The sequence below is a fragment of the Micromonospora sp. KC721 genome, assembly GCF_004348355.1.
GTDB lineage: Bacteria > Actinomycetota > Actinomycetes > Mycobacteriales > Micromonosporaceae > Micromonospora.
This window is the reverse complement of record NZ_SMJY01000003.1, coordinates 1-57,671: the sequence shown is the minus strand read 5'-3', so window position 1 is coordinate 57,671 and position 57,671 is coordinate 1. Positions and strand designations below refer to the sequence as shown.

Genomic DNA, 57,671 nt, shown 5'->3' with positions numbered 1-57,671 from the left:
GTACCGCCGGGCCCGAATCTCCGCGACGGCACGGGACACCGCGGTGCGGTAGAACTCGGCGTCGTGGTCGGGGTCCGGTGAGGACAGCGGTGTCCCGGCGGCGGTGACGACCGCCGCTGCGGCGGCCACCTGGGAGGTGAGCGGCAGCAGGTCCGCGGTGTCGACCGCCCGGACGTCGACGGCGTCGGCGGAGATCCGCACCTCGCGGGTCGGGACCACCAGATGCAGCAACGGTCCACGGGCCGCCGCGGGATCGCCGTGCAGCAGGTGGCTGAGGCCGAATCCGGCCCAGCCGTACGCCCGCGCGCCCTCGACCGGGCAGCGGGCGAGCGCGTCCGCCACGGCCTGCAGCGGTTCTGGGCCGGACGGGCTGGTCGACCAGCCGTCGGCGTCCCGGACGTGCAGCTCGTCGGCGTACAGCACCAGCTCGTACGCCGATCCTGACGCCACCGACCACGTGCCGCTGTTCTCGTAGAGGACATACGGGCCGGGCATCGCCCTGGCCAGCTCGGTGGCCAGCCGGAGCGGGTCGGCGGCGCCGGTCAACCGACCGGAGTAGTAACGACTGACGAGCTTCCGGTCGTCTTCCAACAATCCACGACGTTCCACCCGGGTGGCCTCCTCCGACAGGCGGCCCCCTGCCGACGCCGGGCACCGCGACTCGTGCGCACATCAAACGGCACTTCTTAGGTGAGGCTACCCTTATAGTCATCGGTAGCGACAGGTGGGCCACTGCGCCCTACAGTCGACGCACACCCGGCAGCAACCGCGCCGTCGGGACGCGCCGGCATGCCCGACTAGGGTGGGCAACCAGAATGATCAACCAGTCGACGGAGGCGGGATGCGGCTGTACCTCACCGCGCTCAACCCCACCGACGCCGTCCTGGAAGGATTCCTACCGGCGGCGGCCTCGCTCGGACTGCCGGTCACGGTGCTGACCGACCGGCCGGAGCAGTGGCCCGCCGGGACACCGGTCGCCGGATGCGCCGTCCGCGACGCCTCGGCCGTCGTCACGGCGGCGGCCCGGCCGGCGGCGTTGTTGTCCAACAGCGACCACCTCCAGGAAGCGACCGCGATCGCCGCCCGCCGGCTCGGCCTGCCGGGCAAGGACCCCGACGCCGCCCGGCTCTGCAAGGACAAGGCCGCGGCCCGCCGGGCCGTCGCCGTCGCCGGGCTCGACCTGGTCCGCACCGTCGCCGTGAACCCCGGTACGGCGCCCGCGGTGCCGGACGGGATGTTTCCCGCCGTGGTCAAGCCCCGCGACGGCGTTGCCAGCGAGGACGCCTACCTGGTGACCGACCCCGGTGACCTGGCCGCCCGGATCACCGAGATCCGCCGCCGCCGGCCCGAAGTCGCGCTGGTGGTCGAGGAGTACCTCGCCGGCGAACTACGCACCTACGACACCCTCGGCGACGCGGCCGGCCTCGCCGTCCTCGGCGGGTGGCACACCGGCCTCGGCCCGCCACCGACGTTCACCGAGACCAGCCTCGACTGGTCACCCCCGCCCGAGCGGGACGACCTCGCGCTCCGGGCGCGGCTCGACGCGCTCGGCGTGCGCTTCGGCGCCTGCCACACCGAGTACGTCGTGCAGGACGGCCGGGTGCGGCTGATCGAGGTGAACTACCGCCTGATCGGCGACCGGATGGACCTGATCCTCGCCGACCTGCTCGGTGTGCCGCTGTTCGAGCACGTCATCCGGCTGCACCTCGGTGAGCCGCTGACCGCTCTCGACCTGCCCGCCCCGTCGACCGTCGCCCGGCACGCCCGCGTCGAGTACGTCTGCGCCGACCGGTCCGGCCGGCTCGTCGCGGCTCCCGGCCGGCTGGACACCGTCCAGGACGGCGTCCGACTGGCCTGCCGGCCGATGCGCGCGGTGGGCAGGGTCGCCGACCGGAGCGGCACCAACCGCGACTACCTCGCGGCGCTGCACGCCGTCGGCCCCGACCGGGACACCGTTCGGGCCGCGCTGGCCGTCTTCCGACGCGGCCTGCGATGGACAATCGTCGGATGATCGACGACAGCGAGCGGGAGGTGTTCGGCCGGGTGCTCGACGCCCTGCTGCGCGAGGACCACCTCGGCCTGCTCAGCCGCGGCCGGCCCGACGGCCTCGGCTGGTGGGCGGCGCCGCACCGAGCCGGGCTGCTGCGGATCCCGGTCCGTACGGACGGCTTCCAGCAGGCCCTGCGCAGCGCCGCACCCGTGCTGCACGTCGTCGCCCACGACGGAGACGCCCGCGACGTCACCACCGTGGAGGGTCTGCTGGCGGTGCTCGCTCCGCAGGACGACCCGGAGGCCGAGGCCGGCTGGCAGGCCTTCACCACCGAGTGCCAGGCCGACCTGCTGGCCCGCCGGCTCGCCGTGGCGGCCCGGCGGCGGGTGCTCGCCGAGGTCGTGGCCGAACGCACGACCGCCCGCACCGGCATGCCGGCAGCACTGCTCGACGACGTGCTCGCCGCGTACGCCGGCCATCCGGTCTATCCCACCGACCGGTGCCGGCACGGACTCGACGACGACGACCTGCGCCGGTACTCCCCCGAGCACGCGCCCCGCTTCGCCCTGCGCTGGTACGCCGCCCGCACCGAGGCGGTACGGCTCACCGGTGACCTTCCCGACTGGTGGCCGCGGGCGCCCCGGACCGACCGGTTCCTGATGCCGGTGCATCCACTCACCGCGCAGCGCCACGGGCTGCCAATCACCGACCAGCCGGCGTTCACCGTACGGCCCACCCTGTCCATGCGGACGGTGGCGCTCGCACACGACCCGTACACCCATCTGAAACTGCCGCTGCCGACCGCGACCCTCGGCGCGCGGAACCGGCGGGCCCTGCATCCCGACACCCTCGCCGACGGCGCGGCGGTCGCCGGGCTGCTCGACCGGATCGCGAGCGCGGAACCGGCCTTCGCCGGCCGGATCCGGCACGCCGACGAGAGCGTCTACGGGCACGCCGGCGACGACGACCGGCTCAGCTTCCTGATCCGCCGCTTCCCACGCGACCTGGCCGGGGTCCAGGTGGTGCCGGTCGCGGCCCTCGCCGCGTCCGACCCGGTGGCGGGCACCGTGTTGGAACGGATCGCCGCGCACCCCGCGGAGCTGGTGGAGTCCTACCTCGACCTGCTGCTCGACTGGCACGTCTGCCTGTGGCTGCGGTACGGGGTGGCCCTCGAGGCCCACCCGCAGAACATCCACCTGCTGGTGCATCCGGACGGGACGGTCGGCCTGCTCTACAAGGACAACGACGGTGCGCGGCTGGACCCGCGCCATCGCGCACCCGGTGGGGTCCCGCTGCGGGACGACCGGATGTGGGCACGCGATCCGCAGGAGCTGGCCGACGTGTTCATCACCATCACCCTGCACCTGGCCGCGGCGGCGCCGCTGCTCGCCCTCACCGCCCGGGGGGTACGCCTACCGTCGCCGGCCGCCGCGCTGGCACCGAGGTTGGCCGCGGCTCGTGACCGCTGGGGCGACGGGCCCACGGCGTGGTTCTTCACCGAGCGGGTCCTGCGCGCCGCCCGACTACCGGTCAAGGCGATGCTCACCGCCGGCACCCTGCTGCCGAAGCAGCGGCTCGGCTGCGCCGACGTCAACAAGTACTACCGGCGTACCGGCCCGAACTATCTGCGGGAGACACCTTGACGGACACGCTGTCGCGACCTCGGCAACGCCTCGACGCCGACCGGCACGCCGACCTGGCCGCCGCGCACGCTCTCTTCGGCTGCCTGGTACGCGAGATCGCCCTGCCCGACGGCGACGTGACCGTGGGTGGGGGTGCGGCGGTGCTCCGACTACGGCACCTCGACGTGGCGCTGCGCTGCGCCGTCGCGCGGATCTCACCGGTCGGCGCACACCGCTACGCCGGCCCGGTGCAGCTGCGGCTCGACGGCGACCGGTGGACGGATCTGGACGCTCCCCGGCTGGCCGAGCTGGTCGCCGCGGAACTCACCGCCCGCACCGGCCGGACGAACGACGAGTTCGCCGGGCAGGTGCGGGCCAGCCGGGACGCGGTGACCCGGCTGCTGGCCGAACGGCCGGAGCGGGATCCCACCCCCACCGGGGATCTGGCCATCGACGCGTACGTGGCTTCCGAACAGTCGTTGCTCTTCGGCCATCCGCACCACCCTGCCCCGAAGTGGCGTAGCGGCGACGCGGACAGCTGGCGGGCGTACGCGCCGGAGCTGCGCCGCGCGTTCCGGCTGCACTGGCTCGCGGTCCCGGACGACCTGGTCGCGGGCGCGGGGCCGTTCGATCCGTTGGTGGCGGCCCTCGATCCCCCGCGTCCGCCGGCCGCGCACCGGGTGCTGCCCGTGCATCCCTGGCAGTTGGCGCTTGTCCCGCCCACGCATCCCCGGCTGCGTCGGCTGGGCCCGGCCGGCGTCCCGGTGCGCCCCACGGCGAGCGTGCGCACCCTCTACGCCCCCGAGGCCGATCTGTTCCTCAAGACCAGCCTGCACGTGCGGATCACCAACTGCCTGCGCAAGAACGCCCGGTACGAACTCACCGGCGCGGTCGCCCTGACCGATCTGCTCTCCCGGGTGCCGATGCCGGCCGGCGTCGCACTGCTCACCGAGCCCGCCTACCGCACGGTCGACGCCCCGGGCGCGGACGAGGCGTACGGCACGATCCTGCGCACCGGCCTGCGCCCGCACCTGGGCCCGGGAGAGACGCCGCTGCTCGCGGCGGCGCTCGCCGCCGCACCCCTGGCGGCGGTGGATCCGGTGGCCTGGTGGCGGTCGTACGTCGGATTGCTCGTGCCGGCGGTGCTGCACAGCTGGCTGCGTCATGGCGTCGTGTACGAGGCGCACCTGCAGAACGTGGTCGTGGTGCTCGACTCCGAGCGCCGCCCGGTGCGACTACTGCTGCGGGACCTGGAAGGGGCGAAGCTCGACACCAGCCGGTGGGCCACCTGGCCACCGGGCGTCCCGTCACAGGCCGGGTACGGGCCCCGGGACGCCCGCCGCCGGATCATCTACTGCCTGTTCGTCAACCACCTGGCCGGCATCTGCGGCGCGCTCGCCGACGCGCGGCCCGGCATCGAGCCCCAGCTGTGGCGGGAGCTCGGCGCGGTCCTCGCGGCGGTCGCCGCCGACCTCGACGACCCTCCGGAACTGCACGCGCTGCTGCGCGGCGAACCGTTGGTGGCCAAGGCCAACCTCCTGGTGCGGTGGCGACGCGACGCCGACCGCGCCGCGCCGTTCGTGCCGGTGCCGAACCCGATCGGAGCGCCGCGGTGAGCCGGCCGGTCTACGTGCACGACCTCGACGGCCTGGCCACGCATGCCCGCGCCATCCGGGCGGCGTTGCCCCGGCAGGTCGAACTGCTGTACGCCGTCAAGGCGAACCCGGACCCGGGCGTGCTGCGGACCCTCGCCCCGATCGTCAACGGGTTCGAGACCGCCAGTCGCGGCGAACTGCGCCGGATGGCCGAGGTGCTGCCCGGACGGGCCCCGGCCGCGTACGCCGGCCCGGGTAAGACCGACGAGGACCTCGCCGCCGCCCTCACCGCCGGGGTGGACCGCATCCACGTCGAGTCGCCGGCCGAGCTGCGACGCCTCGGCGCACTGGCCGTCGCGGCCGGCACGCCGGCCCGGGTGCTGCTCCGGGTGAACCTCCCGGTGGAGGCCCCCGGGGCGAGCCTGATCATGGGCGGGCGGCCCAGTCCGTTCGGCATGGACCCGACCGACGCGCTGGAATGCGTCCGCCACCCACCCGCCGGCGTCGAGGTGCGGGGCGTACACGCCCACCTGGCCAGCGGGCTGGACGCCGCGCTCGCCGGCGCGGTCGCCGCCGCCGTGGTCCGCTGGTCGGTCGCCGAGGTCGGCGCCGGGGAGGTCGACGTGGGCGGCGGCATGGCCGTCGACTACGCCGACCCGGCCGCGCGGTTCGACTGGGTGGGCTACGGCCGGGCGCTGGCGGACGTCCTCGACGCGTACCCGGGGCTGCGGCTGCGCGTCGAGCCGGGGCGGTCGGTCACCGCCTACTGCGGGGCGTACCTGACCGAGGTCATCGACGTGAAGCGCTCGCACGGCGAATGGTTCGTGGTGGTGGCGGGCGGCACGCACCACCTGCGCACACCGGCGGCCAAGGGGCACCCGCAGCCGTTCACGGTGCACCGGCGGCGATACGGCGGGGGCCTTCGCACCGACGGCGGGCCGGTCACCGTGGTCGGGCAGCTGTGCACCCCCAAGGACGTCCTGTCCCGGTCGAGCACGGTGGGACCGATCGGTGTGGGCGACGTGTTGCTCTTCGCCATGGCCGGCGCGTACGCCTGGAACATCAGCCACCGCGATTTCCTGCTGCACGACCCGCCGGAGTTCCGTACCGGTGATCCGGAGCGGATGGCCGCCGGCTGGGCGGCTCGACCGTCCCGGTCGTGACCCTGAACATGGCGACTCCGGGCCGAATCGCCGCAGTAATGTATTCCCCGCTGAATCGGGGGCAGCCGGCCGCCCTGATGCTGATAAAGCCAGCCTTGCCTTACCAAAAGAAGGGCTAGCTTTATTCATCGCCGACACGTGGCGGGAATGGCGGCCAACCTTCTGTGAGCGGCGTTGCGCTGCTACAGTCCGATCCGAAAGACACGCGTCCGTGGTTTCACCTTCCACGTGCGCGGCAACTACGGACTGACATACGAGTACGCGGGCCGACGCATTCCTCTGCCCGCGATCCCGAAACAACATGGAGGCACCGTGAAAACTCTGCTGCAGACACCCCCGGTGCGTGAATGCGCCGCCACTGCGTGCAGTTTCAACGCCAACGGCTGCCACGCTCCGGCGATCACCGTGGCGTCGACGGGTGATGCCGCGTCCTGCGCGACATTCGTCGAGTCTCCGCTTCAGGGTGGGATCGCGGAGATCACCGGCGCCGTGGGCGCCTGCGCGCGTTCGGAGTGTGTCCACAACACCAACCTCGCCTGCACCGCCACGTCCATCACCGTCGGGCCCGGTGCCACCGCCAGCGACTGCCTCACCTACCAGCCCGCCTGACGGGCTTCGAAGCGCACGATCCGCCCGTTCGCCGGCTAGCGGACGTGGTGGCACCAGCCAGGGCTTGCACGACATCGCCTTGGCAAAGGTAAGCCTTACCTACTAACGTCATAACCCTAGGCCGATCACACCGTCACTTCGTGGCCGAGGGGACTGACATGGCGTTGCACCCAGCCAGGCGACCAGCGGAACTGGCCCTGCCCGCCACTGATGCCGCCGCGACAGCGGAGCCGTCAGTGGCGGGCGCGCACGCCACGCTGACTGATGCCGACGCCGCGATGGCACGCTCAGTCCTCTCCGCCACGCCGTCGCTGCGGCTCCGGCTCGGCGACGCCACCGTCGACCTCATCGACTCGCACGCCGTCCTGCCCGACGGCACGGTGGTTCTCGCGGTTGACGCGATGACCCAGACCGGCGGCCTGCTGGTCGCCACGCGCGGTCGACCAGGCGCGGTACGCCTCGACGTCACGCAGCTCGTCCCGGTCGCCGTACGGTCCCGGGTGCGGGCCAGAGTGCGGATGCTGGGCACGGTACGCCGGCTCGACCCGGCGGTTCTGGACTCGTGCGACGGCGACAGCATCATGTCCCTGCTCGACCTGCCGCCCGTCGCGCTGTGGGCGCTCGAACCGGTCGAGGTCGGCCTGGACCGCGACAGCGGCGAGACCACGGTGAGCATCAGCGCCTATCGCAGCGCACGGCCCGACCCGTTCGCCGCCGATGAGGCCGAACACCTGCGACACCTCACGCAGCAGCATGGCGATGTTCTCGGCCAGCTCGCCACGCTGCTCGTTCCGGCGTTGACGACCATGTCCGCCCGGGTCGTACCGGTCGCTGTCGACGCCGACGGCATCGTGCTGCGCGCCGAGACAACGGACCGGCACACCGACGTCCGACTGCCGTTCGCCCGTCGGATCACGAAAAGCGCCGACCTGGCCGAGGGCCTGCGCACGCTGCTCGCCGCGGTCCAACAGGGCACGTCCGTCGGTTCCGCGACCGAGAGCACAGCGCAACCGTAGATCTCCCGCCAGAACCCGTCCGCGTCCCGACGACACAGCCGAACCATGGCCGTGCATCGTCACCAGAACAGCCCTTGGTTGGTCTTCCCGGAGAGGAAAACCGACCAAGGGCTGTTTCCGTGATCAGCCGGGTCCCCGCACGATCCTCAGGAGTCGGGATCAGCTGGGCTCTCTGTGTGAACGGGCGGGCTCGGCGTGCACCGAGCCCGCCCGTTCCAGTCCCACGTGATCCTGTTGGGGACCGAGCCGTTAGCGTTGCAGGGTCAGCAGACCCGGCCGGTAGGGCAGGCGGCCGTAGTCAGTGCCATCGGAGCTGGGCGAACGACCCTGGTAGAGCAACTGCAGGTTGCAGGGATCGACGGTCATGGTCTGATCGGCGTTGGTGCGGATCAGTTCGCCGTGGCTGATGTCGTTGGTCCAGGTGGCGCCGCTGTTGGCCTTGCCGGCGAAGGGGTTGCTCTCGGTCGCGGCCTGCGGGGTCCACGTACCGCCCAGGCTGGTGGCCGTGAACGAGCGGAAGTAGCGACCCCGTGCGCCCATCGCCTCGACGATCATGAGGTACCGGTTCTGGCCCTGGAGCTTGTAGACCTGAACCGCTTCGAACAGGTTCGCCTTCGTGTCGCTCATGATCGTCGTGTAGTTGGAGCCGAAGCTGCCCGGGAAGTTGCCGATGGGCATGCTGGCCCGGTAGATCTTGCCGTTGTCGCCGGCGAAGAAGAGGTACATGTTCGTGTCGTCACCGATCAGCGCCTGGTCGATCGGGCCGGTGTCGGAGCCGGAGATGCTCCCGGTGAAGAGCGTCTGGTGCGGCGACCACGAATTCACGTTGGTGGGATCGGTCGAGGTCCGGTAGGAGAAGGCTGGGCCACCCCACTGGTAGGCGAGCACCCAGATGTTCTTCGGGGCGAAGTAGAACAGCGAAGGCGCGACAGCGGAGAACGGCATCTGGTTCTGGCTGGCCGAGGCCATGTCGGACCAGTTCGTGAAGAGGCCGAAGTTCATCGAGCCCCAGCTCGTTCCGTGGTCGTGCGTCGTCGCGTAGACCAGCTGCCGGCCGTTGTATGGGGCGTGGGTGAAGTCCTTGAGCGAAACCCACCCCGACCGCGGTTGCGCCAGCGGGCCGGTCGAGCTCCAGCGGTATGACGACGGAAGGTTGCACGTACCGGGCGGCGGCGTCGTCGGCGGCGGCGTGGTGGGGGGCGTTCCGCCGTCCACGCGAACAAGCTGCCACTGCTGGTTGGTGCCGTTCCAGTCGTCGTACTGCTGAATGTTGGCGCCGTCCGCCGTGGAGGCACCGGCGACGTCGATGGCCTTGTTGCTGTGGCGGCTGATGAACCGGACGTAGCCGCCGTCGGAGTCGGCCAGTCGCCACTGCTGGTTGGTTCCGTTCACGTCGGCCCACTGGACGATGCCGGCGCCGTTGGCGGTGGAGCGGCCGGAGACGTCCAGGACCTTGCCGGAGTGACGGGACTTGATCCGGTAGTAACCACCGCCGGAGTCCACGAACTGCCACTGCTGTTGGTTCCCGTTGTTGCGCGACCACTGCGTGATCCGCGCACCGTCGCTGGTGGACAGGTTGTACACGTCCAATGCCTTGCCACTGTTTCGATTCACCAGCACGTACCACGCGTTGGTGTCCACCGTGGCCGCCGACGCCGACGTCGCGGAAACCGTGACGAGCGCGCTGCCGACGACGAGCGCGGCAACCGAGGCGGCCAACCCCGACCGCCACCGACGCCACCTCGCGGTGCGCGCAGACCCAACCGGCATAGCATCTCTCCTTTCGATCATCTGAACCGCCGACATGAAGCGCGCCACGTCGGTGCGCCCCGTGTACGAGCAGCGGCCCAGGCATCGACATCACTGGCTGTTAGCGCTAACAGAGCACTCTCTCCCTCGTGGCCCGAGGCAGAAGGGTGTAGGGACGTGGCGACACGTTGCCACTGGGTGGTGTGACTCACCGCACCATGCGATGGACTGTGAACGACAACAACGAACCGCGTCAAGATGTTTCGGCAATGTTTCGGAAAGTTCGTCGAAACCCGCCGAGCCCCGCCCAGGCTCGACCTCGTCAGCCCCGACCGATCCGGTACCACGTCGCAACCCTTCCGCCGGCGCCAGCGACCGCCGCCGCGGCCGACTCCGTGGCGGCGCGGGCGCACAGCCATCGGCGCTCGATCGCGCCCGCGGACAGTTGGCCCAGCCCCTGTCGAGATCACCGACGACAGCAGGCGGACCCGCGCCAGCATTTCGACCCGCTCCTGGCGCCGACACCCCTAACCACAAGACATTGAAGCTTGTTGACATCATACATCACACGACCTATGTTCCACGTACATTGCGGTCGCAGCGCTGGGAGCAGCCGATCTCATCATCTCCACGTCGAGAGTGAGCAGTCATGAGGCAGTGACACGGTGGCCGGCCACGGCGGTCGCGGCGCTCGAGATCGCGGGTGCGGCAGGAATCGGGACAACCTGGCCCCGGCCCGGATCGCGGTCGGCAGTTCCTCCGGGCCCATGATGGCCCACGTCCTCGCGGCTCAGCATCCGGACCTGAAAGGAACAGTACGTGAAGTCAGCCGTTTCCATCATTGGCAGGTCGCTGCTGGCAGTCGCGGTGTTCGCCGCCGCCGCGTCGACAGCCGTGGTGACAGATCAAATGCCGGCCTCGGCCGCGACCCAGGCAACCTACTATGTCGCCCCCGACGGCAACGACACCAACACTGGAACGATCACGTCACCATTCAGAACCGTACAGCGCGCGCGGGACGCCGTTCGCACGATAAACGCGAACATGACCGGCGACATCTACGTCTATCTCCGTGGCGGAAGCTATCCGGTGAGCAACACGATCGAGTTCGGGCCGAGCGACTCCGGCACCAACGGTCACCGGGTCATATATTCCGCCTACCCGAACGAGACCCCGGTCCTGGATGCCGGTGTCCAGGTGACCGGGTGGACCCAGCACAGCGGTAACATCTGGAAAGCGCCGCTCGACCGCGCCAACAAGCTGCGTACGCTCTATGTCAACGACAAGCGGGCGTACATGGCCTCGAAGACGATCAACTCGGCGGGATGCCACGGGACGTACAACATCACGGCCGGGCAAGCCGCATGGGCCTGGGAATCGGGCTCACAGTGCGACGGCGCCAGATACAGCCTGTCCGACTTTCCCGCCATCGCCCGCAACCACGACGATATCGAGATCGAAACGGCGACCACCTGGACCACGGCCATCGTGGGAGTCCGCCAGGTGACCACGACAGCCGACGGCGCCAACCGGGTTGCGCTGTTCCAGCAGCCCGGCGCGGCCATCGCCCAGGGCGCGTTCAACGGCAACGCCCAGATCGGCGGCAGCCACAAGGTCATGAACGCCTACGAGTTCCTAGACGCGCCGGGCGAGTTCTACTTCGACAAGACCAGCCGCACGCTGTACTACTACAAGGCCAGCTCGGAGAACATGACGACCGCGTCGGTCTTCGCGCCGAACAACGTGTCCACCGTGCTGCGGGTCGCAGGGACCTCGACCAGCGTCCACGCCCGTAACATCACGCTCTCTGGGCTCACGGTACAGCACTCCGACTGGAACCTGTTCAATGTGGCCGGCTCCGCGTTCAAGCAAGCCCAGCAGGGCAACCTGGGCGCCCAGGCATACGCCAAGGGAAACTTCCACGTCTACTACTATCGCAACGTCGACGTCACTCCCGGCATGATCCAGATCCAGAACGCCGACGGCCTGATCCTGCAGCGCAACCGGATCCAGCACACCGGTGCCGACGGGATCAACATGGTCAACGATGTGCAGAACACGCAGTTGATCGGCAACCACACCAACGACATTGCCGGGTCTGCTGTCACCGTGGGTCACCCCCAACACGTCTATATCGGCGACCACACGTCGACCAATCGCGAAAAGTACTCCCCTCAGGTCGAGGGACTGCCCAAGAATATCGAGATCAAGAACAACTACATCTATGACAGTGCCGTACTGTTCAACGGGCACAGTCCCATCTCGGCGTACTTCGCCGACACCCTCACGATTCAGCGCAACAGGATCGAGAAGACTCCGTGGTCGGGCATAACGCTCGGATGGGGGTGGTGGAACTTCGACGGGTCATCCGGCTCGATCGCGCCCAACCGGCCGACCACGACGGCGAAGAACAACAACATCAGCTACAACCACATCATCGACACGGTGCAGCGGCTCAGCGACACCGCTCCCATATACACGCTGGGCAGCCAGCCTGGGACCACCATCCACAACAACTATCTCCAAGGCGTCCCGGCCGGCCACAAGTACGGGCTGCACCCGGACGAGGGTTCGGCGTACATCACCTTCCGCGACAACGTCCTGAGCGTGGACAAGAATGTCACGTGGCTCATCAACTCCGACGACTTCGGACGCAAGCACGACCTGAACATCACGCAAACCTACGGCCCGATCAACAAGGTCTCCAACAAGAATCTGCCGAACAGCACCGTCCAGGATATTCTCGTCTCCTCCGACTATGTCTGGCCGGCGGCGGCATATGGCATCGCCGTGAACTCGGGACTTGAAAGCGCATATCAGGACATCATCCCGCAGAGCAATCTTTCCTTGCCGGACCACGTGCTACCGGCCAGCACGTTCGTCAGCAGCGGGACGTCATCGATTCCGGTCCGCAGCACCGGCGACCAGACCAGGACGATCTGGCTGGCCCCCTCCGGTACCACCACCTTCGTCCCCGGTCCGACGATGACCAGGGCGGACGGCACCGCCACGTCGATAGCTGTTCCGACGACGCCGGGCGAGTACCGGCTCTACGTCCTCGACGCCCAAGGCAGTCGGTCACCCGAGTCCAGGTCGATCGTCAGGCAGCAGAGCGGCGGGAGTCAGCAGAACGGCCAGATCGTGGGCGGTCAGTCCGGCCGGTGCGTCGACGTGCCCAGTTCCAGCACCACCAACGGCACCCAGGTGCAGTTGTGGGACTGCTCCGGCGGCACGAATCAGCGGTGGACCCACACCGCCAGCCGGCAGCTGACCGTGTTCGGCAACAAGTGCCTGGACGCGAACGGCGGAGGCACGACCAACGGCACCACGGTCATCATCTGGGACTGCCACGGCGGACTCAACCAGCAGTGGAACGTCAACGCCAACGGCACCATCACCAACGCCCAGTCCGGACTGTGCCTGGATGCGAACGGTGCCGCCAGCGCCAACGGCACCAAGATCATCCTTTGGTCGTGCAACGGTGGCGCGAACCAGCGATGGAGCCTTCGCACCTGACCAACCCCACCCCGGCACCCGACCCGACCCGGGCGGCCCTGCCACCGGCCCTCCATGGCACGCCTGCCATGGAGGGCCGGCCTTTGTGGTTCCGCTGAGAAATGTGTTATCCCTGCTGGGCCCCGAGAGTCCGGCGTGCCTCCATCAGGCACACGACGGACGATTCCCCGCGCATCTACTCGGCGACGGATCCGAAACGGCCGGATGCACGGCGCGCGACGCCGCGACGGTACAGACGCCCGCGCTCCTACCCCCGACGTCCTGCGGTGGCTTTGGCACGGCGAACGGTCAGCGCCAGCGCGGCCACCGCACCCAACAGCAGTGCTCCGCCGACCAGCCACCAGCGCCCGGTACCGCCGCCGCCGGCCTCATCGGGCCGGGGTGCCGTCGCCTGCCGGGGTGGGACGCTCTGCGGGGCACGGGCCTGCACTGTTGCCTGCGCCTTGCCCGGGTTGGGCTCGGGGGACGTGACGGCCACCGTCCACCTGCCGGGAGTGAGCACCGCGCCGCTGGCGTAGAAGCCCTGCCCCTCGTTCGCCGGGTTGAGCTGCAACGGGCCGATCTTCCGGCCGCCGTCGCCGGTGGCGTGGAGCACCAGCCGCAGTACGCGATCCTCCACCGGGTGGCCGTCCTTGTAGGTGGCCCGCACGGTCACGCCGGTCGCGCCGTCACCGGCCACGTCGAGCACCACCGGGCCGCCGTGCGCCGCCGCTGGCGCCGTGGGCCAGAGCGCGAGGAGGAGTACCGCCGCCATGATCGTACGTCGCATGGTCACTTCCCTTCCGGTGCGCCGTCGGCGGTCAGCGCCCCCTGCCCTGGTACCGCGGGCAGGAACACGTGGGCGTGACCGTTGCCAGCGTCGACATTGAGCACGTCGAGCTGGGTGGCGGCACTCCCCCAGATGGCGACGGCGGCGTCCCGCTGACGGCCGGTGAGCTCGAACAGGCTGGCCCGGCCGGCCGGCGGCTGGTCGAGCGCGGCGGCGTACGTGTCCACCGCGGCGTCGAGCGTCTGTACCGCCGCGGCGAGGCCGGAGCGCGCGATGTTGACGCCGGTACCTCCGGAAGGCGGGTTCGCGAAGTCCTCGACCGCCTTCCCGGTGGCCGCCTGCCACCGTTCCACCTCCGGTCTACTGGCGGCAGGGCCGGGCGCCTTGGCCACCGGCACCGCGGTGGCCAGCCCGTCGAGCACGGGTAGCAGGCTCTCCTGGACCTGGCGGGCGCGTGCGGTCAACTCGACGACCTGGGCCGCGTCCCGCTTGTTCTCCTCAGCCCGCAGCGCCGCGACCCGGTCGTCGGTCGGGTCGTCAGCCCCGGCCGTGACGGCGCCGACCGGCCCGGCGAGCAGCGCGCCAAGCGCGAACGCGATGACGATCGGCACGATCTGCCGCGTGGTGGGCGCCGAAGACGGAGCCTGTCGGATTTTCTTTCGGTTGCTCATCCGGAGAAGCCTTCTGGGATGTGGGGCCGGCCGGCGGCGGCCGGCCCCACGGCGAGTGGAGTTACAGATTGCCGCCCTCGGGTACGCGGGTGGCGTCCCCGTCGAGGCGACCGGTGCCGGCCAGCGACGCGCCACCGTTGGCCTTGGTGCCGGCCGTCGACGCCCGCCCACCCAGTCGGACGAGCATGGCTTCGGCGTCCCGAACCAACACGCTCCGGACGTCCGCGTCGGTCACCAGCGTCCGGTTCGACGCCAGCCCGATGAACATCCGCAGCCTCTGGATCGCCACCCGGTCGTTCCCGGTGGCCTCGGCCAGCCGCACCGCGTCCAGTTGCTTCGACAGCTTCCCGTGCGCCACGGTCGACAGTTGCCGGGTCGTCTTGAACCGGTCGACCAGTGCCTGCATGTCGCGCAGCGAGGTGGTGACGAAGAACCGCACGTTCGCCGTCGTCTCGTTGCCGGCCTTGTCGGTGGCGGTCACGACCAACTCGTGCATGCCGAGTGTCAGGTCGTACATGACCTGCAGCGTCCCGGACTGGTACGGCTTGCCGTCCAGCTTGCCGACCACCGACTGGATGCCGGATGTCGGGTCGACCGCCTGGAAGGTGACCCGCACATCCTGGCTGTCACCGTAGAGCTGGCCGTCGGCGAGGCCGGAGACGAGGACCGTCGGCCTGGTGCCGTCGATCCGCAGCACCGCCGACTTGAGCGTCTCCACGTTGCCGGCCTTGTCCCTGGCGCGGTAGAGCAGCTCGTGGTTCCCGTCACCGGTCACGTCGACCGGTTCGGTGTACGGGGCCCATGGCCCGCCGTCGAGCGACCACTCCACCGCGGACACGCCCGATCCCGCGTCCGTCGCGGCGAGCGTCACCGGGATCGCCCCGGCGTGCCAACCGTTGTCGTTCGCCGGCGCGAACGTCGCCGTGGTCACCGGCGCGGTCGCGTCGATCTTCACGGGTACCGACCTGGTCGTCTCGACGTTGCCCGCCTGGTCGACGGAGCGGAACCGCACCTCGTGCGTCCCGTCACCGGCGACCAGAATCGGCCCGGTGTAGGCGGCCCAGGCGGTGGCGCCATCGAGCTGGTACTCGGTGCGAGCCACGCCGCTGCCGCCGTCCTCGTCGGTGGCGGCCAGTGTGACCGTCGCCGGGCCGGTGTACCAGCCCCCGACCGCCGGGCCGTCCACCGTGGCCGTCGTCACCGGAGCGGTGTCGTCCACTGCCTGCGCGCTGAGCCGGAAGTAGTCGAACGAGACGGTCTTGCGAGCGGTCTGCGCACCGCCGAGCGAGAACAGACCCACCTTGGGCGTCGCGCCAACCGCCGCGTTGGTCAGCGGCTCGAACGCCGTCCAGTCCTGTCCGTCCGCCGAGTACGAGGCGGTGTACACGTTGCCGGTGCGGGCGAGGCGCAGGTGCCAGACCGCGGACGTGAGGTTGCTGGCGTTGGGTTGCGGACTCTGCAACGTACCGTCAATCTCACTGCGGAACTCGATCCGCCGCGTCACCGGCTGCCCGGCCACGTTGTCCACCACGTAGTCGAGCTTCAGGTAGTTGTCGTCATCGGCGTACACGAGGAGGCCGGCCTGCTGGTACTGCTCGTCCAGCAGACTGCCGTCGATCTTCGTCTCCACGGTCCAGTCGCCGGACGGCGCGTTCTGCAGGATGAAGTTCGTCGGCCCGGTGTTGGGTGTGGTGTAGATGTCGCCGTTCGGGACATCGACGTGCAGCGCCCCGCCCCGCACCCGGTACGCGGCCGGATCCTCACGGACGATCGCGTCCCACCGGCACTTGTCGAGCAGAGCGTCGTCGAACTCGTCGGACGGCGCGACCGGCTCAGCCGGCTCGTCCGGCGAGACCTGGAACCAGTCGAACGCCGCGTCGACCACCGGCGCCGTCGTGCCGCCGTTCAAGGCGAAGAGTCCCACCTTCGGGGTGGTGATGCCGGCCAGCGCGGCCGTCCGGCCCACCGGGGTGAAGGTCTGGCCGTCGGTGGAGAACGCCGCGGTGAGGTTGCTGCCGTCACTGTTCAGCCGCAGGTAGATCGTGTCCGTACCGGTCGGTGCGGCGGCACTGTCGGCGGCCTCGTTGCGCGGGCTTCCGGCCGTCTCCCGGAGGAACTCGACCCGTCGACCGCCCGAGTGGAGCAGATTGAGCTTGGCGTAGTTGTCGTCGTCGCCGTAGACGATGAGCCCGGCCTGCTGGTAGTCGGCGGTGGTCGCGAGCGTCACCTTGGTCGTGGCCTGCCAGGCGCCGTTCGGCGCCGACTGGAGCACGAGGTTGGTCGCGTCGTTGCGACCGCCGTAAAGGTCACCCGCCGCGGTCGGCAGGAGCAGCGAGCCGCCTCGTACGGAGTAGGACTGGTTCTCCCGGACCACCGTCGACCAGCGGGTCTTGTCCAGCGCGGCACCGAGGAAGTCGTCCGAGCGCGCTCCGAAGCAGGACGTGTTCGGCGCGTCCACTCCGACCGTGGCGGTCGCGTACGCCTTGGCGCCCCGGCTGTCGGTCACCGTCAGGGTGGCGGTGAACGTGCCCGGCGCGGTGTACGTGTGTGTGGCGTTCAGCGTGTTCGCCGTGCCGCCGTCGCCGAAGTCCCACGCGTACGCGAGCGGCGTGTCGCCCTCCGCGTCGGTGGCGGTGCCGGTGAATGTCACGGCGAGTGGCAGGGTGCCTTTGTTCGGGCTCGCCGACGCGCTCACCACCGGCGGCGCGTTGTCGGTCACGCCCCGGCCGAGGAAGTCCACCCAGTTCACGTTGAACAGGTTGCCGCCCTCGGTGCTACCGGGCTTGTTGCGGGCGACGAAGTAGAGCGGCCCGCTTGTCGTGTGCGGCGCGGCGAGGTCCACGGAGACGTCGGTGTACGTCTGCCACGCCCCGGTCGTCGGCACCGTCGCGGCGGCCAGCAGCGGGCCGTCGACCGCACCGGCGCGTACCTGGATCACGCCGCCGCCGCTGCCGGAGGCGACCCGGAAGCGCAGGGTGTCGATGCCGGTGAGGTTGGTGGGCGCGAACGTCCACCAGTCGCCGTCCTCGATGAACCCGATGTTCTGGAAGCCGCCCGCGGCGTCGCCGGTGGTCTCCTTCTGGACGCCGGGGTCGCCGGTACCCACGCCCTCCGGCGCCCTGCCGGTGGCCGAGTAGTACTCGGCCTGCTTCCGCTTGGGTTGTAGCTGTTCGATCGCCCGTCCGGTCAGTGGGTTGGCTCCGCCCGATCCGCCTGTGTCGGTGTACGTGGCTTCGAAGACCCCGAAGACGTTCGCCTCGGCGCCGTGCCCGGAGGCGAGCGAGGTCTGCACGGTGCCCGTGCAGCCGGTGTACGACTGCAGCGGGTGGGCGTGCTCGTCGTGCCCGAGGTAGTACTGCAGCTTCACCTTGGCGCAGTCGATCGTGGTTTCTTCCGGATCGGTCACCTTGACGGTGTACTTGACCTGGTCACCCCAGTCGAAGAAGCCGCCGTCCGGCGGGAACTCGATGGTCACCGTCGGCGCGGTGTTACCGACCGTGATCGGCACGTTGGCGACCGCGGTACGCCCCTTGGGGTTGGTCACGGTGAGCTGGGCGGTGTACCTGCCGGCCGCCGTGTAGGTGTGCGTCGGGTTCGCCTCGCCCGAGGTACCGCCGTCGCCGAACGTCCACGCGTAGGTGAGCGCGCCACCGTCCGGGTCGCGCGACCCTGTGCTGGAGAACCGCACGGCCAACGGCGGCTGGCCAGAGGTGGGTTCGCCGGAGGCGACCGCGATCGGGGCGCGGTCGGCGGCGATGTAGTCGATCCGGTAGACGCCGGAGTTGTCGTTGTTGCCACCGAAGCCGGTGCCCCACTCGATCAGGTACAGCGCGCCGTCCGGGCCGAACTCGAAGTCCATCGGCCGCACGAACGTCATCCCGGCGAGCACCTCGTTGATGTCCACGAGGGACTTGGCATCCCGGTCCAGCTGGAGCGTGTACATCTTGTTCTGGTTCCACTCGCCCAGGAGCGCCTTGCCGTCGAAGTACGCCGGCCACTTGCGGGTCGAGTTGAGCCCGGCGTCGTACCGGTAGAGCGGGCCGCCCATCGGCGCGCCACCGCGGCCGATCTCGGGAAACAGCGGGTTGCCGCTGTAGTCGTAGTCCACCGCGGCGGAAATCGCCGGAGGCAGGTTGGTCAGGCCGGTGTTGTTGGGTGAGTTGTTCACCGGTGCCGCGCAGTCGAACTTCGCGCCGCTCGGGCCCGACGGGAACGTGTAGTCGTTGTACGCGTAGTTCGCGCCGTGGCAGTACGGCCAGCCGTAGTTGCCGGGCGTGACGACGTTCCACTCGACCGTTCCCTCGGGTCCTCGGTTGGGATCGGTGGCCGGGGCGTCGGGGCCGTAGTCGGCGACGTACAGGGTGTCGGTCTTCGGGTCGATGCCGATTCGGAACGGGTTGCGGAAGCCCATCGCGTAGATCTCCGACCGGGTCCGGGCGGTGCCCGGCGGGAAGAGGTTGCCGGACGGGATCGTGTACGTGCCGTCGTCCTCGGGGTGGATCCGCAGCACCTTGCCGCGCAGGTCGTTGGTGTTGCCGGCGGTGCGCTGCGCGTCGTAGTCCTGCCGCCCCGGCCGCTCGTCGATCGGCGTGAACGAGCTCGACTCGAACGGGTTCGTGTTGTCGCCGGTCGCCAGGTAGAGGTTGCCCCGGCTGTCGAAGACCATGCTGCCGCCGGCGTGGCAGCAGGTGTTGCGCTGGGTGGTCACCTCCAGCACCGTTTTCTCGCTGCCGGCCAGGATCGAGTCACCTTGTACGGTGAACCGGGCCAGCCGGTTGCGGGCGACGCCGCCGTTCGGCGCGTAGTAGAGGTACACCCAACCGTTGGCAGCGAAGTCCGGGTCGAGCCGGATGCCGATGAGCCCGTCCTCGTTGCCGGCGAAGACGTCCAGGTCGATGGCGGTGACGGTGGTACCGGTGTCCGGCTTGACGATCTGCACCCGGCCGTCGCGCTCGATGTAGAAGACCCGACCGTCCGGCGCGACGTCCAGCTCCATCGGGTTGCTGGTGTTGCTGTCCAGCGTCACCTTCTCGAAGCTGTTCGTCCGCGACGCGGCACAGTCGGCGTCCACCGCGCCGGCCACGGTCCGGACGCCGCCGAGCAGGTGAGCCAGGAAGCTGGGCTCGGTGTACGACTCGGCCGTGTGCCCGCCGGCGGTGTACCAGGACCGGCCGCCGTCGAAATCGTGGCACCACGCGTGCGGGTGGTCGGCGCCCATCGCGCCCGCCCCCGGTGTGTAGCTACGCTCGTCGAGGCTGGCCAGCACGTGTACGTCCGCGCGCGGGTTGGCCCGGAAGTTGTACCACTCGTCGAAGCGGGTCCACTTCGCCGGTAGCGACGCCGTGGACGGATGCGCCGGGTCCTCGACCTTGATGGTGGCGGTCTGGTTCGCCGGGTGCGAGGCGAAGTACGCGCCGACCAGGTCGCCGTACCAGGCCCAGCTGTACTCGGTGTCCGAGGCGGCGTGGATACCCGCGTACCCGCCCCCGGCGCGGATGTACCGCTCGAACGCCGCCTGCTGGCCGGCGTCGAGCACGTCGCCGGTGGTCGAGAGCCAGACCACCGCCGCGTACCTGGCCAGGTTGGCGTCGGTGAACGCGCCGGCGTCCTCGGTCGCGTCGACGGTGAAGCCGTTCTCCGTGCCGAGCTGCTCGATCGCCGCGATGCCGGCCGGGATCGAGTCGTGGCGGAAGCCCGCCGTTTTGGAGAAGACCAGAATGGAGAACGGCTCCGCCGCGGCCGCCTGACTGACCGGCCGGGACGACGCCTGGGCGGGTGGCACCCCGGCGACCAGCGCGGACGCAGCGGCGAGGAGGGTGGTGGCGACAGCGAGAAGCAGGCGTTTGGCCGAGCGGCTGGTGCCGCGGCTTCGGCGATCTGCTGGCACGAAGGAGCTCCTTCGTTGGTTGGGGACAACACGGAATGTCGCATCGGCTCGCCGAAGACCGATGCGTTGGGGCACGGCGCGCCCGCCGAGGGCGGCACCGCATGGTGTGGATCAACTCGATGAGGTGACGGGATTCGATGACAGATGACGTTGGAGTGACGCGGCGTTCGCCGCGACGGACGACGGGACTTCAAGTGCCCGACAGGGCGGGCACCTGATGGCCCGCTAGCTCAGCGTGAATCTCTGGTTGGCCTGCCCGCTGCAGGACCACGACTGCACCCGCGTACCCGCGGTCTGTAGGGCGTTCGGCACGTCCGCGCACCGGCCGGACTGGGCACCGACGATCCGCTTGCCGCCGCCCGGGTTCGGGTTCGGGCTGGAGCCGCCCACCGTGATGTTGGAGTTGCCGCTGCTCTGGTTCCCCTCGGTCGTCATGATCGGGTAGTCGTGGTTGCCGAGGTTCATGCCGCGCCGGGTCCACGCGTCGAAGTGGTTGCCGGCGGTGATGGCGCCGCCCACCCGCTTCGACTGCCGGACGCTCCAGTACTGGTAGAAGGTTCTGATGCCATCGATGAAGGGGGCGTGAACGGGGGGTCGTTCATGTGCGTGCTTCCTCTCTGAGGTAACGGCCGGCTGAACCGGGGCGGGATCCGGCCTGGTCCAGGCGGACCACAGGTCCATACTCTTACCGACGATCGGGAAGGGACGGCGGTGATCGACGGCGAGCGCACCGGAGGCGGGTACCGCCCGGGCTACGAGGTGGTCGCGGAGCAGGTGCTGGAGCTGATAGCCCGGCTCGGCCTGCGCCCCGGCGACCGGATGCCCACCGAGAACGACCTGGCCCGGCAGCTCGGTACGAGTCGCACCGTGGTCCGCGAGGCAGTCAAGATCCTCTCGGCGTTGGGCCGCGTACGGGCTCAGCGGGGCCGCGGCCTGTACGTCGCGGACGACCAGGGGATGCTCGGCAGCGGCCGTTGGGCGTCGTTCTTCCTGCCCACTGACCTGGACCACGTTTACATGCTCTTCGAGTTCCGCCGGACACAGGAGATGGCGACGAGCCGGCTGGCCGCCGGCCGCGCCACCCCGGCGGAGGTCCAGGCCATCGAGAAAGCCGCCGCCGTGTGCAGGCAGGGATTCGACACCGGGCGCGACGACCTGTTCAACGAAGGCGACGACGCCTTCCACACCAGCATCGCCGTCGCTTCGCACAACGTGTTCCTTCAGGTCGCGGTCCGCGAGGCCCGCCGGCTGCAGGCACAGTCCAACCTGATCGGACTGCGCGGCTCGGTCGGCGGACACGCCGCCAAGGCGATCGAGGAACACGAAACCATCTGTCAGGCCATCCGCGCCGGCGACGCGGAGGCCGCCGCAGCGGCCGCAGCCACCCACATCGACAACACGTTGGACGACTACCGCCGGGAGATCCAGCAGCGGATCTTCTCCGCCGCCGACCGACAGCCATCTACCGCCGCGGCACGGGAAGCCGTTCCTGGTGAGGGCTCCCGGACCACGAGCATCGGGGCCGGTACACCGTCGCCGCCGAGCGCCGGCGTCGGTGGATAGGCCGGCGGCCACCGGCTCGCTCGCGCAACAGCTCACTCGCGCCAGGTGGCCACTGGGATGGCACAGGCGCATCAGCTGCCGCCTCTCAGGATCGAGTTGCCTTCGTACGTGGGATCGCCGCCGGGCAGGTCGGTGAGATCGAGGCGTCCCGACTGGCCGAAGAACGTGACCGGGTTGTGCCACAGCACCGTGTCGACGTCGTCGTCGGTGAACCCCGCGGCGAGCATCGCCTCGCCGGTGCGCCGGGTCAGCAGCGGGTCGGAGCGGCCCCAGTCCGCGGCGGAGTTGACGAGCATCCGTTCCAGGCCGTGCACGCGGAGGATCTCCACCATGCGTTCCGGTGACATCTTCGTGTCCGGGTATACGGAGAAGCCCATCCAGCAGCCGGAGTCGTGGACCGCGCCGACCGTGACCTCGTTGAGGTGGTCGACGACGACCCGGCCGGGATCGATGGTGGAGTTCCTCACGACCTCGAGACTGCGGGCAACCCCTCGAATCTTGTCGCGATGCGGGGTGTGCACGAGCGCGGGCAGCTCGTACTCGATGGCCATGGCCAGCTGCGCGGCGAAGACGTCGTCCTCCTCCGGTGTCATCGCGTCGTAGCCGATCTCTCCGACTGCCACCACCGAATCCTTGGCCAGGTAGCGGGGCACCAACTCCAGAGCCTCACGGCAACGCGGGTCGTTGGCCTCCTTGGGGTTGAGGGCGATGGCGGCGTGGTGGCGGATGCCGAACTGGGCGGCCCGGAATGGCTCCCAGCCGACGAGCGAGGCGAAGTAGTCAGCGAACGAGCCGGCGTTCGTGCGTGGCTGCCCGAGCCAGAACGCCGGCTCCACCACGGCGCGCACGCCCGCCGCCGCCATCCGCCCGTAGTCGTCGGTGGTTCGTGAGGTCATGTGGATGTGCGGATCGAAGATGCGCATCGAACCTCCGGCCGTCAGGTGAGCTGCTTCAGCAGTGCGAGGGCGTCCTCCGGCAGGTGGCGTCCGGCGGCATCGCGCTCGTCACGGAGGTCGGCGATCATCGTCGCCAGTTCGGCGTCGGCACGCTCCGTCAGGCCGTGTACCGCCGACAGCGGCACGCCCATGAAGACGCATTTCAGGACGGCCTGGCGCCAGCTGGCCTGATCGAGGTGCCGTGCGTACGGACCGAGCGCGGCGGCGAGCAGGCGGGTGTCGTTCGTGCGGATGGCGTCGTGCAGCAACGGCACTGCCCCGCCGTCGAGTGGAAGCAGGGGCAGCGCCTTGAGCACGGCACGCTTCTCGTCAGCGTCACCGTACCGGTAGAGATCCTCGACCCGCCGCGGCACGGCCGCGACGGGCAGGGCGAGCAACAGTCGCGCGCGGGCCGCCTCGTCGGCGGTCCAGCCCTCGACCTGTGGCAGCGACGCCCGGCCGCAGTGGCGGCCGGCGCTGGCGAACAAGTGAACGATGCTGGCCGGGTCGCGAGCCACACGCCTCTCCGCGTCGGCGAGCCAGCCGTCGTCCGCCACGACGTCCAGTGCGACACGACGTGCGTCCGATCCCATAACGCCTCCTTCGGATCCGCGGCGTCGCCCGTCGATTCGTCCGCGCCCTGCCGGTGCGGCCAGTGCCACGCCCGTCCCGTCAGGCCGATGGCGAGGACGCCCGGCGCGCGGGCCACCGGGCCCCGTCCGCCCGCCACCGAGGTCAACCAACCGTGACGACGACGAAGTCGGCGGCGACGACGCCGCCACGGGTCGGTGGACGGGTCGGACAGGGCTGACGGGCAGGGCCGGTCGGCGTCTCGGCCCTGCCCGCCGATCGAACCCGGTGACCGTCCCCTGTTGGTCCGCTCATCGGTAACAGGTCGGGACGGGCATCGGGCAGTCAACCAGCGCCACGCACGAGGGAATGCCCTGGTCGGCGAGGTAGGCGCCGGGCTGTGCCAAGCGGTCGGAGACTGCTATCGGTACCAGCCAAGAGTCGTACTCATGGCCGAGCCCGGAGGGTGGATACGTTGCGGGCAGGTCCGTGCCAGCCTGGTCGCGCGCCGCCCCGGAGGGGCACGCCGGCGCGAGTTCGAGGACATCACTGGGGCCTTCCTGTACCAGTCCAGAGCGACACAAGGGCTGACTGTTGCAGACACATCAGGCGGTGCAGAGTCATACTCTCGATGCAGAGTCATACTCTTAGGATCAGTCGACGGTTGTCAATCCCACCAGGCCACCCGGACGCGCTCATCAGCACCCAACGATCGGGAACTTCTGCTGACGTCGACAAAAGTCGATGCGATCTGTGCAGAAGGTCTGGACCACATAGATGGAAGCCCGTACTGTCGTCACACGGCCGACACGGTCGGTTGCCCTGCCTGCACCTAGTGGAACGCCAACGTGACGAGGCACCGACCTCGGACCCGTGGATGACGGAGGCGCGAAGTGACCCCGCTCGCGACTGCCCAGCGACCAACCCGATCCCGCCTGCTCTGCCTGCTGCGCGACAGCGGTGCGCTGTCCCGCGCCGAGCTGGCGGACCGGCTCGCGACCCCCCGGCCGCGGCTGCTCGCCGAGCTGGACGCGCTACTCGGCACCGGCCTCGTACGGGAAGCCGGTCCGGCCGCCTCCCGCGGCGGCCGACGGTCGACGCTTGTCGAACTGAACCCCGATCTCCGGTTCGCGGCGGTCGACCTCGGTGCCACCTCGATCGACATCGAGATCGTCGACGGGCAGCTGGAGCCGGTCGTCGCCTACGCGGAGCCGGCCGACATCCGCTCCGGCCCGAAGGTCATCCTGAACCGGCTCAGCGAGATCCTCGCCAAATTCGCGATCGACGGAGCGTTCCAGCGCCTGCACGCCATCGGCATCGGCGTGCCGGGTCCGGTGAGCTTCCGGGACGGTGTCCCGGTCTCACCGCCCATCATGCCCGGTTGGCACCAGTACCCCGTTCGCGAGACACTCGGCCGCGAACACGCGTGCCCGGTGGTCGTCGACAACGACGTGAACATCATGGCCATCGGCGAGCGCTACGGCGGCGTCGCGCGTTCCGTCGACGACCTGCTGTTCGTGAAGGTCGGTACCGGCATCGGCTGCGGCATCTACCTGCACGGTGAGGTGTACCGGGGCCCGGACGGCTGCGCCGGCGACATCGGCCACATCCAGCTCGACCGCAACGGTCCGGTCTGTTCGTGCGGAAACGTCGGCTGCCTCGAGGCCCTGTTCAGCGGCGCCGCGCTGGCCCGCAGCGCAACCGCCGCCGCCCGCAACGGTGCCTCGCCGGTGCTGGCCGACCGGCTCGCCGCGACCGGGACGGTGACCGCGCGGGACGTGGCGCAGGGCCTGGCGGAGGGTGACGTCACCTGTATCGAGCTCGTCCGGGACGGCGGATGCCGCATCGGCACGGTGCTTGCCGGACTGGTCAGTTTCATCAACCCGTCGATGATCGTGATCGGCGGTGGCCTGGCCGGGCTCGGACATATCCTGCTCGCCCAGATCCGCAGCGTGCTGTACCGGCGCTCGCTCCCCCTCGCCACCGGAAACCTGCCGGTGGTGCTCTCCGAACTGGGCCCCCGCGCAGGCGTTGTCGGAGCGGCGGTGCTCGCCAGCGAGCTGGCGTACGGGCAGCCGTCATGACGTCCGAGGTGGTGCTCCGGCTGGCCGGCGTGGTCAAGAGCTTCCCCGGCGTACGCGCGCTGGACGGCGTCGGACTGGAGGTCCGCGCGGGCGAGGTGCACTGCCTCCTCGGCCAGAACGGGGCCGGCAAGTCCACCCTGATAAAGGTGTTGTCCGGAGCCCACCGGCCGGACGCGGGTGAGATCGTCTGGCAGGGCGAACAGGTGTCGTTCAGCAGCCCGCACGCCGCGCTCAAGGCCGGCATCGCCACGATCTACCAGGAGCTTGACCTCATCGACGAGCTGTCGGTCGCGGAGAACCTCGCGATCGGCCAGGAACCGCGCCGCCTCGGCTTCGTGCGGCGCGGCGCGATGCGCCACGCCGCCCAGCGGGTACTCAGCCAGCTGGGACACCCGGAGATCCCGGTCGGCGCCGAGGTCGGCGCACTGCCGGCCGCCGCCAAGCAGATCGTCAGCATGGGCCGGGCGCTGTCCCGCCGGGCCAAGCTCATGATCATGGACGAGCCGACCGCCGTCCTGGCTCACGGCGAAGTACAGAATCTGTTCCGGGTCATCCGCGACCTCACCGCCGACGGCATCGCGGTCATCTACATATCCCACCGGCTGGAGGAGATCCGCGAGATCGGTGACCGGGTCACGGTCCTGCGGGATGGGCGCACCTCGGCGGTCAACCTGGACGCGAAGACCACGCCCACCCGGGAACTGGTGCGCCGAATGACCGGCCGGAGCATCGAGTACGTGTTCCCCGAGCGCCGTGCGGCCTCGCACACCGAGCCGCTACTGGCCGTCGAGGGCCTCGGGCGGCAGGGCGAGTTCTCAGACGTCTCCTTCGCCGTCCACCGGGGAGAGGTCGTGGGCATCGCCGGCCTGGTCGGCTCCGGCCGCTCCGAGTTGCTGGAAACCGTGTACGGCGCCCGCCGACCGGACACCGGCCGCGTTCTCATCGACGGCCGACCGCTGCACCCGGCCGACGTCGGCGCGGCCGTCCGGGCCGGTCTCGGGATGGCGCCGGAGGAACGCAAGCAGCAGGCACTGCTGATGGGCGAAGCGGTCTACCGCAACATCACCCTGGCGCGCCTCCGCCGCTTCGCCACCGCGGGCTTCACCCGGACCGGCGCCGAGCGGGCCGCGGCCACCCGCATCGCCGACGACCTCGAACTGCGCCCACGCGACGTCCAGCGGCCGGTCCGGACGCTGTCCGGCGGTAACCAGCAGAAGGTCGTCGTCGGGCGGTGGCTGCTCGGCGGCACCCGCCTGCTGCTGCTCGACGAGCCCACCCGCGGCGTCGACGTCGGGGCACGAGCCGAGCTGTACCAGATGATCCGGCGCCTGGCGGACAGCGGCGTCGGCGTCCTGCTGGTCTCCAGCGAGGTGCCGGAGGTGCTCGGTCTGTCCGACCGGGTGCTGGTGATGCGCGAGGGCCGGCTGATCCACCAGGCTCCGGCCGAAGAGCTCGACGAGGACACCGTACTCGATCTCGTCATGGCGGGGTCGCTGTTGGAAGGGAGCCCGACGTGACGGTAAGCACCCGCGTCACGACGGCGGAACCGGAGGCTGTGCGGGAGCCGGGCCGCCGGATGTTGTCGCTGGAATCGGTCAAACGGACGGCCACCCTCGCCGCCGTACTGCTGGCGCTGCTCGTCGTCGGCGCAGTCACCCGGCCGGACATCTTCCTCGACCCCGCGAAGCTGTGGTCGAACGAGCTGACCGTACTCAGCCTCGCGTCGGCGATCGGAGTGATCACGATCGGCATGACGTTCGTGATGATCGGCGGCGGAATCGACCTGTCGGTGGGTGCCCTACTCGCCCTGGCGAGCGTCTGGTGCACGACGGTCGCCACGCAGAGCTTCGGCGTCACCGGCGTCATCTTCGCGGCTCTCGCGGTGGGCACCGGCGCCGGCATCGTCAATGGGCTGCTCATCTCGTACGGACGGCTGGTCCCGTTCATCGCCACACTCGCGATGATGGTGGCGGCCCGTGGGCTGGCGCAGAAGATATCCGGGTCGCAGACCCAGATCAACCGGGTCGCGTTCGTGAACGATCTGGCCAGTGGCAAGGTCCTCGGCATCCCGTACATCGTCGTGATCTTTGCCGTCGTGGTCGTGCTCGGTTGGATCCTGCTCAATCGCACCACCTTCGGCCGGCGTACGGTCGCGATCGGTGGCAATGCCGAAGCCGCCCGCCTGGCCGGCATCAACGTCAAGCGCCACACGTTGGCGCTGTACGCACTGTCCGGGCTGTGCTGTGGTATCGCCGCGCTGATCGTGGTCGCCCAGACCACATCGGGCTCCAACACCAACGGCGACCTGTACGAACTGAACGCGATCGCCGCCGCGATCATCGGCGGTACGGCGCTGACCGGCGGCCGGGGCACGATCATGGGCTCCCTGTTCGGGGTGCTCATCTTCAGCCAGATCGCCAACCTGTTCACCGTCAACAACCTGCCCACCGAGACCCAACGCATCGTCAACGGCGCGATCATCGTTTGCGCCGTCCTTGTCCAGCAACTCCAGATGGGACGGCTTCGCGTTCCCGCGTTCGCGTGGACCCGGCGCGGCCGTACCCCGACCTGACCTTCTCGCCCAGCCGGCGACTCCGACCCGGGGCCGCCCGGCACCTCGCACCCTTTTTCAGGAGGAGCCATGTCCACGTCCCGCCGCAGATTGTTGCTCGGCGGATCAGCCCTTGGAGCCGGTGCGCTGCTCGCCGGCTGCACGTCCAACGAAACCAAGGGCAACGACGACAACGATCAGACGAAGGTGTCCGGTGGCAACAATGCCGCCCCCGGAAAGACGGTGACCATCGGATTCACCGCCCCCGCCGCCGACCACGGTTGGATAGCGGCGATCACCAACAACGCCAAGGCGCAGGCCGGAAAGTACTCCGACGTCAAACTACTCGCGGTCGACCCGGGCAGGGACGCGCCCGCCCAGATCGCCGCGATCCAGTCGTTGATCCAGCAGAAGCCGGACGCCATCGTGATGCTGCCCTACGACGGCGCCCAACTCACGGCCGTCGCCCGGCAGGCCACGGACGCCGGCATCCCGGTGGTCAATCTCGACCGGGAGTTCGCCGATCCGGCCGCAGCCTTCACGCTGATCAAAGGGGACAACTACGGCATGGGGGTATCCGCCGGGCACTACATCGGCAGGAAACTCAAGGGCAGGTCCGGCGCGGTCATCGCCGAGATCGCCGGCATCGACACCCTCCAGCTCACCAAGGACCGCTCGAAGGGCTTCGCCGACACGCTGGCGACGTACGGACTGCGGGTGACCAATCGGGTGGCCGCGCAGTTCACCGTCGACTCCGGCCAGGCGGTGACGGCAAACCTGCTCCAGGCGGCCCCGAAGATCGATGCGATCTGGAACCACGACGACGACCAGGGCGTCGGCGTGCTCGCGGCGATCCGCCAGGCTGGCCGCAAGGAGTTCTTCATGGTCGGCGGCGCCGGATCGCTGGACGCCATGGATCACATCAAAGCCGGTGACAGCCCGCTGGAGGCCACGGTCACGTACCCGCCGACGATGGCGTCCTCGGCCATTTCGCTGGCCCGCCTCACCGCCCAGGGCAAAGGCATGGAGGACCTCGTCGAACTCCAGGTGCCGAAGCTCATCGTGCTGCAGTCCGAGACGGTGACCAAGGAGAACGTGGACCGGTACCGGCCGCTTGGTTTCAAGTCCTGACGGAGGTCGACAATGAATCGCAGCGACGTACGGGTCGGCATGGTGGGCTATGCCTTCATGGGTAGCGCCCACTCGCAGGCATGGCGCACCGTGAACCGGGCCTTCGATCTCCCGGTGCGGGCGCGCATGGTGGCCGTCTGCGGCCGCGACGCGACGGCGGTCGGCGCGGCCGCGGACCGGCTCGGCTGGGAACGGTCGGAGACCGACTGGCGGGCCATGGTCGAGCGGGACGACATCGACCTGGTCGACATCTGTGTGCCGGGAGACCTGCACGCCGAGATCGCCCTCGCGGCGCTCTCCGCAGGCAAGCACGTCCTGTGTGAGAAGCCCCTGGCCAACACCGTGGACGAGGCCCGCGCGATGGTCGCGGCCGCCGACGCGGCACGCAAGTCGGGGGTCCGGTCGATGTGCGGCTTCAACTACCGCCGGGTGCCCGCGCTCGCCCTGATGCGCGACCTCGTCGCCGCCGGCCGGGTCGGCGAGATCCGCCACGTCCGTGCCGCGTACCTGCAGGACTGGATCGTCGACCCGCAGTTCCCGCTGGTCTGGCGGCTGCGCCGGGAGACGGCCGGCTCGGGTGCGCTGGGCGACATCGGCGCGCACATCATCGACATCACTCAGTACGTGACCGGGCAGCGGATCACCGGGGTGTCCGGGCTCACCGAGACGTTCGTCAAGGAACGCCCACTACCCGCTTCGTCGAGTGGTCTGTCCGCGGCGGCCTCCGGCGCGACCACCGGTCCGGTGACCGTCGACGACGCCGCCCTGTTCCTGGCGCGGCTGTCCGGCGGCGCGATCGCCACGTACGAGGCGACCCGGTTCGCCACCGGTCGCAAGAACGGAATGCGGATCGAGATCAACGGCTCGGCCGGGTCGCTCGCGTTCGACCTGGAACGCCTGTCCGAACTGGAGTTCTACGACGCCAGCCGACCGGCCGAGGAACAGGGCTTCACCCGGATCCTGGTCACCGAGCCGCAGCACCCGTACATGGCGGCCTGGTGGCCGCCCGGCCACCTCATCGGATACGAGCACTCGTTCACCCATCAGGTCCGCGACCTGCTCGAGGCGATCGCAACCGGCACCGATCCGCAGCCCTCGTTCAGCGACGGCCTCGGTGTTCAACTCGTGCTCGACGCGGTCGAGCGCAGCGCCGCCGCGGAGGGCGCATGGACCCACGTCGAGAAGGAATGACAAGGAGTACCGATGGCGCGACCGATCACCCTGTTCACCGGGCAGTGGGCCGATCTGCCGTTCGAGGAGGTGTGCCGGCTGGCAGCCGACTGGGGATACGACGGTCTGGAGATCGCCTGCTGGGGCGACCACTTCGAGGTCGACCGTGCGCTGGCCGACGACTCGTACGTCGACCGCAAGCGCGAGACACTCGCCAAGTACAACCTCGGCGTCTGGACGATCTCCAACCACCTGGCCGGGCAGGCGGTGTGCGACCACCCGATCGACGAACGACACAAGGCGATCCTGCCGGCGCGTATCTGGGGCTCCGGTGACCCCGAGCAGGTCCGGCAGGCGGCTGCCGAGGAGATGAAGGACACCGCGCGGGCGGCGGCCAAGCTCGGCGTCCGTACCGTCGTGGGGTTCACCGGCTCGTCGATCTGGCACACCGTGGCGATGTTCCCGCCGGCACCGCCGACGATGATCGACGCCGGGTACCGTGACTTCGCCGACCGTTGGAACCCGATCCTCGACGTCTTCGACGAGGTGGGTGTGCGCTTCGCGCACGAAGTCCATCCGAGCGAGATCGCCTACGACTACTACACCACCGTGCGCACGCTGGAGGCGGTCGGACGGCGGCCGGCCTTCGGGCTCAACTGGGATCCGTCCCACTTCGTGTGGCAGGAACTCGACCCGGCCGCCTTCATCCTGGACTTCGCCGACCGTATCTATCACGTCGACTGCAAGGACGCGAAGGTCCGCACCGGTGACGGCCGGCGGGGACGGCTGTCGTCGCATCTGCCGTGGGCCGATCTGCGGCGCGGCTGGGATTTCGTGTCGACCGGGCACGGCGATGTGCCGTGGGAAGACTGCTTCCGGGCGCTCAACGCGATCGGGTACGACGGGCCGATCTCGATCGAGTGGGAGGATGCCGGCATGGACCGGCTGATCGGCGCTCCGGAAGCGCTGCGCTTCGTCCGGCAGTTGGCGTTCGAGCCGCCGGCCGCGGCGTTCGACGCCGCGTTCGCCCAGTCCTGACGATCCGCGGCAGCACGGTACCGGCGTCTGGTGGCCGGCTCGGATCAGGGTGATCGAGCCGGCCACCATGCGGCTCAGGTCGTCGTGCAGTCCAGTTCGTTCGGTGGGTTGTTGGCTCCGGTCACGGTGGCGATGAAACCGAAGCTCGCGGAACCGCCAGCCGGCAGCGCGCCGTTGTAGGCGGCGTTGGTCACCGTCACGTTCGCCCCGCTCTGCGTGTAGGAGCCGCCCCACATCTGGTTGATGACCTGTCCATTGGGAAAGGTCCAGGAAACGGTCCACCCCCGGATCGGCGAGGAGCCGGCGGTCACCGTCACCTCGGCCTGGAAGCCGCCCGGCCAGGAACTCGTCACCGCGTACACCGCACGCGCCCCGGACGGCGGCGGTGTACTGCTCGGGCTCACCGTCGGCGAGGGCGAGGCGGTCGGGCTCACGGTCGGGGTGGCGCTCAGCGTCGGCGACGGCGTCACCCCCGGCCGCGCGACGCGGTAGGTGTGACCGGCCCGGACGGCGACCTGGACGACGTCGGTCTCGGGCCGGGTCGTGGCGGGTGTGCTGCCGTCGATGACGTCGACGATGGTGTGGCTTCCGGTGAACAGTCGGGCGCGCAGTTTGACGGTGCCGTCGCGGTCGGCCCGGACGAGGAACTCGTCGGCCTGGCCACCGGTCCACGACATGCCGACGGTGTATCCACCGCGCCCCCGCAGACCCGCCACCTGCCCGGTCGGCCAGACCGACGGCAGCGCCGGCAGCAGGTGCAGCTCGCCGTTGTGGCTGTGCAGGAGCATCTCGGCGATGCCGGCGGTGGCGCCGAAGTTGCCATCGATCTGGAACGGCGGATGCAGGTCGAACATGTTCGGCGCCAGCCGGTCGGTCCGGACCAGGTCGCGGATGAGTTTGTACGCACGCGCGCCGTCTTCCATCCGCGCCCAGTAGTTGATTTTCCAGGCGAGTGACCAGCCCGTCCCGTCGTCACCGCGCAACTCCAGGGTTCGCCGCGCGGCCTCGTACAGCTGCGGGGTGCCGCGCCTGGTGATCTGGTTGCTGGGATGCAGCCCGTACAGATGGGAGATGTGCCGGTGGTTGCGCTCGGTCTCGATCCAGTCGGCCAGCCACTCCTGGATGTTGCCGCGGGAACCGACGCGCATCGGTGGCAGCCGGTCCCTGGCCGCCCGGAGCTGGGACCGCATGGGGATGTCCACGCCGAGCGTCTCGCTGGCCCGAGCTACGCCCTCGAACAGGTCACGCAGGATCTGGTTGTCCATGGTGGGGCCGGCACAGACGCTGACGCCGGAGTGGTGGGGCAGCTCCGGCGAGTTCGACGGGTTGGTGACCAGGTAACCAAGCGTCGGATGCGTGACCAGGGTGTCCAGGAAGAACTGGGCAGCACCCTTCATCGCCGGGTAGTTGGCGCGAAGGAACTCGATGTCCCCGGTGAACAGGAAGTGGTCCCAGACCAGGGTGGCCAGCCAGGCGCCGCCGGTCTGCCACATGCCCCACAGCGCCCCGTCCACGACCGAGGAGCCCCGCCACCCGTCGGTGTTGTGGTGGGTGACCCACCCGCCGGCGCCGTACTGGGCCTGGGCGGTGCGGGCACCCGTCACGGCCAGCTCCCTGATCATGTCGAAGACCGGCAGGAAGCACTCGGAGAGGTTCGTCGTGTCGGCGGGCCAGTAGTTCATCGGCAGGTTGGCGTTGATCGTGTATTTCGAGTCCCAGGGCGGAGCCATCGACTCGTTCCAGATGCCCTGTAGGTTGGCCGGCTGGGTGCCGGGACGCGACGAGGAGATCAGCAGGTATCGGCCGAACTGGAACAGCAGCGCGGAGAACTGCGGGTCGGTGGCGCTCGCGTGTTGGGCGATCCGCACGTCGGTCGGCTGGTCGGCCGCCGCGGTGCGGCCCAGGTTGATCGAGACGCGGTTGAACAGCGCCTGGTAGTCGGCCAGGTGCCTGCTGCGCAGTTGCTCGTAGCCGAGGCTGCGGGCCGCGCTGAGGCGGGTGCGCGCGATGCCCTGGTAGTCGCCGTTGACGATGCGGTAGTTGACGTAGCTGGAGCCGATCGAGACCAGCAGGGTGACGCTGGTGGCTCCGGCAACCCGCAGGGTGCCGCCGGAGCTGCTGACCGTGCCGCCGGTGGCGACGGCGTTCGCGAGGGCGAGAAACCGGACCGACCCGTTGATGCCTTCCATGTTTCCGGAGATTCCGTCGAGGCCGATCGTCGCCGCGTCCGGACTGGACACGGTGGTTCGCTGAGGGCTGTCGAAGGTGGCGTTGAACGTGATCGAGTTGGCCCGGTCGGCGGTGAGACGCACGACGATCACCTGATCCGGAGCACACGCGAACACCTCACGCTGGTACCGCACACCGTTGTGCACGTACGTGGTGGTGACGGTCGCGGTGGTGAGATCGAGCGTCCGGATGTACTGCGACGCCCCGCTGGCGCTACCGAAGGCGAGCCGCAGGTTTCCGACCGGCTGATAGGCCAACTGCCCGGCCGGCCGACCGAGCATGGCCTGGTCGATCAACGTCTGCGCCTGGCCCCACTGGTCAGCGAAGACCAGCCGCCGGATCTCCGGCAGCGCGGCCGCGCCGCGGGTGTTGGCGGAGTCGTAGGGACGGCCGGCCCAGATGGTGTCCTCGTTGAGCTGAAGTCGTTCTGTGTCGATGTTTCCGAACACCATCGCGCCGAGGCGTCCGTTGCCGATCGGCAGCGCCCGCAACCAGTCGGCGCCGGCCGGTTCGTCGTACCAGAGCGCCATGTCGTTGGCGGCGAGCACCTGCGGCGGCGGCACCGAGCCAGCGCGGGCTACGGCGGTCCAACCCGCGGGGAGCAGGGCTGCTCCCGCCCCGGCGGCTCCGGCGGTGAAAAGCTGCCTCCGTGTCACTTCAGACATCGAGATCCTTCCGAACAGTGCGGCGGGGGTGGACTGTCAGGCTCAGGCCCGGCGCTGATGCGCTCCGTCGGGCAGCGGTGGGAGCGCTCCGCACGCAGGCGGAAGATGGGCGCTGGTGGCTGCGGTCACGGGCCGGGCCGGCGCGGAGTTTGCCCCCTCCACGCCGGCCCTTCCAGGTCGCGGGCGACGAACATGTTGGCGTCATGTCGCCGCCGCCGTGCGGCCTGGAAGCCGCGCTCCCGACTCTGCGATCAGCAGGCGGAGTTGGTGTGGAAACGAGCCTCAGGCTCGTGTCCAGCGTTGGTTGGTGCCGCCGTGGCAGTTCCAGACGATGACCGCGGTGCCGTTGGCGGTGCCGCCGCTGTTGACGTCCAGGCACAGGCCGGTCTGGGTGTTGCTGATCGTGCCGTTGCTGTTGTGGTTCCACTGCTGGTTGGCGCCGCCGTGGCAGTCCCAGATCTGCACCCGGGTGCCGGCGGGGGCGTTGGATGCGACGTCCAGGCATTTGCCCATGGTCTGCAGGGTGGCTGCGTTCTGGGTGAACTGCTGGTTCGCGCCGGTGTGGCAGTCCCAGATCTGTGCCTGTGCGCCGTTGGCGGAGGAAGCCCCGCTGATGTCCAGGCAGCGACCGGAGGCCTCACCGCGCAGCCGGTTACCGTTCGGGCCCGGCGTCGGGGTGGTCGGATTGGGGTTCGGTCCGCCGTTCAGTGTGTCGAGGACCGCGGTGTAGGCGGGCTTCTTGTTGCCGGCGCAGTCGAACAGCAACGCGTTCTCGCCGCCACGCCACGAGTCACAGTCCCGCACGCCCCACACGGTGATGCCGGTGCAGCGTGCGACCGCCAGGCAGGCGCGCGTGACGGTGGCGTAGATGCTGGCCTGGTTGGCTCCCTGGGTGACATCCAGCTCGGTGATCTGCACGTCCACGCCCAGGTCCGCGAAGCGCTGGAGGTTGGCCTGATAGTCGCCGGGGATCGAGGTGCCCAGGTGGGACTGGATGCCGACGCAGTCGATCGGCACACCGCGGGCCTTGAAGTCGCGGACCATGTTGTAGATGCCGGTCGACTTCGCGTTGATCCCGTCGGTGTTGTAGTCGTTGTAGCACAGCTTCGCGCCCGGGTCGGCGGCGCGGGCGGCGCGGAACGCCACTTCGATCCAGTCGTTTCCGGTGCGTTGCAGGTTCGAGTCACGCCGGCCGCCGCTGCCGCCGTCGGCAAACGCCTCGTTGACCACGTCCCAGGAGTGGATCTGCCCCCGGTAGTGGGTGGCCACCTGGGTGACGTGGTTGATGGCGGCGTTGCGCAGGTCGGTGCCGGACAGTCGCTGCGCCCATGTGGGCTGCTGGGTGTGCCACAGCAAGGTATGGCCGCGCACCGACATGCCCCGGGAACGGGCGTGACCGACGATGCGGTCGCCGGCGCTGTAGTTGAACACTCCCCGCTGCGGCTCGGTCGCGTCCCACTTCATCTCGTTCTCGGCGACAACGCTGTTGAACTCGCGGTTGAGGACCGTCATGTACGTGTTGTCATTGAACTTGTACGTCCCGACGGCGGCGCCGAAGTACCGCCCCTTCTCCGCCGCCGCCGCGCCCAGCGTGGTGCCGGCGGTGGCGGAACCAGCGGAGATCAACGACATGCCGGCTCCAAGCAGACCGACCAGCAACAGGGACAGTGTCGCTCTTGTCCACCGCAGCCCGGGCGGACTCGCCGAATAGACGAGATCGTTCATTGTCAGAACCTTTCGAAGTCCGGCCACCTCGCCGCACCGGCATCAACATCACTGACTCGCTTGCACCTCGCTCCGGCGGACGGAAATTAATATCCGTCATACATTGACGGATATCATATTGCCAGATTGTTTCCAACTATTCAAGAGGCCCATCATCGGCAGACCCCTGGATTCGTCCCTGGCGCACCTGACCGAACCCGGACTTGCCAGGTACGCCATCAATAACACCTTTTCGAAACCGAATTGTCGTGACGATGGCAGGAAAAGGCATATCGGTTTCTGTTATCGGTCCCGGTGGCCAATGGTCGCCCCGTTCCGCGGGGCGGAAAGCGGTTGGATGGCTCGCTGGACCCCAGCGTGGGCTGATCGCCTCGGTCACACCCCACAGGTGCCGGTGCCGGGCAGGGGCTCCGGACGGGTCTCGATGCGACGGAGTGCGGCAGAGTACCCCGTCGTCGCCGTGACCGGAGCGCCCACGAGGACCGTGCCTGATCGCCGCTGCGAGGGGCAGGCTCCGATCACCTGGGCGAGTCGGCCGAGGAGTTCAGCCTTGACGCCTACCTGCGCCACCCCGACGCGGGCGCGGTGGCCAGGGCCGCCACCGGGCCGGTCACCGTCGCTCTTGCGACGAGCCTGCCCTTGCCGAGCACCACGGCGGCGCGACATCGAAGCGGGAGGAAGCGCGAGGTCGACCAGCAGGCTCTCCGGCGCGAGAAGCCGGTCGGCGGCGCGGAGGCAACGCTGACAGGATCGTGTGTGCCGTACGACGCGCTTGCGCCACAGCGGACCAGGTGCCCCGTCCCAACCCTCCAGCACCGCGGTCAACCCGGCACAGATGGGCGAGGCCTCCAGTGCCGCCACGAGCGATCTGCTCAACTCCAGTCGGTTGCGCATCCGTTGGACTCGCACGCCGGCGTGGGCCACGCTCGTTCCCAGTTCCGCCGCCAGTTCGGTCCTGGTCAGCTGCCCTGCGGCCTCCAGCCACCACAGCGACAGCAGCAGCCGGTCGTCACGATCGAGCCACCGGCTGGCCCGCACCACCTGCCGCCGCTGATCGGACAGTTCCAGGCGCAGCATGGTCAGGCCCTCGGTGTCGGCGTCCGCCGCGTCGATCACCTCGCCGAGATCGGTGGTCCGTCCGGCGGTCGCCTGTCGTCGCCGCAGGTAGGTGCTGACCTGGCGCATGGTGATCGCCATGAGCCACGGCTCGAAGCTGTCCGGAGTGCGCAGCGTGCGCAGCGCCCGAAGGACACGCAGCATGGTGTCCTGCACGACGTCGTCGACGTCCGGACGGCTGTCGATCGCCCTACGGACAATCGTGTACACCACCGGCAGGTAGGCCGTGAAGAGTTCGTCGAGGGCACGCCCGTCGCCGGCCTGGGCGGCGGTGACCAAGCTCGTCTCGTCGGCGCCGGCAGCCTGTGCCATGACCGGTCTACGCCTCCGGCCGGGCTTCGGTCGGTCCGACCGCCTCTGACGCCTGCGCGTGCGTGTTGCCTGCGCATGGACCGAACACTCCGGTCGCGGGCGATGCCACGGCGACTTTCCTTCCTGTGGGGCTTGGCCTGGTCCCGGCGGCGAGCTCGGCGGAGGTCAGCGTCGGTCGACCCACGGCGTCTCGGCGGCGACCAGGACCGGGCGGCCATCGACGGATGGCGGCAGGAGCGTGGCCCCGCCACGATCGACCGCGAGCAGCCGCCGGCCGGCCTGTTCCGGTCGTACCTGTGGCCCACCGGGCATGAATTTCCTTTCTCCACGGGCGGCGGTGATCGCGACCTCGTCCACCCGGATTCCCAGGCCCGGCGAGTCGCCCAGGATGAAAGCGCCGTCTTCGACGTCCACGTCCACGTCCAGCCCGACGGGCGGCTCAAGGTCCTGCAGCTCGCTGGCGATGTGGTTGGGCACCGAGGTCGCCGCGTGCAGCAGAGCGACAGGCGTGTTTCCGACCGGGCTGACCGGCAGGTCGTGGGCCTGGGCCAGCGCGGACACGCGCAGGAAATGGGTGACTCCCCAAACTGCGGCGGTCTGGACGATGTCGAGGCTGCCGGCGGCGATCAGCGGGCGGAACTGCTCCAGCCCGGTCAGGTTCTCCCCGCTGGCGACCGACGTGCGAACGCCGCGGCTGACCGCGGCGAGGCCGTCGGCGTCCCAGCGCCGGACCGGCTCCTCGATCCAGGTCAGGTCCAGCGTGCGTTCGATCTCGCTGATATGGCGGACCGCCTGTTTGCGGCTCCAGGACTCGTTCGCGTCCAGCATCAGCCCCGGCCGCACCCCGCGCGCCGCCTCGGTCAGCACGTCGCGCACGAGCATCAACCGGTGCCGGTCCCGCTCGATGTCCAGGCCGCCCTTCAGTTTCGCGGCGCGCAGCCCGCGTCGTCCGTATGCCTCATACGTGGCGACGAGCTCGTCGTCGGTCAGGGCGAAGTCCAGGCCGGAGGCGTAGGCGTGGACGGTCCGGTCCCGGCCGCCGAGAAGCCTCCACAGCGGCTCGCCGGCGACCTGTGCCTTGATGTCCCACAGTGCGGTGTCGAACGCGCCGATCGTGCCGAACACGACGCCGGCGTGGCCGGCCTTGAAGGTCTGACGCAGCATGCGATCGTAGAGCGCGGTCACCGCCCGAGGATCCTCGCCGTCGATGGCGGCGAAGACGGCATCGGCTTCCACGTGCGCTCCCAGGCCGACTCCGGTGATTCCCTCGTCCGTCTCCACCATGATGATCGGCACCGGCATGATGCCGTCGGGGTAGACGCCGTTGGCGTCGCCCACCGCGCGACCCCACTTCTGCACCGTCATCAAGGTCCGGTATCCGGTGATCCGCATGTCAGCCTTTCGTCGAGCCGGCCGTCATCCCGTCGGCAATCTGGCGCTGCAGGAACAGGTACGTGACCAGCACCGGTACCGCGGCGATGAGGACGCCTGCCGCGAAGGTGGGAATGTCGTCGGAGTACTGGCCGCGCAGCGACGTGACGCCGACCATCAGCGTGCGGTGATCGGCCGACGGCATCAGCAGCAGGGAGATGAGCACGTCGTTCCAGCAGAACAACGCGTCGAGAATGCCCACCGACAGCAGCGCCGGGGCACCCATCGGCAGCATGATCCGCCGGTAGACGCCGTACGGTGTGCTTCCGTCGATCCGCGCGGCGTCCACGATCTCGGTCGGCACGCCCCGGTAGTAGCTGGTCATCAGGAAGACCGTGAACGGCAGGAACTGAGCGACATAGGCAAGGACGAGTCCGGGATAGGTGTCCGTCAGGCCGCCCTCGGCCATGATCCTCACCAGCGGCACCATGATCACCTGGAACGGGATGAACAGCGCCACGAGGCAAACCAGAAACAGTGTCGATGAGCCGCGGAAGCGCAGCTGGCTCAGCGCGAATCCGGCCATCGACCCGATCAGCAGCAGCAGCGCTACGGAGCAGGTCACCACGGCGACCGAGTTCAGGAGGTAGCGGGCCATGCCCACGCTGTGCCACGCCGCGGCGATGTTCTCCCACCGCAACGCGCTGGCCAGCGAGAACCGGTCGAGGATGTACTCGCGGCGGGTCTTCATCGCCACGTTGGCGGTGAAGACCAGCGGATACATCGTTGCCAGGGCCAGCGCCGCCATCGGCACGGCCAGCAGCCACCTGCCCCACCGGATCCGCGACATCACTCCGTCCTTCCGCTCCGGCGCAGCAGGCTGAGCTGCAACAGGCCGAAAACGACCATGATCAGGAACAGGACCGTCGAGGCGGCCGAGGCCAGTGCGGGGCGGTTCATCTGGCCCTGCTGGATCCAGATGTAGTACTCCGGCAGGTAGGTCGACCCCTCCGGGCCGCCGCTGGTCATGATGTAGAGCAGACCGAACATCGACGTCAGCATCCCGATCATCGTGGTCACGAAGACGAACTGGATGGTCCGGGACAGGCCGGGAATGATGACGTGCCGGATGGTCTGCGCAAGCGAGGCCCCGTCGACCCGGGCGGCGTCCAGCAGCGCGCCGTCCAGGGTGGCGAAACCGGCCAGGAACACCACCAGAGCCATGCCGAAGGTCGCCCAGACGTGCACGGCCACGACCGTGACTATGGCCGCGCGTGGGTCGCCCAGCCAGTCGACCGGTCCGATGCCGATACCGCCGAGGACGGCATTCAACGGACCATCGAAGGCCAGCAGCAGGTTGAAGATCGCGCCGACGATCACCGGCGAGAGTACGGCCGGGAAGAAGTACACGCCGCGGAAGAACCGATGCCCCGGTACGCGGAGGTAGATGAACGTGGCCAGCAGGCCCGGGATGGCGACGGCGATCGGCAGCAGCAGTACCAGCAGTCCCACATTGCGCAGTGCGCCGCGAAACAGCGGATCCTCGAGCAGGTCGCGGTAGTTGTCGAGGCCGACCGTGGTGCCGTTGCGCTCACCGTCGCCGGTGAAGGAGAAGTTGACGCCCAGCAGCAGCGGCCACAGCCGCAGCACGACGATGATCAGGACGGCGGGAGCGACCAGGACATATGGTGCCAGACGTTCGGTGCGTCGGCCGCCGGACGGACGGCGTGAGCGAGCCGCAGCCGCGCGACGAGCCCCTCTGTGTCCGGTGGGTGGCCCGTCGGCCCCCGCGGCGTCGGCCGGGTGAGCCGGCGGCGACGAGCTCCGAAGCGACACGGATCAACCCGCCTGGTCGGATTTGGCCAGCTCGTCTACCGCCTTGTCCACCGTGACCGATCCGCTCAGCAGCTGCTGCGACAGCCGTCCCATCAGGTCCAGCGTCTTGGATGACAGGGCCACGTGCAGGGCCGGCTTACCGTCCTTGATCTCCGACACGATCGTCGCGACGGCCGGACCGGCGCTGGACACGTCGATCGTGGTGTCCGAGGCGATCGCCCCCGCGTCGGCGTAGAACACCTTCAGCGCGTCGGTCGAGGTCAACGACCGCACCAGGTCGGCGGCGACCTTCGGGTCCTTGGTCCATTTCGCGACCGCGTAGCCGATACCGCCATCGTAGGGAAGGCTCGGGGTGGTGCCGGCCGTCACGACCGGTGACGTCATGACGCCGACGTTGCGGGCGTCGAGGAACTCGGCGAAGTCCTTCCAGTGCCCGATGTCCGACATCAGGCCGATCACATGCGAGGCCTTGCCAGACTGGAACACCGCGAACGCGTCGTTGAACATCGCCGTCGAGTTGGCCCCGTCGTTGTTCAGGCCCTGGTCGTTGACCTCTTTCCACAGCGAGAAGACCCGCTTGACGCCCGGCGACGTCCAGTTGCGCTTGCCGGCTATCCAGTCGTCGTACTCCTGCGGCGAGAGGACGCCCGAGGCCAGGCCGGACAGGAAGAACTGGATGCCGATGCCTTCCTTGTTCCCCTGCGCGAAGCACTTCGCTCCGGTTGCCTTGGTGATGGCCTGACAGTTCGCGACGAACTCGTTCCAGTTGGCGGCCGGCCGCTCCGGGTCCAGCCCAGCCTTCTGGTAGAGCGACTTGTTGTAGTAGATCGGGTGACCCTGCAGGGTCACCGGGGCGGCGTAGGTTTTGCCGTCCCGGGCGAATGCCTCCCACCCCGCCAGCCGTTGCTTGTCATCGCCGACGTATTCGTCCAGTGGCACCAGCGAATCCACCCGGTCGCGGATCTGCCCGCCGCCGTTGAAGAGCATGACGTCCGGTCCCTTGCCGGCCTGAATGGCGGCACCGAGCAGGGTGTAGTACTGCTCGAAGGGCTGCGCGACGAACTCGACCGTCACGCCCGGATGCTTTTTGGCGAAGTCGGCCTTCGCCCTCTCAATGTATGAGGCCGCAGAGGGGTCGCCCGACTTCCAGTCCCAGACGACGAGTTTGCCGTCCGAACCACCGGATGAGGAGTCCGATTCTGAGGCACTACCACAGCCGACCAAGGCCAGCCCGGCAACCAGGACCACCGACCACCGTGCCCATTGCTTCATCGCTGTTTCCTCTCCGGAGGTGGCCGGGACCGGCCGTTGGCGGAGGATCACACGGGAACGTAACTCGTATGACGTATGACGTCAACGCATTGGCGTATAGTGATGAGCGCTCGTGATGTGCCCACGGGTCTCGGAGGGTGATATGACGGCAGCAGCGAAGTGGGCCACGGGCGTCGCCGGGCCCCCTGCCTGGACTCGGCGACCGGCCAACCTCGCCACCGCGGTCACGGCCGAACTGGTGCAGCGCATCGTCCGCGGGATCCATCCGTCGGGTTCGCCGCTACCACCCGAGCCGGTGCTCTGCGAGACCTTCTCGGTCAGCCGCACCGTCGTGCGCGAGGCGGTGAAGATCCTTCAGGAGAAGGGGCTGGTGCAGGTCCGCCAAGGCACCGGCACAATGGTCACCCCACCGGCGATGTGGAACATGCTCGACCAACTCGTCCTCGGCGCCACCATCGCCGAGGACGAGAGCCTCGCCATTCTCGACGACCTGGTCGTCACCCGCCGCGTGCTGGAGTCCGACATGGCGAACCTCGCCGCCCGGCTGGCCGACGACGAGACCGTCGAACGGCTGCGCGCACTGGTCGACCAGATGGACGAACTCGTCGACGACCCCGATTCCTACCACAACCACGACCGGATGTTCCACGACACCGTCATGCAGGCGTCGGGAAACCGCATCGCCCGCGCCGTCGTACGCGCCCTGGAAAGCCAGGTCATCAACACGGCCCGCTACGTGGGCCGCACCGAGCGCGCCTTGTGCGTGGCGTCCAACCACGGCCACCGGCGCATCTACGAGCGGATCGCCGCCCACGACCCAGCCGGTGCCGCCGAGACGATGTTCACCCACATCACCGAGGCCTGGGTGGTGCGCCGCAGCGGACCGGGCGAGCCGACCCGCCTGCGGCGCTAGGCACGCGCGGTTAACGCGGTCAGCCCAGTCGGTGCGCCACGACCGTACGGGGGCGCGACTGGAACACCGTCACTGCTGTCCGGGTGGTTCAGCAGCCACGGTGTTCCGGTGGCACGCGGATCCGTCGGTTGCCTGGCCTCGAATACTGTCAGTTCCGCAGGCTCCACTGCTGGTTGGCGCCGCCGTGGCAGGCCCAGAGGTGAAGTTGCGTCCCGTTCGCCGTGCCGGAACCGACGGCGTCGAGACACAGCCCCGACTGGACCGCGGTGATGGTCCCGTTGGCGTTCAGGTTCCACTGCTGGTTGGCGCCGCCGTGGCAGTCCCAGATGATCACGGCGGTACCGTTGCCGCTGCCCGCCCCGCTGGCATCCAGGCATTTGTTGCCCTGGGCGGTCAGGGTGCGGTTGGCGGTGTGGGTCCAGCGCTGGTTGGTGCCACCGTGGCAGTCCCACAGCTGTACCCGAGTGCCGTTGCTGGTGCTGGAACCAGGGATGTCGACGCAACGGCCGGCCTGGCTACCCGCGATCATCACGTTCTGCGCGCCGGGCGGTGTGCTCGATGGCGGCGGGGTGCTCGGTGGCGGAGTGGACCCGAACTGGGTGAAGAACCGCCACACCTCCGGCTTGACCCAGCTCCTCGCGCCGCTCTCACAGCCGGCACACCCGTCGACGGGGCCTTGTTGGTGGCCGCCGTCGAACGCGGCCCAGACCACCGGGTACCCGGTCCGGCACGAGTAGGTGGTGGTGATGTGGGTCCGGCTGCCCGCCGCGGGTTCGGGTGCGTTCTGCGCGGCACAACCGTTGTTCCTGACGAACCTGTCGCGCAGCGATCGTCCGCTTTGGATGTTGTCGTTGATGCCGTGGATGCCCATGTACGCCACTGGCTGGGTGCCGCCGCTGCATCCGCTGATCGGCCCAGGTGCCGCGATCGCGGCGACCGCGCGGAACATGGTGGGTCGGGAGCACGCCAGCGAGTAGCTCATCGCCCCGCCGTAACTGAACCCGACCGAAAACCGTTGTGTCGTGTCGACACACAGAGCATTCTCGATCACGCGGATCATGTCGTCGGTGAAGGTGACGTCCTCACCGTTGGAATTGGCCCAGCCGTTGCCGATTCCCTGCGGGGCGACAAAGATCGTGGTGTTGTTCGACTGCGAGAGCATGCCGTAGTAGGCCCAGGCGTATCCGTCGCTCCCGCCGGACGCGACGTCGTTGGCGGTGCCGCCCCACCAGTGGAACCCGAAGGCAAGCCGGTGGGGATAGTTGTTGTTGTAGCTGTCCGGGAGCCGAAGGATGAAGCTGCGGCTCTTGCCGCTGCTCTGGATGGTGTGGGTGCCGCTGTTCAGCCCTGGAGCCTTGCCGCAGCCCGCGGTGGTGGCGGCGGCCGCGGATGTGACAGTCGTGACGACGTACATCCCGACGGCGGCCGCCATCATGACAGCCATCATCGCCCCTATCCAGGGGACGGAGAGTTTGCGAAGCAACACGACCGTGTCTCCTTTATCGGAGGTATGACTCGACACGGGTCTCACCGCTGTTTCCGTAGTTCGTCGCGGCGCACACCCGTCTGACGGGCAGCTCGCCGGCCCGGAGGGCGAGCAGGATGAGAGGAAGTGCTCCACCGTGTGGGTCGGTCGCGCGACCGACCCACACGCCCTTGGCGAGGCACACTCGCGTCGGCTCCCTCTATACGTCAGCCAAGTTCGGTGACGTGACTCCGGCTATCGCATCGCCCATTGCTGGTTGGTGCCGCCGTGACAGGACCAGAGGTGGATCCTGGTGCCGTTGGCGGTACCCGCACCGCTGGCGTCCAGGCACAGCCCGGACTGGACGCCGGTGATGGTGCCGTTGGCATTGACGTTCCACTGCTGGTTGGCCTGGCCGTTGCAGTCCCAGATGATGACGGCTGTGCCGTTGCTGACGCCTTGCCCGTTGGCGTCCAGACACTTGGTGCCGTGCACCATGAGCTGCTTGCTCGACGTCTGGGTCCAGGTCTGGTTCGCGGCACCGGTGCAGTCCCACAGTTGGACCTGGGTGCCGTTGGTGGCGCCCGGCACGTCCAGGCACCGTCCCGACTGCACACCCACGATCCGGCCGTTCGGCGGGGTGGTGCCGTCCTGCGGCCCGGCGGACGCCATCACGGCCTGGGCGCCCGACGGCCAGTTGCCGTTGGTGACGGTGACGTTGCCGTAGACGACGTTGCCACGGTCGCCGTTGGTGATATTGGTGCTGCCGTTGGTCGACCAGTTGTTGGTGACGGTCCAGTTGCCCATGTTCTCGCCACCCCAGTAGTTGGCTGTCGCCCACGTACCGGTGTTCGAGAAGACGTTGTTGGTGGCGGTGTAGTACTTCGAGCCCTCGTCGAAGTAGACCCCGAAGTAGCCGTTGGTCCGCAGGCAGTGATTCCCGCTGATCAGCGCGTCCGGGTTCCATCCGAGCGTGTATATGCATCCGCCGTCGTTCATCTGTTGCATCACGTCGTGGATGTAGTTGCCGATGAGCCGGTTGTTGGCGGCGGTGGTGGGTGTGGTGTACCGCGGCTGGTAGTTGTACAGGCCGCGGTTGGCGTAGTGGTTGCTGCCGCCGGCGTCGTTGGAGCCCCAGCCGTAGCCGATCGACATACCGGAGTACGGCATGTTGTAGACCTCGTTGTGGGAGACGGTGGCGTTGGTGACGTAGGTGGTCAGGACAGAGACGATGCCCCGGTAGTCCGCCCCGAGGTCGTGGATGCGGTTGTTGCTGATGGTGATGTCCCGGTTGACCATCCGCTGGTCGCTGGGGTGGTGCGCGTCGGCGCGAACGCCGCCGACCAGGATGCCACCGGCTGAGCTTCTGGCGATCTCGGACCGGGTGATGGTGATGTTCCTGGCGCCCAGGCCCACCCCGCTCGCGTGCGCGTTCGCGTCGTTGCCGACGCCGATGGCCGTCTGGCCCAGGTTCACGAACCGGGAGTCGGTGAGGGTGATGGAGTTGGCTGCGGAGATCTGCACCGCGGCGGGCATCTGGAACCAGTGCGGTCGGGCGGCCTCGAACTGGGGGCAGCCGTTGTGGCATGACGAGAAGCTGGGCCAGCTCCAGTTCCCGGCGAGGTAGGCGCCGGTCTGCTGGTCGACGTAGCCCTGGTTGCTGCTGGGACCCAACCAGCTCGTACCGGTGAACGTGATCCCGCTGAACGTGATGTGATGCGCCGGCGCGTCGTAGGTACCCCCGATACTCACGAGGGACTGCTGCGTCGGCAGCTCCACGCTGACGGTGCTCATGTTCTGGCCGGCGAGCGGAATGTAGAACAGAACACCCGTCCCCGGGTTGAGATACCACTCGCCCGGCACATCGAGGAACTCGTACGCATTGGTCAGGTACAGCGGGCCGGCCCGGTGCGGGCTGGTGAAGGTGTCGTAGCCGAAGTTGTTGTTGTTCCACGCGGGCTGCTGCATCGTGATGAGGTTTCCGCTGATGCTTTGCACCGGCGAGTACCGGTCGGTGAACGAGTTGACGCTCTCCATCTCGACCCGGTTCTGGTTGGCCAGGTTGTTCAGATAGCTCAAGGCACCGTTGGAGAACCTCATCCCGACGGTGGAGGCGGTGAAGTCCGCCCGGTTCACCTGTACACGCGCACGGGTGGCGACCGCGCCGTCGACGTACAGTTGCCGGGCGTCGATGCCGGTGCCAACGTTGGCCCGCCAGATGTTCCGACCCGCGTCGGCCAGTGACCATCCGGTGACCGCCCGGGCCCCGCTGATCACCGGGCGTGCCGAAGGGGCCGCCCGCCATACGATCGTGTGACCGTTGGAGCCCGAGTCGTCGGCGGTCAGCCGCAACGGTGCCGACAGCCGGTACACACCGTCGGCCAACTGCACCACGATGTCGTCCGACATCGCGTCGTTCAGCGACCGCACCGCGGCCTGCGCCGCCGTCAGCGAGCACGGCTGCGCGCTGGAACAGACGGTGCCGGTGCCGGACGGGGAGGCATAGAGGGTCGTGGGGGCCGCCGAGGCGGGCGCGGCGGAGGCCACGACGGCGGTGGCGGTCAACGCCGCCGTGGAGAATGCGGCCAGCAGGTGTTTTCGCACCGCGAAGGACGATGACACAAACAACGAGACTCCTCCTGACGGTGGGGCGGGGAGGGGCGATCCCGCAGTGCGGCACCCGGGCCAACCCGGCCTCGATGTGGCCGGGTCTCGGGACGGGCGGGGCTGTGAGATCCGCTTCGCCGACGCCGACCGCCGGACGGTGGCGAGCCGTCCGACGGGTCGGGGCCGAGACAGGTCGAGGCCGCAACCGCGGTCTCCACCAGCGGTGAAAGATACATATGACGTATGACGTTAGGGCGAACTTTAGGCGTCGCCGCTTTCCACGTCAAGTGATAGTTGTCGATCCCTCGATGACCCTTTGGAGGTAGGACAACCCGTCGCGGGCGAGGGCGTCCTGCGACGGGGCGAGCGGGCGCCAGATCGAGGCGGCAGTGGCGATGGCCTCGTTCTGCGCGGTGAACGACTCGATGCAGACGGCGCCGCGGTAGCCGGCCTCGGCCAGCGCGGCGAAGAAGCGGGGCCAGTCGAAGTGATCCGTGCCGGGGGCACCCCGGTGGGTGCCGCTGACCTGGACGTGCTTGATTCGCGGACCGGCGAGGGCGAGTGCGGCGTAGGGGTCAGCCTCCTCGATGTTCATGTGATACGTGTCGATCATGAGGCCGACGTTCGGCGGGAGGCCGTCGATCAGTTCCACCACCTGCTCGACGGTGTTCACGACGCTCGTCTCGTACCGGTTGAGCGCCTCCACGCCGATGCTCACGCCCCGCTCCCCGGCATGGTCGGCCACCGGCGCCAGTGCCCGGCGGAAGTCCGCGTAGCAGGCCACCCGAGCTGTGGCAGACATGCGCCAGGTACGCCCGACCGCGGCGTAGACAGGGCCTCCGACGCATGCGGCCCCGATGGCCGCCGCGCTGTCCACGCAGTACCTGAGGTACGCCGCGGTCGCCTCGATCACGTCCGGTGCGGCGTTCACGAGATCACGCCCAGGCGAGGTGACCGCACAGACGGCCGCCGCGCGGAGCTGGTGCGCCGCGAGCAGATCACGGGTACGCACCGGATCCCAGTCGCCGGGTTGCTCGATCGGCAACTCGACCGCGTCGAAGCCGAACGCGGCGATGCGTGGGACCAATTCGGCGAGGACCGCGTCGGTGACCGGCGAGGCCCACACCCACGGGCTGATGCCGATGGCGCGCATCGCCGCCTACTTCCAGCGCTGTGGGTAACCCGGCAGGTCGGTGCAGCCGCACATCGCGTAGTGCAGCGGCGGCATGCCAGGGTCCAGGTACTGGTCCAGGTTGTCCTGGGTGATGACCGGCTGCGGCAGCTTCCACGGGTCGGGCACGGCTTCGCCGTCGAGGATCCTCAGCGCGGCGATGACCGGAGTCCGCCACTGATAGGTCGGGTACGTCGGCGCGATCGCGGTGAGTTTCTTGTCCTTCCACAGCTTCAGGAAGTCGAGCTGATCCTCACCGTTGATCGGTGGCACGGGCTTGCCCGCGTCCAGGAACGCTTCGACCGCGGCGACCGCGACCGCCCCCGCATCCATCCAGACACCGTCGATCGTGCCGTACCGCTGGATGTAGTCGTCGACGATTTTCTTGGTCTTGGCCGGGTCGCCGTCGGTGAACTCGACGCCGACCACGTTGACGCCGGCCCTGTCGAAGGCGACCTTCGCCGCAGACCAACGGGTTTCCAGCACGTCGACGCCGGGCAGGATACGCAACGCGAGCACCTTGCCGCCCGGCTTCATCTTCTGGGCGACGAACTCGGCAGAGACGTGGCCGAAGCCGTAGCCGCCAATCGGGTTGATGAACGTCACCGGGCAGCTCGTGTCGACGCCGCGGTCGAAGACGATGACCGGTAGACCCTTCCGGCAGGCGGCCTCGACGGCCGGAGTGAGCGTGGCGGTGGTGTTCGGCGAGACGATGAGCGCGTGACATCCCCTACCGAGCAGATCGTTGATGTCCGCGATCTGCTTCTGGTCCTTGCCCTCGGCGTCGACGTGGACGAACTCGCTGATCCGGTCCCGATGCGTGTCGACCTCGGCCTGCATGGTCTTGAATCCGACCTGCCGCCAGGGGTTGTTCAACCCGGCGTTGGAAAAGCAGATCTTGTACGGCCCGGGCTTCTTGAATTTCGCGGTGTCCGCCATCTTCGGGTTGAGCGCCTGCTCCCACGGCTTGCCGGCCGGCCCGGTGGGCTGGGCGTCGAGGAGTGCGAGCTCGTTGTCGTAGTCGGCCTGCACGAAGAACTTCGACTGTTCCCCGGTGCCGGACCCGGTGGCCTCGGACGTGGCGCTCGATGCGGGGGCGGTCGGTTCGTCGGTGGCACAGCCGGCGAGCGCGAGCAGGGCGCCGACGGCCAGGGCTGCTATGGAAGGTCTCACGGAATCCCCTTTACCTGGACGAGGAACGCACGGACGAAACCGCCACGGCGAGCAGGATGATCGCGCCCTGGACGGTCGATCTGAGGGCGCCAGAGACGCCGTAGAAGTTCATCAGCGCGAAGAGCGTCTCGAGGGTCAGCGCGCCGAGCATCGCGCCGACGACCGAGCCGCGACCACCGCCGAGAGCGACGCCGCCGAGGACGACTGCGGTGATCGCGCCGAACTCCAGGCCGGCGCCGGCCTGGAACGAGACACCGCTGTACCCGCCGATCAGGATCGCCGCGACGGCTGCCGCCAGTCCGCTGAGGACGAATGCGATGGTCTTGGCACGCCAGACCCGTACGCCGCTGAGCTGGGCGGTCCGCGGGTTGCCGCCGACGGCGACCAGGGTCCGGCCGAAGTCGGAGCGGGTCAGGATCACGGCCAGTCCGACCGCGACGATCAGAACCAGGAGCGCGTACGGTATGCGGCCCAGTCCAGGCACATCCTCGAACGCACGCCGGCCGAACCGCCGGAACTCCTCGGAGAGCCCACCCTTCGGGGCGCCGTCGGACCACAGGTAAACCGCGCCGACGAGGATCAGGAACATGCCGAGGGTGGTGATGAACGAGGGCACCCGCAACCGCGTCGTGACCAGGCCGTTGACCAGGCCGACGATGGCGCCGAAGACGAGGAGCAGCACGACGACCGGCCAGGTGCGAGACGGCTCGCTGTCGATGAGCCGGGAGGCCACGACGACCTGCGCGGTGACCAGGGAACCGACGGACAGGTCGAACTCGCCCGAGACGATCACGAAGTACTGGCCGGCGGCGAGCAGGATGATCGGCGTGGAGCGGCCGAGGAACGACATCAGTGACGGTGGGGAGAGAAAGTCGGGTTGTCGTATGGTGAGCAGGACCACCAGCACCGCGAGGACGGCGACGATGGGTAGGACGCTGCCGGGGCGAATCCGTAGGAGCCGCGACGGAAGCGGGCGACGCTCGATGGTGTGCATGGCTAGAACGCCGCCTTCCGCAGGGCCCGCCGGGCGTAGATGGCGACCGCCGCGATGATGATCACGCCACGGATCACCTGCTTGAAGAAGGCATCGACCTCGAGCTGGTTGAAGATCGCGTCGATGCTGGCGAGCAACAGCACGCCGCCGACGGTGCCGACCACCCCACCGCGCCCGCCGGCCAGGGCGGCGCCACCGAGGACCACCGCGGCGATCGACTCCAGGTCGTACAGGCCCTCGGTGCCCACCCGCGGCGCACCCGAGCCGAGCCGGCTGGCGAGGTAGACCCCGGCGAGGCCGGCACACAGCGAGCACAGTACGTGGGCGGTGACGAGGACGCGGCTGTTGCGCACCCCGGAGAGCCGGGCGACCTCCGGGTCACCGCCCACGGCGAGCAGGTGGTGGCCGAAGCGGGTGCGGGCGAGCGCGAACCAGGCCGCGGCGGCGACGGCGAGCAGCAACAGGAACGACACGGGCACCGGTCCGACGCGCTGGTAGCCAAGGCTCTGCACCAGCACGGGGGCGGTCTTGCCGGCCGGGCCGTCGTAGCCGTTGTCGAGGTATCCCTTCAGCAGCAGCGCGACGCCGACGGTCGCGATGAACGCGTTCATCCGCGCCTTGGTGACCAGAAGGCCGTTGAAGAGGCCGATCGCGGCGCTGACCGCGAGCGCCAAGCCGATCGCCGGCAACAGCGCCCCGTTGTCACCGCCCATGGTCTCGGCGGTGACGAGAGTACTGAGGCTGACCACGTACGCCACGGACAGATCGAGGGAACCACCGACAATGACCAGGGTCTGCCCGACGGCGACGAGCCCGAGACCGGCGGCGACGTGCAGCAGGCTCACCGTCGTCGGCAAGCTGAACAGCTGGCCGCCGTCGAGCGTGACGACGAGCCAACCTGTTGCCAGGGTGAGGGCCAGCGCCCCGAACACGCCGAGCGAGGCCCGCCGGGCCGGCAGGGACAACACGTCGCTCATGCCCGTCCCCGCTTCGCTGCGGGCGGCCGTGACGCTCCGCCCGCGCCGTACCCGATGATCCGCTCGCTCATGCGGACACCTCCCGCAAACTGCCGACCGCCAGCGCCACGACGTCCTCCTCCGTCGCGCCAGCGGGTAGTTCGCCGGCGATCCGGCCGTCGCGCATGACAACGATTCGGTCGCTCATGCCCAGCAGTTCGGGCAGCTCGGACGAGATCATCAGTACCGCCGCGCCGTCGCGGGCGAGCTGGCGGACGAGGTCGTGGATGGCCGACTTGGATCCCACGTCGATGCCCCGGGTCGGCTCGTCGAAAAGCATGATCTTGGGACTGAGTGCGAGCCACCTGGCCAGTACGACCTTCTGCTGGTTGCCGCCGGACAGGAAACGGATCTCCTGGTCCTCCCCCGCGGCGCGCACCTGAACGGCGGCGAGCAGTTCCCGGAACCGGATGGCGCGGGCACCGCGGCCAGTCCAGCGCGGAACGACGGCACGGCTGGCCAGCAGGGCGTTGTCCAGCACCGACTGCCCGGCGACGATGCCCTCGCCCTTGCGGTCCTCGGTGACATAGGCGATACCGGCTCGCATCGCGGCGCGAGACGAACGGAGCCGGACCGGCTCGCCGTCGAGCGTGATCTGGCCGGTCGTGAATGGCGAGACGCCGAACAGCGCGCGGGCCAGCGCCGACCGGCCGGAGCCCTGCAGGCCACCGACGCCGAGTACTTCGCCAGCGCGCAGCCGCAGGTCGATGCCGCGCAGCTTGTGGTTTCCTCCAGCCCGGACGCTGAGGCGGACCGGACCGAGCTCCTCCGGCCGCGCACGGTCGGGGTAGTAGCTGGACAGCTCCCGGCCGACCATGTGTCGCACCAGTTCGTCGACGCTCGTGTCTGCCGTGTCCAGTGTCGTCACCCGGCGGCCGTCCTTGAGTACGGTGATCCGGCTGGACAGCTCGAAGACCTCCTTGAGGCGGTGCGAAACGTACAGCACACCTATCCGCCGCTCTTGCAAGCGCCGTACCAGTGCGTAGAGCTGCTGAACCTCGTGGTCGGCCAGGGCCGCGGTGGGCTCGTCCAGAATGAGCAGCCGCGCGTCGAGCGCGAGCGCCTTGACGATCTCGACCACCTGCTGTTGTGCCACGCCAAGTTGCCCCACGCGCGCGTCGGCCGGCAGTGCACTCTCCCCGATCGAGGCGAGAAGCGCGGCGGTGCGGTTGAGCATCGCCCTGCGGTCGACGAACCCACGACGCAAGGGCTCCCGGCCCAGATACACGTTTTCGGCAACGGTGCGCTCGGGCAACAGGTTGAACTCCTGGTACACGACGCCGATGCCGATCCGCTGGGCGTCTCGCGGGCCGTGGAAGGTCCGCGGTGTGCCGGTGAACTCGACCCTGCCCTCGTCAGGTGCGTACACGCCGGACACCACCTTCATGAGCGTGGACTTACCGGCCCCGTTCTCGCCGACGACGGCGTGCACCTCACCCGGTCCGACATCGAGGTCGACGCCCTGGAGGACCCGCACGCCGAGGAACGACTTGCCGATCCCCCGGAGGACAAGCAGCGGCGACGGCAGCGGGTCGGACATCACGGGCCCCTACGTCTGTAGTCAGCGGGATCGAGTCATCGACAGTCGAGTCGTTCGCGTACCGCGCAAAACAGCAGGCTCCGCCCGCAGCTTCGGCCGAAAAGCTGCGAACCCTCGCCTTTATGCGGTCAGAGATCGCACCCAGAGGGTAAATGCATTGATGAGCGCTGGCAATCCCACGACACCCGCCACAAAACGAGGTTCGCCGTTCGACCCGTCGACGCCGCCTCCTCGACGACCAACAACGAAACCGTTATGCAAGGATGTGTTATCCAACCCACCCCGCCAGAGTCGTATTGACATTTTCCGATATCTAGCTGCATGCTGGCCCGGCAGACCACGGGACAAGGTCACACCTGATGTGACGCTGCGCTACCTCCCCGAGGGACCTGACTGCCCGTCACGGCGGACGGCATGACGATCTGACGGCACAGGCACGCCTTCGACCCGACCAGGCCACCCTGGCGCATCGCAGGTGTCGCCCGCACGTGCCCGTGGTCGCGGCATCGTTGCCCGCCGAAATAGGAGACGGTATGCATCGCAGAACACTGATCTTCGGGGCGATCGCGGGCTTGCTGCTGTCGCTCGCGCTCGTCCAACCGGCGTCGGCGGCTCCGGCCTTCCGCGCCCTGCTGTTCACCAAGACAACCGGCTACCGGCACGACTCGATCCCCGCCGGCGTCGCGATGTTTCAGCAGCAAGCGGCGGCCGACAACTTCGAGCTCGTCCATTCCGAAGACGCCAGCGTCTTCACCCCGGCCAACCTCGCGACCTTCGACGTGCTCATCATGTTCCAGACCTCGGGCATGGTGTGGACCACGGCGGCCCAACGCCAGGCGGTGGAGGGATTCCTCGCCAGCGGCAAGGGCATCGTCGCCATCCACAACGCCACGGACATGGGTATCGAGAACGAATACCCGTGGTGGGACCAGACCATCAACGCCGGCGCACACATGCCGGAGCACTCCCCCGGCGTACTGCCCGGTACCGCCATCGTCGCCGACAAGAAACACCCGTCGACGGCCGGCCTGCCGGACCGTTGGAACCGCAGCGAGGAGTGGTACAACTTCGACCGCAACCCGCGCGGCGACGTCCACGTCCTGGTCACCGCCGACGAGCGCACGTACAACCCCGGCTCCCGCGCGATGGGTCCCGACCACCCGATCTCCTGGTGCCGCAACACCGCAGGCGGCCGGGTCTGGGCCACCGCCATGGGGCACGCGGCCGCATCCTACAGCGAGACGAACTTCCGCAACCACGTCCTCGGCGGTGTCAAGTGGGCGGCCGGTAACGAGCCCGGCGACTGCGGCGGCACCGTGTGGCGCAACTTCGAGAAACGCACCCTCGACGACAACACCGCCGACCCGATGGCCCTCGCGGTCGCCCCGGACGGGCGGGTGCTCTACGTCCAGCGGGCCGGGCAACTCAAGATCTTCAAGCCGTCGACGAACACCACCGTCACGGCCGGCACGCTGAGCGTCTACACCGGCGGCGAGGACGGCCTCACCGGGCTGGCGCTCGACCCCGACTTCGCCAGCAACGGCTACGTGTACCTGTACCACTCACCGGCGAGCAGCGCGACCGACATCAACCGGGTCTCCCGGTTCACCCTCACCGGCGACACCCTGAACATGTCCAGCCAGGTAACCATCATCGACATCCCCGCGTACCGGGATCGCACCTTCCCCGAGCCCGGGCACACCGGTGGATACATCGAGTTCGGCCCCGACGGAAACCTCTACATCGGCACCGGGGACGACACCCCGCCGAACCTCGACCCCAACTGGCAGGGCTACGCCCCGCTGGACTGGCGGCCCGGTAAGACCAACCTCGACGCCGCCCGGACCGCCGGCAACACCAACGACCTGCGTGGCAAGCTGCTGCGCATCCGGCCCTCGGCCAACGGTGGCTACACCATCCCGGCCGGCAACCTCTACCCGCAGGGCACGGCGCAGACCCGGCCAGAGGTCTACGCGATGGGCTTCCGCAACCCGTTCCGGTTCTCCATCGATCCGCAGACCGGCTGGGTATACCTGGCCGACTACGGCCCGGACCGGGGCGGCCCCGCCACGAACCGCGGTCCGGAAGGGCTTGTCGAACTCAACGTCATCAAGACCCCCGGCAACTACGGCTGGCCGTTCTGCCACGGCGACAACCAACCGTACGCGCCCTACAACCCGGACACCCGGGTGGTTGGCGCCAAGTTCAACTGCAACGCACCGGTCAACAACTCCCCCAACAACACCGGCCTGACCAACCTCAAGCCGGTTGTCGCACCGAACATGTGGTACGGCTACGGCACCTCGCCGACCTTCCCCGAGCTCGGTGCCAACGGCGCGGCACCGATGGGCGGGCCGGTCTACCGCTACAACGCGGCAAACCCGTCACAGACCAAGTTCCCGCCCTACTACGACGGCGTCCACTTCTTCTACGAGTGGGAGCGCGATTACATCAAGGAGGTCCACTTCGACTCGGCCACAGCGGTCACCCGGACCAACCCCTTCATGCCGGCCGGCAACTTCAACAAGCCCATGGACATGGAGTTCGGCCCGGACGGCTCGCTGTACCTCGTCGAATGGGGCTCCAGCTTCGGCGGCGGCAACAACGACTCCGGTCTCTACCGCATCGACTACATCCAGGGCGGCCGGTCACCGGTCGCCAAGGCCACCGGCACACCCACCAGCGGGTCCGCACCGCTGACCGTGCAGTTCAACAGCGCCGGCACGGCAGACCCGGACCCCGGTGACACACTGCGCTACCAGTGGACCTTCGGAGACGGCGCCACCTCCACGGCGGCCAACCCGTCCCACACCTACACCAGCAACGGCAACTACACCGCCCAGCTCAAGGTCACTGACAGCTCTGGCAAGTCGGCCTTCGCCAACGTGCAGATCGTCGTCGGCAACACGGCGCCGGTGGTGACCATCACCGCGCCGGTCAACGGTGGCATGCTCACCTTCGGCGACAAGGTGCCCTACACCGTCACGGTCACCGACCCGGACGGCGGGGTGATCGACTGCACCAAGGTGTTCGTCAACCCGGCTCTCGGCCACGACGACCACGAACACGAGACCACGGACTACCCGGGGTGCTCGGGAACCATCCCGACCGAGTTGCTCGGCGGTCACCCTGACGGAGCCAACCTGTACTACGTCCTCAACGCCCGATACACCGACAGCGGCGGGCCCGGTGGTGCGACCCCGCTCACCGGCAGGGCCAGAGCCATTCTGCACCCCAAGCACAAGCAAGCCGAGTACCACACCAGCCAATCCGGTGTACGGGTCATCGACCACGCCGGCGCCGAAAGCGGCAAGCGAATCGGCGATATCTCCAACAACGACTGGGTGGCGTTCAACCCGATGAGCCTGTCGGGCATCACCAACGTCAGCTACCGACTGTCGTCACCGAGCGGCGGTGGATCCATCGAACTGCGTGCCGACTCACCCACCGGCACACTCCTGGCCACCACACCGGTGCCCAGCACCGGCGGGTGGGAGAACTACCAGTCCACGCCGGCGGTGAACACCGCTGCCCTCGCCGGCACGCACACGCTCTACATGGTGTTCAAGGGCACGGCGACCAACTGGTTCGACCTCGACTCGTTCAGGTTCGGCGGCACCGGGGTCGGCGAGCCCAGCACCGGCGGCGGCGTGGCCGGCCGGACCTGGACCGTGGCGGCGCAGCACAGCAGCAAGTACATGGACGTCAACGGTGCCTCCACCGCCGACGGCGCCCAGATCGTCCAGTGGGCGGCCACCGGCGGAAACAACCAGAAATGGCAGGCCGTGGACGCCGGAGGCGGTGCCGTCTACCTGAAGGCTGTGCACAGCAACAAATGCCTCGACGTGACCGGTGGCTCCACCGCCCAGGGCGCGTTCCTGCAACAGTTCACCTGCAACAACAGCAACCAGCAGAAGTTCCTCGTCACACCCACCACCACATCGGGCGTCTACACCGTCAAGAGTGTCCCCAGTGGGCTCTGCGTCGACGTCAACGGCGGCGCGACCACCGACGGTGCACGCCTCCTCCAATGGAGCTGCCACAGCGGCACCAACCAGCAGTGGCGGTTCAGCCCCGCATAGCCGATCCGGAGGGACCGCTCCGGTGCGCACCCGCGCACCGGAGCGTCCTCCCTACGACACCGTGAGGCACCACATGGTCGTTTCGAGATCCCGGCGTTCGCTGTCTGTGCTGGGCGCCACCCTTCTCCTGCTCTCCGTCGCCGGTATCGCGGTGGCGGCGCCCATTGAACCTGGGCAGAGCGCCCCTGTCATGGGCGTCCAGTCCGGACGCTGCCTGGATGTCTCAGGGTCCGGCAATGGCACCCAGGCGCAACTGTGGGACTGCACCGGAGCAACGAGCCAGACCTGGACCTACACCTCGAGCAAGCAACTGATGGTGCACGGCAACAAGTGCCTGGACGCCAACGGTCGGGGCACCAGCAACGGCACGGCCGTCATCATCTGGGACTGCCACGGCGGCACGAACCAGCAGTGGAACGTGAACGCGAACGGCACGATCAGCGGAGTACAGTCCGGGCTGTGCCTGGATGCCAACGGCGCCGGAACGGCGAACGGCACGAGGCTCATTCTCTGGTCCTGCCACGGCGGCACCAATCAGCAGTGGAACTCCCCCAC

39 protein-coding genes (1 of these 39 running past the window's edge) are annotated in these 57,671 nt (G+C 69.0%); 17 read left to right on the top strand and 22 right to left on the bottom strand.

Annotated features, from left to right (window positions below; translation table 11 throughout):
* A protein-coding gene (locus E1182_RS01130; protein ID WP_207921205.1) for a salicylate synthase crosses the window boundary here: on the bottom strand, positions 1 to 609 show its start. It extends 738 nt beyond the left edge of the window; 609 of the gene's 1,347 nt are visible here — the first part of the coding sequence; it begins with the start codon at positions 607 to 609; its stop codon lies off the left edge, out of view.
* Between the two features lie 232 nt (positions 610 to 841).
* Here E1182_RS01130 and E1182_RS01125 point away from each other — a divergent pair, with 232 nt between their 5' ends.
* From E1182_RS01125 to E1182_RS01100, 6 genes are all read left to right on the top strand, one after another.
* Complete coding sequence (locus tag E1182_RS01125; protein WP_132260714.1) at positions 842 to 2,011, top strand: acetyl-CoA carboxylase biotin carboxylase subunit family protein; 1,170 nt, start codon at positions 842 to 844, stop codon at positions 2,009 to 2,011.
* Entirely contained in the window at positions 2,008 to 3,633 is a 1,626-nt protein-coding gene (locus tag E1182_RS01120; protein WP_132260713.1) for an IucA/IucC family protein, read from the top strand. The genes E1182_RS01125 and E1182_RS01120 overlap by 4 nt, the downstream gene beginning before the upstream one ends.
* On the top strand, positions 3,630 to 5,228 hold the full coding sequence (locus E1182_RS01115) for an IucA/IucC family siderophore biosynthesis protein (protein ID WP_243705954.1): 1,599 nt from the start codon (positions 3,630 to 3,632) through the stop codon (positions 5,226 to 5,228). The genes E1182_RS01120 and E1182_RS01115 overlap by 4 nt, the downstream gene beginning before the upstream one ends.
* Complete coding sequence (locus tag E1182_RS01110; protein ID WP_132260712.1) at positions 5,225 to 6,370, top strand: alanine racemase; 1,146 nt, start codon at positions 5,225 to 5,227, stop codon at positions 6,368 to 6,370. The genes E1182_RS01115 and E1182_RS01110 overlap by 4 nt, the downstream gene beginning before the upstream one ends.
* A 312-nt stretch (positions 6,371 to 6,682) precedes the next feature.
* Positions 6,683 to 6,979: a DUF1540 domain-containing protein gene (locus E1182_RS01105; protein WP_132260736.1), complete on the top strand. Its 297-nt coding sequence runs from the start codon at positions 6,683 to 6,685 to the stop codon at positions 6,977 to 6,979.
* Between the two features lie 158 nt (positions 6,980 to 7,137).
* The gene (locus E1182_RS01100) at positions 7,138 to 7,995 is read left to right on the top strand and encodes a DUF2470 domain-containing protein (RefSeq protein ID WP_132260735.1); all 858 of its coding nucleotides are present in this window, start codon (positions 7,138 to 7,140) and stop codon (positions 7,993 to 7,995) included.
* Positions 7,996 to 8,244: 249 nt separating this feature from the next.
* Here E1182_RS01100 and E1182_RS01095 read toward each other — a convergent pair whose 3' ends face one another.
* Positions 8,245 to 9,765: a non-reducing end alpha-L-arabinofuranosidase family hydrolase gene (locus tag E1182_RS01095; protein ID WP_132260711.1), complete on the bottom strand. Its 1,521-nt coding sequence runs from the start codon at positions 9,763 to 9,765 to the stop codon at positions 8,245 to 8,247.
* Between the two features lie 798 nt (positions 9,766 to 10,563).
* Here E1182_RS01095 and E1182_RS01090 point away from each other — a divergent pair.
* The gene (locus E1182_RS01090; RefSeq protein ID WP_132260710.1) at positions 10,564 to 13,260 is read left to right on the top strand and encodes an RICIN domain-containing protein; all 2,697 of its coding nucleotides are present in this window, start codon (positions 10,564 to 10,566) and stop codon (positions 13,258 to 13,260) included.
* A 247-nt stretch (positions 13,261 to 13,507) separates the two neighbouring features.
* Here E1182_RS01090 and E1182_RS01085 read toward each other — a convergent pair whose 3' ends face one another.
* From E1182_RS01085 to E1182_RS32780, 4 genes are all read right to left on the bottom strand, one after another.
* A complete protein-coding gene (locus E1182_RS01085; protein ID WP_243705953.1) occupies positions 13,508 to 14,029 on the bottom strand; it encodes a hypothetical protein in 522 nt (173 codons plus the stop codon).
* 2 nt (positions 14,030 to 14,031) lie between these two features.
* Complete coding sequence (locus tag E1182_RS01080) at positions 14,032 to 14,700, bottom strand: hypothetical protein (RefSeq protein ID WP_165942461.1); 669 nt, start codon at positions 14,698 to 14,700, stop codon at positions 14,032 to 14,034.
* Positions 14,701 to 14,761: 61 nt separating this feature from the next.
* On the bottom strand, positions 14,762 to 20,587 hold the full coding sequence (locus E1182_RS01075; RefSeq protein WP_132260707.1) for a ThuA domain-containing protein: 5,826 nt from the start codon (positions 20,585 to 20,587) through the stop codon (positions 14,762 to 14,764).
* Positions 20,588 to 20,812: 225 nt separating this feature from the next.
* Positions 20,813 to 21,268 (bottom strand): glycoside hydrolase family 11 protein, encoded by a 456-nt coding sequence (locus E1182_RS32780; RefSeq protein WP_207921204.1) that lies wholly within the window; start codon positions 21,266 to 21,268, stop codon positions 20,813 to 20,815.
* 30 nt (positions 21,269 to 21,298) lie between these two features.
* On the opposite strand from E1182_RS32780, the gene E1182_RS01065 reads away from it, so the two are divergent.
* A complete protein-coding gene (locus tag E1182_RS01065) occupies positions 21,299 to 22,150 on the top strand; it encodes a FadR/GntR family transcriptional regulator (protein WP_243705952.1) in 852 nt (283 codons plus the stop codon).
* A 71-nt stretch (positions 22,151 to 22,221) separates the two neighbouring features.
* Here the strand turns inward: E1182_RS01065 and E1182_RS01060 are convergent, their stop codons facing one another.
* Together E1182_RS01060 and E1182_RS01055 are read right to left on the bottom strand one after the other, a co-directional pair.
* Positions 22,222 to 23,073: a TatD family hydrolase gene (locus E1182_RS01060; RefSeq protein ID WP_132260706.1), complete on the bottom strand. Its 852-nt coding sequence runs from the start codon at positions 23,071 to 23,073 to the stop codon at positions 22,222 to 22,224.
* Positions 23,074 to 23,087: 14 nt separating this feature from the next.
* Positions 23,088 to 23,678: an EboA domain-containing protein gene (locus E1182_RS01055; RefSeq protein WP_132260705.1), complete on the bottom strand. Its 591-nt coding sequence runs from the start codon at positions 23,676 to 23,678 to the stop codon at positions 23,088 to 23,090.
* Between the two features lie 870 nt (positions 23,679 to 24,548).
* Between E1182_RS01055 and E1182_RS01050 the strand changes: the two genes are divergently transcribed.
* The 6 genes from E1182_RS01050 to E1182_RS01025 all read left to right on the top strand — a co-directional run bounded on the left by E1182_RS01050 (position 24,549) and on the right by E1182_RS01025 (position 31,629).
* Entirely contained in the window at positions 24,549 to 25,739 is a 1,191-nt protein-coding gene (locus tag E1182_RS01050; RefSeq protein WP_132260704.1) for an ROK family transcriptional regulator, read from the top strand.
* Complete coding sequence (locus E1182_RS01045; RefSeq protein WP_132260703.1) at positions 25,736 to 27,256, top strand: sugar ABC transporter ATP-binding protein; 1,521 nt, start codon at positions 25,736 to 25,738, stop codon at positions 27,254 to 27,256. The genes E1182_RS01050 and E1182_RS01045 overlap by 4 nt, the downstream gene beginning before the upstream one ends.
* Positions 27,257 to 27,315: 59 nt before the next feature.
* Entirely contained in the window at positions 27,316 to 28,311 is a 996-nt protein-coding gene (locus E1182_RS01040) for an ABC transporter permease (protein WP_132260733.1), read from the top strand.
* A 69-nt stretch (positions 28,312 to 28,380) separates the two neighbouring features.
* The gene (locus E1182_RS01035) at positions 28,381 to 29,421 is read left to right on the top strand and encodes a substrate-binding domain-containing protein (protein WP_132260702.1); all 1,041 of its coding nucleotides are present in this window, start codon (positions 28,381 to 28,383) and stop codon (positions 29,419 to 29,421) included.
* 12 nt (positions 29,422 to 29,433) lie between these two features.
* Positions 29,434 to 30,612, top strand: coding sequence for a Gfo/Idh/MocA family protein (locus E1182_RS01030; RefSeq protein WP_132260701.1), 1,179 nt, complete (start codon positions 29,434 to 29,436; stop codon positions 30,610 to 30,612).
* A gap of 12 nt (positions 30,613 to 30,624) precedes the next feature.
* On the top strand, positions 30,625 to 31,629 hold the full coding sequence (locus E1182_RS01025; protein ID WP_132260700.1) for a sugar phosphate isomerase/epimerase: 1,005 nt from the start codon (positions 30,625 to 30,627) through the stop codon (positions 31,627 to 31,629).
* 74 nt (positions 31,630 to 31,703) lie between these two features.
* Here E1182_RS01025 and E1182_RS01020 read toward each other — a convergent pair whose 3' ends face one another.
* The 7 genes from E1182_RS01020 to E1182_RS00990 all read right to left on the bottom strand — a co-directional run bounded on the left by E1182_RS01020 (position 31,704) and on the right by E1182_RS00990 (position 42,155).
* A complete protein-coding gene (locus E1182_RS01020; protein ID WP_132260699.1) occupies positions 31,704 to 34,523 on the bottom strand; it encodes a glycoside hydrolase N-terminal domain-containing protein in 2,820 nt (939 codons plus the stop codon).
* 282 nt (positions 34,524 to 34,805) lie between these two features.
* Entirely contained in the window at positions 34,806 to 36,248 is a 1,443-nt protein-coding gene (locus E1182_RS01015) for an endo-1,4-beta-xylanase (RefSeq protein WP_132260698.1), read from the bottom strand.
* A 375-nt stretch (positions 36,249 to 36,623) separates the two neighbouring features.
* Positions 36,624 to 37,676, bottom strand: coding sequence for an RNA polymerase sigma factor (locus E1182_RS01010; protein WP_132260697.1), 1,053 nt, complete (start codon positions 37,674 to 37,676; stop codon positions 36,624 to 36,626).
* A gap of 165 nt (positions 37,677 to 37,841) precedes the next feature.
* The gene (locus tag E1182_RS01005; RefSeq protein WP_243705951.1) at positions 37,842 to 39,041 is read right to left on the bottom strand and encodes a mandelate racemase/muconate lactonizing enzyme family protein; all 1,200 of its coding nucleotides are present in this window, start codon (positions 39,039 to 39,041) and stop codon (positions 37,842 to 37,844) included.
* Between the two features lie 28 nt (positions 39,042 to 39,069).
* Positions 39,070 to 39,897 carry a carbohydrate ABC transporter permease gene (locus E1182_RS01000; protein WP_132260695.1) on the bottom strand — a complete coding sequence of 276 codons (828 nt, stop codon included), beginning with the start codon at positions 39,895 to 39,897 and terminating at the stop codon, positions 39,070 to 39,072.
* Positions 39,897 to 40,697, bottom strand: a complete 801-nt coding sequence (locus tag E1182_RS00995) for a carbohydrate ABC transporter permease (RefSeq protein WP_243705950.1) — start codon at positions 40,695 to 40,697, stop codon at positions 39,897 to 39,899. Before E1182_RS00995 ends, E1182_RS01000 begins: the two co-directional genes overlap by 1 nt.
* Positions 40,698 to 40,886: 189 nt before the next feature.
* Positions 40,887 to 42,155, bottom strand: a complete 1,269-nt coding sequence (locus E1182_RS00990) for an ABC transporter substrate-binding protein (RefSeq protein ID WP_132260693.1) — start codon at positions 42,153 to 42,155, stop codon at positions 40,887 to 40,889.
* 142 nt (positions 42,156 to 42,297) lie between these two features.
* Between E1182_RS00990 and E1182_RS00985 the strand changes: the two genes are divergently transcribed.
* Positions 42,298 to 43,068, top strand: coding sequence for a FadR/GntR family transcriptional regulator (locus E1182_RS00985; protein ID WP_132260692.1), 771 nt, complete (start codon positions 42,298 to 42,300; stop codon positions 43,066 to 43,068).
* Positions 43,069 to 43,216: 148 nt separating this feature from the next.
* On the opposite strand, the gene E1182_RS00980 is transcribed toward E1182_RS00985, so the two are convergent.
* The 7 genes from E1182_RS00980 to E1182_RS00950 all read right to left on the bottom strand — a co-directional run bounded on the left by E1182_RS00980 (position 43,217) and on the right by E1182_RS00950 (position 53,034).
* Positions 43,217 to 44,512 (bottom strand): ricin-type beta-trefoil lectin domain protein, encoded by a 1,296-nt coding sequence (locus E1182_RS00980; protein ID WP_371687499.1) that lies wholly within the window; start codon positions 44,510 to 44,512, stop codon positions 43,217 to 43,219.
* 276 nt (positions 44,513 to 44,788) lie between these two features.
* Positions 44,789 to 47,137 carry an RICIN domain-containing protein gene (locus E1182_RS00975; RefSeq protein ID WP_243705949.1) on the bottom strand — a complete coding sequence of 783 codons (2,349 nt, stop codon included), beginning with the start codon at positions 47,135 to 47,137 and terminating at the stop codon, positions 44,789 to 44,791.
* 286 nt (positions 47,138 to 47,423) lie between these two features.
* Complete coding sequence (locus E1182_RS00970; protein ID WP_132260691.1) at positions 47,424 to 48,293, bottom strand: sugar phosphate isomerase/epimerase; 870 nt, start codon at positions 48,291 to 48,293, stop codon at positions 47,424 to 47,426.
* Positions 48,294 to 48,299: 6 nt separating this feature from the next.
* The gene (locus E1182_RS00965) at positions 48,300 to 49,484 is read right to left on the bottom strand and encodes an ABC transporter substrate-binding protein (RefSeq protein ID WP_243705948.1); all 1,185 of its coding nucleotides are present in this window, start codon (positions 49,482 to 49,484) and stop codon (positions 48,300 to 48,302) included.
* 10 nt (positions 49,485 to 49,494) lie between these two features.
* The gene (locus E1182_RS00960; protein ID WP_132260690.1) at positions 49,495 to 50,478 is read right to left on the bottom strand and encodes an ABC transporter permease; all 984 of its coding nucleotides are present in this window, start codon (positions 50,476 to 50,478) and stop codon (positions 49,495 to 49,497) included.
* A 2-nt stretch (positions 50,479 to 50,480) separates the two neighbouring features.
* The gene (locus E1182_RS00955) at positions 50,481 to 51,455 is read right to left on the bottom strand and encodes an ABC transporter permease (protein ID WP_132260689.1); all 975 of its coding nucleotides are present in this window, start codon (positions 51,453 to 51,455) and stop codon (positions 50,481 to 50,483) included.
* Positions 51,456 to 51,522: 67 nt separating this feature from the next.
* On the bottom strand, positions 51,523 to 53,034 hold the full coding sequence (locus E1182_RS00950; RefSeq protein WP_132260688.1) for a sugar ABC transporter ATP-binding protein: 1,512 nt from the start codon (positions 53,032 to 53,034) through the stop codon (positions 51,523 to 51,525).
* A 533-nt stretch (positions 53,035 to 53,567) separates the two neighbouring features.
* Here E1182_RS00950 and E1182_RS00945 point away from each other — a divergent pair.
* Positions 53,568 to 57,116: a ThuA domain-containing protein gene (locus E1182_RS00945; protein ID WP_132260687.1), complete on the top strand. Its 3,549-nt coding sequence runs from the start codon at positions 53,568 to 53,570 to the stop codon at positions 57,114 to 57,116.
* A gap of 22 nt (positions 57,117 to 57,138) precedes the next feature.
* Positions 57,139 to 57,671, top strand: a 533-nt coding sequence (locus E1182_RS00940) for a ricin-type beta-trefoil lectin domain protein (protein ID WP_371687498.1), incomplete at its 3' end; no start/stop codon positions are given.

Excerpts from the sequence above, each read along its gene's own strand:
- E1182_RS01125 (WP_132260714.1), top strand. The coding sequence starts at position 842 with ATGCGGCTGTACCTCACCGCGCTCAACCCCACCGACGCCGTCCTGGAA.
- E1182_RS01120 (WP_132260713.1), top strand. The coding sequence starts at position 2,008 with ATGATCGACGACAGCGAGCGGGAGGTGTTCGGCCGGGTGCTCGACGCC.
- E1182_RS01100 (WP_132260735.1), top strand. The coding sequence starts at position 7,138 with ATGGCGTTGCACCCAGCCAGGCGACCAGCGGAACTGGCCCTGCCCGCC.
- E1182_RS01095 (WP_132260711.1), bottom strand. The coding sequence starts at position 9,765 with ATGCCGGTTGGGTCTGCGCGCACCGCGAGGTGGCGTCGGTGGCGGTCG.
- E1182_RS01085 (WP_243705953.1), bottom strand. The coding sequence starts at position 14,029 with ATGCGACGTACGATCATGGCGGCGGTACTCCTCCTCGCGCTCTGGCCC.
- E1182_RS01080 (WP_165942461.1), bottom strand. The coding sequence starts at position 14,700 with ATGAGCAACCGAAAGAAAATCCGACAGGCTCCGTCTTCGGCGCCCACC.
- E1182_RS32780 (WP_207921204.1), bottom strand. The coding sequence starts at position 21,268 with ATGGACCTGTGGTCCGCCTGGACCAGGCCGGATCCCGCCCCGGTTCAG.
- E1182_RS01060 (WP_132260706.1), bottom strand. The coding sequence starts at position 23,073 with ATGCGCATCTTCGATCCGCACATCCACATGACCTCACGAACCACCGAC.
- E1182_RS01055 (WP_132260705.1), bottom strand. The coding sequence starts at position 23,678 with ATGGGATCGGACGCACGTCGTGTCGCACTGGACGTCGTGGCGGACGAC.
- E1182_RS01045 (WP_132260703.1), top strand. The coding sequence starts at position 25,736 with ATGACGTCCGAGGTGGTGCTCCGGCTGGCCGGCGTGGTCAAGAGCTTC.
- E1182_RS01040 (WP_132260733.1), top strand. The coding sequence starts at position 27,316 with ATGTTGTCGCTGGAATCGGTCAAACGGACGGCCACCCTCGCCGCCGTA.
- E1182_RS01035 (WP_132260702.1), top strand. The coding sequence starts at position 28,381 with ATGTCCACGTCCCGCCGCAGATTGTTGCTCGGCGGATCAGCCCTTGGA.
- E1182_RS01030 (WP_132260701.1), top strand. The coding sequence starts at position 29,434 with ATGAATCGCAGCGACGTACGGGTCGGCATGGTGGGCTATGCCTTCATG.
- E1182_RS01025 (WP_132260700.1), top strand. The coding sequence starts at position 30,625 with ATGGCGCGACCGATCACCCTGTTCACCGGGCAGTGGGCCGATCTGCCG.
- E1182_RS01020 (WP_132260699.1), bottom strand. The coding sequence starts at position 34,523 with ATGTCTGAAGTGACACGGAGGCAGCTTTTCACCGCCGGAGCCGCCGGG.
- E1182_RS01015 (WP_132260698.1), bottom strand. The coding sequence starts at position 36,248 with ATGAACGATCTCGTCTATTCGGCGAGTCCGCCCGGGCTGCGGTGGACA.
- E1182_RS01010 (WP_132260697.1), bottom strand. The coding sequence starts at position 37,676 with ATGGCACAGGCTGCCGGCGCCGACGAGACGAGCTTGGTCACCGCCGCC.
- E1182_RS01005 (WP_243705951.1), bottom strand. The coding sequence starts at position 39,041 with ATGACGGTGCAGAAGTGGGGTCGCGCGGTGGGCGACGCCAACGGCGTC.
- E1182_RS01000 (WP_132260695.1), bottom strand. The coding sequence starts at position 39,897 with ATGTCGCGGATCCGGTGGGGCAGGTGGCTGCTGGCCGTGCCGATGGCG.
- E1182_RS00990 (WP_132260693.1), bottom strand. The coding sequence starts at position 42,155 with ATGAAGCAATGGGCACGGTGGTCGGTGGTCCTGGTTGCCGGGCTGGCC.
- E1182_RS00985 (WP_132260692.1), top strand. The coding sequence starts at position 42,298 with ATGACGGCAGCAGCGAAGTGGGCCACGGGCGTCGCCGGGCCCCCTGCC.
- E1182_RS00980 (WP_371687499.1), bottom strand. The coding sequence starts at position 44,512 with ATGGCTGTCATGATGGCGGCCGCCGTCGGGATGTACGTCGTCACGACT.
- E1182_RS00970 (WP_132260691.1), bottom strand. The coding sequence starts at position 48,293 with ATGCGCGCCATCGGCATCAGCCCGTGGGTGTGGGCCTCGCCGGTCACC.
- E1182_RS00960 (WP_132260690.1), bottom strand. The coding sequence starts at position 50,478 with ATGCACACCATCGAGCGTCGCCCGCTTCCGTCGCGGCTCCTACGGATT.
- E1182_RS00955 (WP_132260689.1), bottom strand. The coding sequence starts at position 51,455 with ATGAGCGACGTGTTGTCCCTGCCGGCCCGGCGGGCCTCGCTCGGCGTG.
- E1182_RS00950 (WP_132260688.1), bottom strand. The coding sequence starts at position 53,034 with ATGTCCGACCCGCTGCCGTCGCCGCTGCTTGTCCTCCGGGGGATCGGC.
- E1182_RS00945 (WP_132260687.1), top strand. The coding sequence starts at position 53,568 with ATGCATCGCAGAACACTGATCTTCGGGGCGATCGCGGGCTTGCTGCTG.